Origin of the sequence: Nocardia transvalensis, from assembly GCF_015477765.1 — a bacterium.
Taxonomy (GTDB): domain Bacteria; phylum Actinomycetota; class Actinomycetes; order Mycobacteriales; family Mycobacteriaceae; genus Nocardia; species Nocardia transvalensis_A.
The window spans coordinates 170,619-211,642 of record NZ_JADLQQ010000014.1 but is presented as its reverse complement, the minus strand read 5'-3'; the positions used below and the strand labels follow the sequence as shown (position 1 = coordinate 211,642).

51 protein-coding genes (1 of these 51 only partly in view) are annotated in these 41,024 nt (G+C 62.0%); 14 read left to right on the top strand and 37 right to left on the bottom strand.

Going from position 1 to position 41,024, the window contains the following annotated elements:
- The first annotated feature begins 153 nt into the window (after positions 1 to 153).
- The 3 genes from IU452_RS33740 to IU452_RS33730 all read left to right on the top strand — a co-directional run bounded on the left by IU452_RS33740 (position 154) and on the right by IU452_RS33730 (position 3,183).
- Positions 154 to 1,548, top strand: a complete 1,395-nt coding sequence (locus IU452_RS33740) for a recombinase family protein (RefSeq protein ID WP_195113288.1) — start codon at positions 154 to 156, stop codon at positions 1,546 to 1,548.
- Between the two features lie 623 nt (positions 1,549 to 2,171).
- Positions 2,172 to 2,681 (top strand): DUF732 domain-containing protein, encoded by a 510-nt coding sequence (locus IU452_RS33735; RefSeq protein WP_195113287.1) that lies wholly within the window; start codon positions 2,172 to 2,174, stop codon positions 2,679 to 2,681.
- A 166-nt stretch (positions 2,682 to 2,847) separates the two neighbouring features.
- Complete coding sequence (locus IU452_RS33730) at positions 2,848 to 3,183, top strand: hypothetical protein (protein WP_195113286.1); 336 nt, start codon at positions 2,848 to 2,850, stop codon at positions 3,181 to 3,183.
- 39 nt (positions 3,184 to 3,222) lie between these two features.
- On the opposite strand, the gene IU452_RS33725 is transcribed toward IU452_RS33730, so the two are convergent.
- Entirely contained in the window at positions 3,223 to 4,467 is a 1,245-nt protein-coding gene (locus tag IU452_RS33725; RefSeq protein ID WP_195113285.1) for a helix-turn-helix domain-containing protein, read from the bottom strand.
- Between the two features lie 133 nt (positions 4,468 to 4,600).
- On the opposite strand from IU452_RS33725, the gene IU452_RS33720 reads away from it, so the two are divergent.
- The 5 genes from IU452_RS33720 to IU452_RS33700 all read left to right on the top strand — a co-directional run bounded on the left by IU452_RS33720 (position 4,601) and on the right by IU452_RS33700 (position 7,651).
- Positions 4,601 to 4,951: a hypothetical protein gene (locus IU452_RS33720; protein ID WP_195113284.1), complete on the top strand. Its 351-nt coding sequence runs from the start codon at positions 4,601 to 4,603 to the stop codon at positions 4,949 to 4,951.
- A gap of 296 nt (positions 4,952 to 5,247) precedes the next feature.
- The gene (locus IU452_RS33715) at positions 5,248 to 5,559 is read left to right on the top strand and encodes a hypothetical protein (protein ID WP_195113283.1); all 312 of its coding nucleotides are present in this window, start codon (positions 5,248 to 5,250) and stop codon (positions 5,557 to 5,559) included.
- A gap of 111 nt (positions 5,560 to 5,670) precedes the next feature.
- On the top strand, positions 5,671 to 6,198 hold the full coding sequence (locus tag IU452_RS33710) for a hypothetical protein (RefSeq protein WP_195113282.1): 528 nt from the start codon (positions 5,671 to 5,673) through the stop codon (positions 6,196 to 6,198).
- A gap of 26 nt (positions 6,199 to 6,224) precedes the next feature.
- A complete protein-coding gene (locus tag IU452_RS33705; RefSeq protein WP_195113281.1) occupies positions 6,225 to 7,283 on the top strand; it encodes a hypothetical protein in 1,059 nt (352 codons plus the stop codon).
- 62 nt (positions 7,284 to 7,345) lie between these two features.
- Positions 7,346 to 7,651 (top strand): hypothetical protein, encoded by a 306-nt coding sequence (locus IU452_RS33700; RefSeq protein WP_195113280.1) that lies wholly within the window; start codon positions 7,346 to 7,348, stop codon positions 7,649 to 7,651.
- A 110-nt stretch (positions 7,652 to 7,761) separates the two neighbouring features.
- On the opposite strand, the gene IU452_RS33695 is transcribed toward IU452_RS33700, so the two are convergent.
- From IU452_RS33695 to IU452_RS33610, 18 genes are all read right to left on the bottom strand, one after another.
- The gene (locus tag IU452_RS33695) at positions 7,762 to 8,118 is read right to left on the bottom strand and encodes a hypothetical protein (protein ID WP_195113279.1); all 357 of its coding nucleotides are present in this window, start codon (positions 8,116 to 8,118) and stop codon (positions 7,762 to 7,764) included.
- Positions 8,119 to 8,121: 3 nt separating this feature from the next.
- Positions 8,122 to 9,402, bottom strand: a complete 1,281-nt coding sequence (locus IU452_RS33690) for a hypothetical protein (protein ID WP_195113278.1) — start codon at positions 9,400 to 9,402, stop codon at positions 8,122 to 8,124.
- A gap of 75 nt (positions 9,403 to 9,477) precedes the next feature.
- Complete coding sequence (locus IU452_RS33685; protein ID WP_195113277.1) at positions 9,478 to 9,807, bottom strand: hypothetical protein; 330 nt, start codon at positions 9,805 to 9,807, stop codon at positions 9,478 to 9,480.
- A gap of 7 nt (positions 9,808 to 9,814) precedes the next feature.
- Positions 9,815 to 10,063 carry a hypothetical protein gene (locus IU452_RS33680; RefSeq protein WP_195113276.1) on the bottom strand — a complete coding sequence of 83 codons (249 nt, stop codon included), beginning with the start codon at positions 10,061 to 10,063 and terminating at the stop codon, positions 9,815 to 9,817.
- A gap of 2 nt (positions 10,064 to 10,065) precedes the next feature.
- On the bottom strand, positions 10,066 to 11,283 hold the full coding sequence (locus tag IU452_RS33675) for a C39 family peptidase (protein ID WP_324192986.1): 1,218 nt from the start codon (positions 11,281 to 11,283) through the stop codon (positions 10,066 to 10,068).
- A gap of 13 nt (positions 11,284 to 11,296) precedes the next feature.
- Positions 11,297 to 11,779, bottom strand: coding sequence for a phage gene 29 protein family protein (locus tag IU452_RS33670; RefSeq protein ID WP_195113275.1), 483 nt, complete (start codon positions 11,777 to 11,779; stop codon positions 11,297 to 11,299).
- Position 11,780: 1 nt separating this feature from the next.
- Positions 11,781 to 13,490 (bottom strand): phage tail protein, encoded by a 1,710-nt coding sequence (locus tag IU452_RS33665; RefSeq protein ID WP_195113274.1) that lies wholly within the window; start codon positions 13,488 to 13,490, stop codon positions 11,781 to 11,783.
- 41 nt (positions 13,491 to 13,531) lie between these two features.
- On the bottom strand, positions 13,532 to 14,032 hold the full coding sequence (locus IU452_RS33660) for a hypothetical protein (RefSeq protein WP_195113273.1): 501 nt from the start codon (positions 14,030 to 14,032) through the stop codon (positions 13,532 to 13,534).
- Positions 14,033 to 14,443: 411 nt separating this feature from the next.
- Positions 14,444 to 17,203 carry a tape measure protein gene (locus tag IU452_RS33655; RefSeq protein ID WP_195113272.1) on the bottom strand — a complete coding sequence of 920 codons (2,760 nt, stop codon included), beginning with the start codon at positions 17,201 to 17,203 and terminating at the stop codon, positions 14,444 to 14,446.
- 15 nt (positions 17,204 to 17,218) lie between these two features.
- On the bottom strand, positions 17,219 to 17,473 hold the full coding sequence (locus IU452_RS33650; RefSeq protein ID WP_195113271.1) for a hypothetical protein: 255 nt from the start codon (positions 17,471 to 17,473) through the stop codon (positions 17,219 to 17,221).
- Positions 17,474 to 17,586: 113 nt separating this feature from the next.
- The gene (locus tag IU452_RS33645; RefSeq protein ID WP_195113270.1) at positions 17,587 to 17,814 is read right to left on the bottom strand and encodes a hypothetical protein; all 228 of its coding nucleotides are present in this window, start codon (positions 17,812 to 17,814) and stop codon (positions 17,587 to 17,589) included.
- A gap of 135 nt (positions 17,815 to 17,949) precedes the next feature.
- On the bottom strand, positions 17,950 to 18,549 hold the full coding sequence (locus IU452_RS33640) for a hypothetical protein (protein ID WP_195113269.1): 600 nt from the start codon (positions 18,547 to 18,549) through the stop codon (positions 17,950 to 17,952).
- Between the two features lie 22 nt (positions 18,550 to 18,571).
- Positions 18,572 to 18,928 carry a hypothetical protein gene (locus tag IU452_RS33635; protein WP_195113268.1) on the bottom strand — a complete coding sequence of 119 codons (357 nt, stop codon included), beginning with the start codon at positions 18,926 to 18,928 and terminating at the stop codon, positions 18,572 to 18,574.
- A gap of 19 nt (positions 18,929 to 18,947) precedes the next feature.
- Positions 18,948 to 19,214: a hypothetical protein gene (locus tag IU452_RS33630; protein WP_195113267.1), complete on the bottom strand. Its 267-nt coding sequence runs from the start codon at positions 19,212 to 19,214 to the stop codon at positions 18,948 to 18,950.
- A 1-nt stretch (position 19,215) separates the two neighbouring features.
- Complete coding sequence (locus IU452_RS33625; RefSeq protein ID WP_195113266.1) at positions 19,216 to 19,551, bottom strand: hypothetical protein; 336 nt, start codon at positions 19,549 to 19,551, stop codon at positions 19,216 to 19,218.
- On the bottom strand, positions 19,551 to 19,994 hold the full coding sequence (locus tag IU452_RS33620; RefSeq protein WP_195113265.1) for a hypothetical protein: 444 nt from the start codon (positions 19,992 to 19,994) through the stop codon (positions 19,551 to 19,553). Before IU452_RS33620 ends, IU452_RS33625 begins: the two co-directional genes overlap by 1 nt.
- A 68-nt stretch (positions 19,995 to 20,062) precedes the next feature.
- Positions 20,063 to 21,106, bottom strand: coding sequence for a phage major capsid protein (locus IU452_RS33615; protein ID WP_195113264.1), 1,044 nt, complete (start codon positions 21,104 to 21,106; stop codon positions 20,063 to 20,065).
- An 83-nt stretch (positions 21,107 to 21,189) separates the two neighbouring features.
- Positions 21,190 to 21,642, bottom strand: a complete 453-nt coding sequence (locus IU452_RS33610; RefSeq protein WP_195113263.1) for a hypothetical protein — start codon at positions 21,640 to 21,642, stop codon at positions 21,190 to 21,192.
- Positions 21,643 to 21,821: 179 nt separating this feature from the next.
- Between IU452_RS33610 and IU452_RS33605 the strand changes: the two genes are divergently transcribed.
- Positions 21,822 to 22,274: a lipopolysaccharide assembly protein LapA domain-containing protein gene (locus IU452_RS33605; RefSeq protein WP_195113262.1), complete on the top strand. Its 453-nt coding sequence runs from the start codon at positions 21,822 to 21,824 to the stop codon at positions 22,272 to 22,274.
- A gap of 48 nt (positions 22,275 to 22,322) precedes the next feature.
- Here the strand turns inward: IU452_RS33605 and IU452_RS33600 are convergent, their stop codons facing one another.
- The 6 genes from IU452_RS33600 to IU452_RS39705 form a co-directional block, all read right to left on the bottom strand.
- Positions 22,323 to 23,027 carry a hypothetical protein gene (locus IU452_RS33600; RefSeq protein ID WP_195113261.1) on the bottom strand — a complete coding sequence of 235 codons (705 nt, stop codon included), beginning with the start codon at positions 23,025 to 23,027 and terminating at the stop codon, positions 22,323 to 22,325.
- Entirely contained in the window at positions 23,024 to 24,475 is a 1,452-nt protein-coding gene (locus IU452_RS33595; protein ID WP_195113260.1) for a phage portal protein, read from the bottom strand. Before IU452_RS33595 ends, IU452_RS33600 begins: the two co-directional genes overlap by 4 nt.
- A complete protein-coding gene (locus IU452_RS33590; RefSeq protein WP_195113259.1) occupies positions 24,476 to 25,846 on the bottom strand; it encodes a terminase large subunit domain-containing protein in 1,371 nt (456 codons plus the stop codon).
- Between the two features lie 43 nt (positions 25,847 to 25,889).
- Complete coding sequence (locus IU452_RS33585; protein WP_195113258.1) at positions 25,890 to 26,150, bottom strand: hypothetical protein; 261 nt, start codon at positions 26,148 to 26,150, stop codon at positions 25,890 to 25,892.
- A gap of 17 nt (positions 26,151 to 26,167) precedes the next feature.
- Positions 26,168 to 26,791 (bottom strand): DNA methylase, encoded by a 624-nt coding sequence (locus tag IU452_RS33580; protein WP_228819199.1) that lies wholly within the window; start codon positions 26,789 to 26,791, stop codon positions 26,168 to 26,170.
- A gap of 567 nt (positions 26,792 to 27,358) precedes the next feature.
- Entirely contained in the window at positions 27,359 to 27,637 is a 279-nt protein-coding gene (locus IU452_RS39705) for an HNH endonuclease (protein ID WP_416382394.1), read from the bottom strand.
- Between the two features lie 1,622 nt (positions 27,638 to 29,259).
- Between IU452_RS39705 and IU452_RS33570 the strand changes: the two genes are divergently transcribed.
- A complete protein-coding gene (locus tag IU452_RS33570) occupies positions 29,260 to 29,457 on the top strand; it encodes a hypothetical protein (protein WP_195113257.1) in 198 nt (65 codons plus the stop codon).
- Positions 29,458 to 29,463: 6 nt separating this feature from the next.
- Here the strand turns inward: IU452_RS33570 and IU452_RS33565 are convergent, their stop codons facing one another.
- From IU452_RS33565 to IU452_RS33505, 12 genes are all read right to left on the bottom strand, one after another.
- A complete protein-coding gene (locus IU452_RS33565; RefSeq protein ID WP_195113256.1) occupies positions 29,464 to 29,967 on the bottom strand; it encodes a hypothetical protein in 504 nt (167 codons plus the stop codon).
- Complete coding sequence (locus tag IU452_RS33560) at positions 29,964 to 30,347, bottom strand: hypothetical protein (protein WP_195113255.1); 384 nt, start codon at positions 30,345 to 30,347, stop codon at positions 29,964 to 29,966. Before IU452_RS33560 ends, IU452_RS33565 begins: the two co-directional genes overlap by 4 nt.
- Positions 30,348 to 30,428: 81 nt before the next feature.
- On the bottom strand, positions 30,429 to 30,797 hold the full coding sequence (locus IU452_RS33555; RefSeq protein ID WP_195113254.1) for a single-stranded DNA-binding protein: 369 nt from the start codon (positions 30,795 to 30,797) through the stop codon (positions 30,429 to 30,431).
- Positions 30,798 to 30,828: 31 nt separating this feature from the next.
- Positions 30,829 to 32,277 (bottom strand): toprim domain-containing protein, encoded by a 1,449-nt coding sequence (locus tag IU452_RS33550; RefSeq protein ID WP_195113253.1) that lies wholly within the window; start codon positions 32,275 to 32,277, stop codon positions 30,829 to 30,831.
- A gap of 18 nt (positions 32,278 to 32,295) precedes the next feature.
- Complete coding sequence (locus IU452_RS33545; RefSeq protein WP_195113252.1) at positions 32,296 to 32,622, bottom strand: helix-turn-helix domain-containing protein; 327 nt, start codon at positions 32,620 to 32,622, stop codon at positions 32,296 to 32,298.
- A 386-nt stretch (positions 32,623 to 33,008) separates the two neighbouring features.
- Complete coding sequence (locus tag IU452_RS39700) at positions 33,009 to 33,251, bottom strand: WhiB family transcriptional regulator (RefSeq protein WP_195113251.1); 243 nt, start codon at positions 33,249 to 33,251, stop codon at positions 33,009 to 33,011.
- Positions 33,238 to 33,522, bottom strand: a complete 285-nt coding sequence (locus tag IU452_RS33535; RefSeq protein ID WP_195113250.1) for a hypothetical protein — start codon at positions 33,520 to 33,522, stop codon at positions 33,238 to 33,240. The genes IU452_RS39700 and IU452_RS33535 overlap by 14 nt, the downstream gene beginning before the upstream one ends.
- Before the next feature lie 2 nt (positions 33,523 to 33,524).
- Positions 33,525 to 34,241 carry an ERF family protein gene (locus tag IU452_RS33530; protein WP_195113249.1) on the bottom strand — a complete coding sequence of 239 codons (717 nt, stop codon included), beginning with the start codon at positions 34,239 to 34,241 and terminating at the stop codon, positions 33,525 to 33,527.
- A complete protein-coding gene (locus tag IU452_RS33525) occupies positions 34,238 to 34,975 on the bottom strand; it encodes a hypothetical protein (protein ID WP_195113248.1) in 738 nt (245 codons plus the stop codon). The genes IU452_RS33530 and IU452_RS33525 overlap by 4 nt, the downstream gene beginning before the upstream one ends.
- A 141-nt stretch (positions 34,976 to 35,116) precedes the next feature.
- Positions 35,117 to 35,923 (bottom strand): hypothetical protein, encoded by an 807-nt coding sequence (locus IU452_RS33520; RefSeq protein ID WP_195113247.1) that lies wholly within the window; start codon positions 35,921 to 35,923, stop codon positions 35,117 to 35,119.
- On the bottom strand, positions 35,910 to 36,557 hold the full coding sequence (locus tag IU452_RS33515) for a hypothetical protein (protein ID WP_195113246.1): 648 nt from the start codon (positions 36,555 to 36,557) through the stop codon (positions 35,910 to 35,912). Before IU452_RS33515 ends, IU452_RS33520 begins: the two co-directional genes overlap by 14 nt.
- Positions 36,558 to 37,122: 565 nt before the next feature.
- Positions 37,123 to 37,581, bottom strand: coding sequence for a helix-turn-helix domain-containing protein (locus IU452_RS33505; protein WP_195113244.1), 459 nt, complete (start codon positions 37,579 to 37,581; stop codon positions 37,123 to 37,125).
- Between the two features lie 309 nt (positions 37,582 to 37,890).
- On the opposite strand from IU452_RS33505, the gene IU452_RS33500 reads away from it, so the two are divergent.
- The 4 genes from IU452_RS33500 to IU452_RS33485 all read left to right on the top strand — a co-directional run.
- Positions 37,891 to 38,223, top strand: a complete 333-nt coding sequence (locus IU452_RS33500) for a hypothetical protein (protein WP_195113243.1) — start codon at positions 37,891 to 37,893, stop codon at positions 38,221 to 38,223.
- Between the two features lie 12 nt (positions 38,224 to 38,235).
- On the top strand, positions 38,236 to 38,907 hold the full coding sequence (locus tag IU452_RS33495) for a hypothetical protein (protein WP_195113242.1): 672 nt from the start codon (positions 38,236 to 38,238) through the stop codon (positions 38,905 to 38,907).
- Positions 38,908 to 39,611: 704 nt separating this feature from the next.
- On the top strand, positions 39,612 to 40,961 hold the full coding sequence (locus IU452_RS33490; protein WP_228819198.1) for a serine hydrolase domain-containing protein: 1,350 nt from the start codon (positions 39,612 to 39,614) through the stop codon (positions 40,959 to 40,961).
- A gap of 59 nt (positions 40,962 to 41,020) precedes the next feature.
- Positions 41,021 to 41,024, top strand: partial view of a helix-turn-helix domain-containing protein gene (locus IU452_RS33485; RefSeq protein ID WP_324192982.1) — the start only. It continues 587 nt past the right edge of the window; the window shows 4 of its 591 coding nt (coding positions 1–4); the start codon lies at positions 41,021 to 41,023; its stop codon lies off the right edge, out of view.

Below are 41,024 nucleotides of genomic sequence, written 5' to 3'. Positions count from 1 at the left end.
TACGTAGTCGCTACTCCAGGTTGCGGCACCGGGGGGCTCTCGGTTGCGCCGAAGATCGTAGCACACGGACTATAATGGCTTGACCAGCAGAAATACCCTACGTAGTGCCAGCATGTTTGACCACTCGAAATGTTCTCCGTAGCATGGGTAACCATGCAGGTAGAGCGACTAGCTGGAATCTATGCCCGAATCTCCGAAGATGACGCCGGAGATGCGGCCGGTGTCGAGCGCCAGGTGAGCGACTGTCGCGCCCTTGCGGCCCGGCTGGGCGTATCCGTGTACCGCACTTACATCGACAACGACATCTCCGCCTACAAGAAGGTGGAGCGCCCCGAGTACGACGCACTGACGGCCGACATAGAGGCCGGACTGGTGAAGGTAGTCCTTGCTCTCCACCCTGATCGGTTGTACCGCCGGAACCGGGACTTGGAACCGTTGATCGACCTGTGCGAGAAGTTCGATGTAGAGATTCACACTGTGCACGCCGGGGAATTGGACCTCTCCACTGCGTCAGGGCGAATGATTGCGCGAATGCTGGGTGCAGCCGCCACGCATGAGGTTGAGCGTGGTATCGAGCGAATGCGGGCTGCTAAACGACAAGCGGCGTTGAATGGTGAATTCCTGGGCGGCGTCCGTCGCTTCGGTTGGGATGATGACTTCCTCACGCTACACCCGGATGAAGCAGAGGCGATCAGGATTGCCACGAAGGAAGTGACCGCGCGGACCAAGTCCCTGCAACGGATTGCGAACGAATGGCGAGAAGCAGGATTGAAGACCTCCAAGGGCGGGGAATTCAAGAAGGGCGTTCAGGTCCGCAAGATTCTGGAACGGTGGGCCAATGCCGGTATCGTCATGCACAATGGTGAACGACTCGGGCAGGCCCAATGGGAGCCCATTATTACTGAAAGCGAACTACTCGGCGTTCGAGCTGTCCTGAAAGAGAACTCCGATAGGCAACCGGGCAAGACTTCGTTCTGGGTTAAGAGACACCTTGGCGCAGGGCTCTACATCTGCGGCAAGTGTGGCAGCACCGTTAAGACAGGTTACCGGCGCGCCGACAAGGCGGGACAGACATCCATTCGCGTCTATGTTTGCCCCACAAGCCATCTTTCACGGGCGGCAGACTACATAGACGAGTTCGTGGCAGAGATGATGATCCAACGCCTAGAGCACGGCGGCATTCCCGAACGTAGCACTGACGCCGGGGAGGACCTGAACGCACTTCTAACGGAACGTGAGGGTGTAAAAACCCGCATGCGGGAACTGGCGGCCATGTTCACAGACGGAGTGATCGAGGGTGATCAGCTGAAGACCGGTACAGCACGATTGAAATCTAAGCTAACCGATCTCGATACCCGTATTGCGGATGCCCGACATAACGATTTGTTCGGAGAGGAAATGCTCAGCGCCGACGAGATTAGGGAATCGTGGCCTGGTTTGGAGATCGGAACTCAGACGGCGATTGTGGACGCGCTAGCGACAATTACCTTACTCCCTATGCGTTCTCCCCGATTCAAACCGGAGTCAGTGTTGATCGAATGGAAATAGCATCCTCATTCTGAGAACGCCGCCCCCGGATACCCGCTTACCGCAGTCCGGGGCTTCCCCGTCTCGTGATCCGGTTGTCCATGTACCGGACAAGCAGCAGCGCCAGAAGTGCGCACACCCCAGCGACCCCAGCGCCGACGACCACACGCCGTCCGGCTATGGTCAAGTGCGTCCCGCGAGGGCATGGCCCCAGCTCAGTTCGAGCCGATACCCTTCCGATTCGATGCGATACCGCAGAGCTGGGGCCCACACTCATCGCGATCGTGGATGGCTCGTAGAGGGCCTGGACCTACGGAATACGACCCCGGCGGCAAACTGCGCAGTTGGCGGATCAGAAGGCGATTGCGTTAATCTCGGTTGCCCTTCGGGGCATCGCCCCAGCTCTGGTCGGACCGATCCCCCTCGGTTCGTGGTACCCAAGACCCTCCCCATGCGAGCGGTACCGTAGAGCTGGGGCCTTTATGCCCTCCGCCCCCTACGCGAGTCGCTTCCGCTTAGAACCTTGTGCTATGACTGGCTGGGCGGTCCGTCAAGCGACCGCAAAGCCGAAGGGGGAGAAGGGATCATGGCCGTACCCGGCTTCCTGTGTCGGCGCAGGTACGCAACTAGAAGGGGATAGGCGCGTGGAACAGCCGCAGAATCAGGTCAAGCAAAAGGGTTCCCGGAGAACGCTTCTCAGGAATGTGCTCGTGGGCGTGGCGGTCGTGTTGGTACTCGGGGCTCTTGCCAATCTGGGTGATGACGACGAAAAGAAGTCGGGCAAGAAGACCGGCGCAGAGACCACGAGCGCTGTACTCGGCGCGCCGACAACAGATGCAGGCACGCCCAACAGGGCTCCCACTGATCCCGCGCTCATGAGTGAGAGCGAGCTTCGGCAGTGGAAGATCAACCGGGACAATGCTTTTATCGAGAAGGTTTATGCGCTTGGTGTACCTCAGAAGATCGAGCGTCAGCGGCTAATCAATGCCGGATTGCGGGCGCAGGATGTCATGAAGTACGAGGGGGGTTCAGCAACGGATGCCGGTCTGGCGATCCTGCCGAAGGTGAATGGCGATATGGATACTGCTGCGAGTGTTGTGCAGGCGGCGATCGAGGTCTATTGCGAGGGTGTTTGCAAGGCCACTGTCAGTTGAATCCAGGGTGTCCAGTCGGCATCGGTTCGTTGGTAATCAGGATCGCGGTCCACCCGCGTAGATGGCCAGGGCCGAGCAGGGGTGCCTTCGCGTCGAGCGGGGACCTGCGAGACTCCAACATCGCGCTAAGGGCCCTGCCGGAGAAGCAGACAGCTATCGTAATGGGGTGAGTACCGATCGTGAGGCGGAAGTGTTGGCGCGGATCAATCGCGCCCGCGCTCAGTTGGTCGCGACGGGCGAATTGGGCACGAGAATCGGGGGCGGTCGGGCACCGGCAAGGTCAGACGTGTTCAAACAGGCAGCGGCCGAAATCCACGCTGCGGAGCAGGCACGTAACCGGTTGCTGGTAGAGCTGGTGGGCGCAGCGGACACGGTGCCGTTGGAGCTGGCCCGGCGGCTCGGTTTGACCGGACGAGAGGCCGCGCATGTTGTCGAAACGGCACGCAGCGGATCACGAAGGATGCGGGCGCACGTGCTCGGCGAGCCGGAGACCGCCGGGTAGCTCACCCGCTGCTGAGCGGATTTCTGGAGTGATGGCAGGTCACAAGGCGACGATGTCGTGAGCTGTAAGCTCGGCGTCGAGCGCTTGAACGGCGGCTGCGTCAGCCCAAGGGGCGAGTTCTGAGCGTGCCCGAGCGATGGCAGCAGCAAGGCGGCGTGAACGGTGCTGACTGGTCATCTGTACGGCTTCACCGATTGCGGCAGCGGCAGCATCAACCGCGCCGAGTCGCAGCAATGCGCGATGCAGGTCCAGCAAGGACATAGCGCGGTCTCGGATCTTGTCCTGAGCGATCAGTGACAACGATTTGCGAGTAGCTTCCGCAGCTTCCTTTGGACGCCCTACCAAGCCCAGACATTCGCCCCGGTAGGACCACAACAGGCCGAGCCCATGAAAGTATGCCTTCGAATCCGCCGGGAGCTGAGGAGTCGATGAACAGCGGTCTATGTCGGCATGGGCGTCATCGAGCGCGGCAAGGCACGCGGAGGCGTTTCCGGCTTTCGCGTAGGCGTGCGCGGCTCGTACGGCAGCGTACGACCGAAGCGTAATGTCCTCGCTGTCAGCCAGCCATGCGCGGGCGGCCACGGCATGGTCGATCCCGACGCGCGGTTGTCCCTGCCAGAGCGCGAGCTGGCTCATGTGGCAGAGCATGTATCCGGCAAGGTCTGAGTCCTCGGCTTCGTGGGCGAGATGCCAACCCAGGTGATACAACCGGGCGGCAGTGCGGTAGTCGCCAAGATCGAACGCCAAGCATCCCGCGAACCCAGTTATCTCCCCATTCAATGCGAGAAACGCCGGGCGAAGACGATCGGGACAGTCACTGAGAAGGGCCTCAGTGATTCTGTGGGATTCGATGACCGGGCCTTGCGCGACCGATGCTCCAAGCGTGTCATCGAGCGTCATGGCCGAGTAGAGGATGGAACGAAGGTTTCCGATGGTCGCGGTGTCGGGGCGGCCGATCTCCGACAGCAGGGCTGGCGGTGTGGCTGCGACACCGAGGGTTGTTAACGCTGTCGCTGTGGTCACTGCTAGGAAGTCTCGCCGTTGCACATCGTCCTCTTCTCCTCCGATGAGCGCCTTGAACCGTTGCCGGACTGGGTCCGCAGCGGACACCAGCATCGTGTCCAGCACGCTCTGATAGAACCCGCTCACAGGTCCGCCGTGCTCCCAACGGATGACGCTGCGCTTAGAGCATCCAAGGACTTTGGCGAACTTGGCCTGATCCATCCGATACGCGGCACGCAGTGCCCGTACATGCGTTTCAGTCCACTCCCCGAAGGTAGCCATCACACCAGAATCTAGTCCCGCACTGTCACTTTCGTGTCACCTTCTGGTATCTCGCTGTCACCCCCATCGGCGGGAACCTGTGTGCAGGCCCCGACACCGGGATGATCACCGCTCGGTGTCGGGTGCCGTACCAATGACCGGACCGAATGGCGGCAGGGGTGACACGGTGGGGTTCAACTGGTGGCGCGAGGATGCCAATCATGAACAAGCCGGTACCAGCGTTCAAGAGATCCTGGCTCGTGTGCGGGCCGAGCGTCGACGCGAACGTGTACAGGCCGAAGACGCTAGGGCCGCCGACGCTGGGCTATGGCCGACCGGTTGGCCGCACGAGGCACCCGACCGGCCGCTGAGCGTGCCCGAGGCGCAGAAGACGATGCAGCGGCACCGTGACTGTCTCAAGGAGAACTGCCCGCGCAAAAAGTCGGCGTGGCGGACCTTGGTAGAGGCGGGAAAAATCAAACCGGATACCGGGCGAAACTACTAGCGCGGAACCGGAGAGAGCTTGTAATCGTCCGTTCCGCAGAGCAAGCCACCACGCGATCACTCCGGACACACGGTTATCGCCTGTTGCAGCATGATTCAACTCCGCGGAAACGGATGGCACGAAATTGTCTGGGAGAGAAGGGAGGTGTCGTGTTGGGTCCGGAAGATGACGGTAACGTCGAAGAATAACGGAGTCGTTCGACTTCGGGATTAGGCACAACCGTGGGAAGGCTCCACGTGCACCGGGGCCTTCCCTCTGGAATTGGATAGATAGAAATGGCGTCACGGTACGTTCGCGTGGATACGGCGCAGCAGATTTCAGACGATTGCACAGATGATCAGCGTTACAGCGACACCATGCCGTACGGGCCGATCCGGCCCGAGCATGCAACCGGCAGTTGGAGACTCGAAGGCGACGAGCGCGAATGGTGGCTGTGGAAGCCGCTGGGTGCAGATCGTGTCCAGGTGAAGGCCGCGACAGCGACGACGTGTGTGTGGTCGGTGGTGCGTGCTGGCGGGTATCTGTTGCAGGAGGCACCGCCCGCTCGGGATGTGGAGGACGCGAAGGCGCAGGCGGATTACTGGATTGCGTGGAAGTATCTTCCGTGATCGGTCACACTGGCATGTTCGGTTCGACACGAGGGAGGTAGGCGTTATGGGCGATTACAGGCCGTATACGAAGCCTGCCCCTTGCCGCAACTACTGAAGGGGATGGAACGAATGGGTCAATACCAGAAGATGACGAAAGCCGAACTGGCGCGGCAGGAATCCGACCAGCGCAGGCCCGAATTCATGGAATGGCTCGAACCCGAACGCATGGATTCGCAGCTTCGAAAGTTTCTCACCGAGACGGTTCCGGATATGCCTGAGAACCCCTTTACCGTCGAGGGGTTGAACCGGGCGGAAGCGGTGGCGCTGGAATTGATGCCCGGCGAAGACGCGCCATTTCCTGACGACGATATTACCGATCAATTCGTGCGGTTCCTCGGTGAGACGTTCCGGCGTAATTTCGGCGGTGAGTGGATGAACATTCCGAACTGGGACCGTGACGAAACACTCGGGCCCGTGGTACATCAGGAATTCGCTTTCACGTATCGTGATCCGCGGCAGATGCTAGTGGTCGCGATTTCTCAGCGCACCGGCAACGAATGGTCGACTATGTTCGAGTTCGCCACTGAGGATTACACGCAGTGGACTGCCGCGGGTCGGCCGCCGATGCGGGAGTGGAAACCGCAGCTGTTCGGCTAGCTGGCCCCAACCGTCACAGTGACGCTGTGGCGTTGGACTTCCGTTTCACCGTTCGAATTCCCTTGGGGCGAGTCATGTCATCCGACGACGACAGAGACAGTTATTCCGGCGGCCGGGGCGGGCGGGAATCGTTCGATATCGGTAATGCTTTCCGTGATGGTCGAGCCGAGATTATGGGCCGCACCGAGGCGAACGGCTGGCAGAAGGAAGTACGGGTCCGGCTTCCCAATGGTGAATGGCGGAAGCTCGACATTGCAAAGATCAGAAACGGCATGGTCGAAAGGGGAGTCGAAAATAAGGTCGGTAAGCGAATAAAGCCATCGAAAGAGCTTTTCCGGCAGATAGAGAAGGATATTGTTCTGGCTCGCGACCTCCGTATTCCGATTGTCTGGGAGGTTTCCGGAAAGATTCCGAAGAGTGTGGCGGATGCGCTCGAGCGGGCCAATCGGGAAACGCGGGGACGTTTTACTCTCGTCAGGGTCAGCCGCGCTGAGCGCAATGCCGCATTCCAACGGGCGAAAGAATTGGCGCGTGACAAGGCCCGCGAGCAGAAACAAGCTCTGGCCCGTTACATGGAGCGGCTGAAACTGGCCCGTGAACGAAGCGAGCGGGCCAAGCAGCGGGAGCGCGATGAACGGGAAGCCCGTGCCCAAGAACGTGCCAGGGTTGAACGGGAAGCCGCGGAACGAGTGGCGCGAGAATTCACACCACCAGCGCAGCTGGTACGGGGCCGGGACGAGCCTGATGTGGCCGAGAAGGGCGGGCGCGAGGAACCTGACCCAGCCGAGAAGGCACGCCAGCGGGAACGAGAAGCGGCTATTGAGAAGGCGCGGCAGCAGCAGCGGGAGGCAGCGGACCGGCTCGCGGCTGTGGCACGGGAAGCGCGGGAAGCGGCAGGCACGGGGAAGGTTCTCGACATGTCCCGCGAGGTGGCGGATTTGCTGAGGGTCGCACGTCCCACGCCAGGTATTGAATCGCCGCATCGGGAGCCGCCAGAGGCAGGGTCGACTCGTGGCGGGCGGGAGGAGCGCGAGAGGGCGCGTGTGAAGGGTATTCCGCCGCGCTTTCCGGGTGAAAAGGGGTGAGGCTGCGGCAGAAGGGTGTACATGCCGCATGTGACCGAGCGGCACGCAAGAAAGGAGAAGAGGTGACCTGTGCACGCCAACCGTGGACGAAGCTCAGGAGACGGGTCCTCGAGGCGTTGAATGATGGTAAGGAACACTGGCCGGACGAACTTTACAAAAGCCTGGGTCTGTCCCGTCGAAATGGTGTGGTGTTGACGTTGACCTGGTTCCACAGGCACGGTTACGTCGAGCATAAACGCGCACCCGATGGTACTTCCGAATATGTCGTGGTAGGTGAGAACAAGACCGATTACATTTATCTGCTCACTGAAAAGGGTGGTGCAGCCGCCGGGAATCTTGATGCAGGTTACGACGTACTGAACCCCTGAGCACCGGCTCTAGAATTGGAGCGGCCCTGGCGGGTCAGTCCCCCTCGGGTGACCCACCAGGACCGCCGCCGTGGCTGCTCACGATCGGCTCAGAGTGGAAGCCCTCGTTATCAGGCACCTTCTTTCCTGCCAGCGTCTGGGAAGTTTTCCGGCGGGACGTATTCGTAGCCGAGCATCTTCAGCGCGGTCACGTAGCAGCCGTTGACGTACTCGGCGTTGCCGGGGTCGTAGCAGTCCAACAGTGTCATTCCGGCGCGTCGGCGCAGGTGGCCGCCGAGGACCGATCCCCATTCCGTCGCGGGGATGACCCCGACCTGTGCGTTCTGGAATGAGTCGGCCGGGGTGATCCACACGATGACGTACGAGCATGGTTGGCCGTCCACGTCGAACGGTTCGCCGAGTTTGAACACCTTCGCGTGCCCGATCAGGTTCATGCTTTCGATATGAGTGGTCGCGACCTTTGCCACGGTCTATGTCCTCTCTCTGATCCAGGCCCGGCCGACGCCGCCGTGTCCGCCCGCTGTCTGCCGTCCGATTCCGCCGATGGCTCCGCCGCCGCCTCCGCCGCCTCCGGGGTCGCCCCCGTTTCCCCCTGGTGTGCTCGAGTTGCCACCCGCTCCGCCGCCACCTCCGATGGGTAGGTATTCGGTGGTGGAGGACCCGTTGCCGCCCACTGGTTTTCCGCCCGGATTGGGGCCGCCGCCGCCTCCGCGGCCGGGTACGTAATCCGGGGTGGTGGGGATGCCTCCGCCTCGGCCTGAGCCAGCGCCGCCGCCCCCGCCACCGTTGGACACGCCGACCGGCTGCGCCGAGTTCTGTCCGCTCTCACTGACCGGGGTGTCGCCTTGGAAGTAGAACGCGCCACCGTCGCCGCCGGGCACGGTGCCCGATCCACCGGGGGCCGCCGATGCTGCGTTGGTTCGGCTTTGGCCTCCAGCGCCGCCGCCAGCGCGGTATTTCACGGTCGGGGTGCCCTGGGACGGGTCGGTGAAGTACAGGCACGTGTCCGCGCCCTTCTGCCCGCCCACGCCGGGCCCGCCGCCCTGGGGTGGTTGTTCACCGGTCCCGTTGCCGCCCATGGTGATCCAGATGCGGCGAATCCCATCGGGCCCGGCCGGAACGTCGCTGGCGTTGATCGTCACGTGGGACTCACCACCGCCACCGCCGCCCCCGCCGCCGTAGTTGGGGTTATTGAGACCGCCGTCCTTGCCGCCGCCTCCCCCGCCACCCGCGCCGATCATGATCACGTCAATCAAGTTCGTGGTCGGCTTCAATTCCACGAACCCGGAGAAGTACAGCGGTTGATATGCGCCGTTGATCGTCTGGACCACGCCGTCGACCGACTTTTTCAGGTTGTCGATCCGCGCCTCATGGTCCCCGAGGGTGGTCGTGTGATCGTCCACGGTTCCGGTGATCCAGCGGACGAATCCTTCGAGCCCACCGATTGCGGCTCCGACGATGGCTTTGATCAGGTTGTCGATCGCGGCCAAAATCCAGGACAGGAACCCTTGTTTCGTTGCGCCCCATTGCCCGAGCGTTGTGCTCAACAGGGTGTCGCGTACGGCGTCTATCTGGGCGTCGGTGGCGTCGCCGTTATCGAATCCCGCGCCGGGGATCGACTGCCCCCAATGCTCACCCCAATCTTTGCCCGCCCACGATCCTGCACCCGTATTCGAACCTGCCGGAGTCCATGATTGGTCGGGTGGTGACGGATAGGGCCCCGGCGTTGCGCCGTCGTGTGGCGATGTCACAAGCAACCCCCAATGGATGCACCAGAAAGCCCCCCGCCGATCACTCGGTGAGGGGCTATCGAGATACGAGCCGTGTTATCGGCTCAGCTGGGCGCGCAGCGCCATGATTTCCGTTCGCGCTTCCGCGAGATCTTTTTGTGTGCGGGTCAGTTCGCGTAACAGATCGTCCACTTGCTCTTTGAGAGCGGATATTTGGGCGATCAGCATTTCGTTGCGCTGGTCGTTGAGCGCGGCGGCTTCGGCTTCGATCTGCTGGCGGCGCTGAATCAGCTTCACGCGCAGGTTCCAGAAGAACGATCCGGCCGGGGCGAGTCGGGCCCAGATCAGCGAGACGGCGCCGGCCAAGCCTGCCGCGACGGTAGCCCAGAACAACACCGGGTGATCGTTGGGCCCGAGATCGCTCACGTGGGGGTTACTCCCTGATGCGGGGCCGAGCAGACAGGAACGGCGCGAACTGGTCGATGAGCTGATTCACCGCTGGTAGAGACAGAATCCTGGTGACCGCGGCGGCTACTGCGATCACCTGGGCCCCGACCACGGTGGTATCGAGATGTGCGGTTGCCAGCATGGTCGGGATCAGTGACAGTACCGCGACCGTGACCGCGAAGATTGTGCGGGCGGTGGCCCGCCAGCCGTGCTCGACCTGAGTTGGGTTAGTCATGATCAGTTGGCCTCCAGAGCGTTGAGGATGCGATCGAGCTTGGTGTTCAGCGCCGCCAGTTGCGCGTCCACGGTGGGTCGCCACTGCTCGATGTCGTACAGTTTCTTGTCGTTGTTGAGGGTGTAGCCGACGAGGGTGTCTCGGTAGTCCGAGCCCTCCACCCGTGAGGGGAACTGATAGGTGAGTTCCTGGCGGATGATGTCGGCGATCTCGGACAATGCTGTCTCCTCTCCATCAGGGGCCGAAAGGTTGGCTGTGTAGCCCTTCGGCGGAATCAAACTCGCGATCTGATCGAATGAGCACCAATACCCGAACGGGCGGAAACCGCTGTCCGCGATCCACACGGCACGATCGGCGGTGTCGTCAAACCCCATGATCGCGACATAGTGATAGACGGTGCCACCCGCATATGCCGGGCTGATCGAGCCCTTGACGCCGCGCGGGTAATTGTCCGGCGGGGCAACGATATTGGCGACGACGCCGTAACCGGCGTTGATCGACGCCACGATGTCATGCCACAGTTGCTCTGTCTCGTCCGCGCCGGGCGGGTCGTTCGGCATGTAGCGTTCGACGTATCCGCCGCCGGTGTACCGGTTGAGTACAGGGGTGATCAGGCCGACGTAATCGGTGCCGTTCCAGGTGGTTCCGATTTCGGCGGCCAGCTGAGCTTCCGGAACGTCGATACCTCTGGAGTTCAACACGATCTGTGTCGATGCGGGCCCGCACCAATATCCGGTTTCCTGCGGCACGGTGTTCCGGTCGTACGGCAATATATGTTCGCCCAAAGGCGTGTCCTCCCTTGTTGATTCGGTGAGGCGGTCATAGAGGGCCTGCGCGTCGGGTATCCGCTCGTCGTAGCGGTTCGGGTAGGCCGACTGTTGGATTTGCTGGGCGTACCAGCCGGGCGAGTGCGCGCCGGAGGTGTAGTCGAGCCGTGCCAGCGCGGCATAGAACAGTCCGGCCGAGCGGGCGGGGTCCATGCGATCGGCCGGACCGCCCCACCATCGGGGGCGCTGCTGGAACAGGCCCGAGGAGTCGTAGTCGGTACTCAGCGCGTCGTGTGGGTAGGCCAGCGTCTCGGGATCGGCCGGGTTGGCGTACATGGTCAGGTTGGATTCGACCAGCGCCACCGCCAGGGCGATGACGATGCCCTCGGGCGCGATCCCCCGCCGCTGTCCTTCGGCGATGATCGCCCGTGCGTAGGTGTCTCTGTCCGCCACGATTTCCCCCCTTTCATTCCTGTTGTGGCTGGTGGTTTTTCCATAGCTCGGTGTAGGCGTGGATCACGGATGCTCGGTTTCGGCCGCACATCTCCCGCGTGATCACCCGTGCCCGCTCGCTGGCCTCGGCGCGGCGGAGGTGGTCGATCACTGCCGCGTCGTCGTGTGCAGAGGGATCGAAAACCGTTGGCGGCTCGATGAATCCGCCGCGTCGCGGCAGATCGGCCGGTGGGAGGTTCGGGGTGTCGGCCGCAACGAAGCGCACCAGGTTGTTGAGGGTGTGGGATTGCCCGTGGGCTGGGGGCTGGACCTTCTTGGTCGCCAGCTCGGGATGCCAGCGAAAGCCCAACTCCCAGAACCATTGCGACAGTTCCTCTTGCACATCCGATTGCACGAGCAGCGGTGTCGAGCCCTTGAACGGCAGGGCGACGAATGCCCACTTGAACGCTTTCCGCGGATTCGATGGATCGCAGTTCTCCACGGTCGGATACGTCACTTTAAAGAACTCCTTGCATCTGGAGAACGCTGGCAAGCTGACTCAACCGTTCCCACGCCCCCAATATCGGGTCGGTGGCCCGTTTGCTGCCTAGCGTGATATCCCATGTTGCGGCGGTTTCCGGTTTCACGGTGAGTTTGATCGAACTCACTCGTTGAATGAAGATCTGACCGGGAGAGACGCCGAGCGGCGCGACGCCGACTCGATCGCCCAGGAAGAAATGGCCCAATCCGTTCTGGCCGATTCGCCAGGGCGACGAGTCTGCCACGGTGACTTTCACGTCCAATTCCTCGTCGGTATCGAGGAATCCTTTCCGCATGGCCAGTACGCCGGAGATCGAATAGATGTTCTCCGACCCCTCGGCATAGTCTTCCCAGAGAAACGAGTCGCCGAGTCGGTCTTTCCGGTCGGTGCTCTCCCATTTTCCCCAGGCGAGCAAGGTGTCTTCGACGAAGGGGGTCAAAGCGATTTCGAGCGTGCCGCCAAGTGGTGGCAGGCCCGGAATCATGGCCGTGAGATCACCCAGGGCGGAAATGGACGCCCGCAGCGCCTCATTCACGCCCATCATGGAATGACCACCGCCAACGATGTTCGTGACGGTCGGAGGCCGCCACGTTATCTCGGACGTTTGAATTCCGGTGTGCTTCGATTCCCGGAATACGACGGCCGGGGCGCGTGGCACTGTTCCTTTGAATAGTCCGGGAGTCGTGTACTCGGGGACAAGGTTCGGGTCGATCGTCGTTTCTTCGATCGCGCCGTTCATCCCGTTGGGCAGGAACTTCTGAATGCTGTAGGTGAGGCCTTCCAGGATGTTTCCGCCCGCCGCTGTCCCGGTCGACCACGCCGAGCGGTCTTTCAGATCCACGATCAATGCACCGTGTTTCACGACGCATTTATTGGGGTCGCCGCCGATGAATGCGCCCGGCCATGGTTCGGGATCGCCTTTGAGCCAGCGCCGCAGATCCCAGCTCAATTGTGCGTCCTCGACCAATGTCTTGGTCGCGTCATAGGCGGACTGAAACCGCGAGAACAGCAACCCGGTGACCGAGGTGTCGGGTTCGATCTGCGGTTTGACCACCATGTTCCAGCTCCGCAGATCCAACCCCTTGATCGGATCAAGCCAATGCTCGAAATCCAGCGGGTTGTCCGGAATCCGGAACGGGCTGGCGTTGAGCCGGAGCAGATTCAGAAACATCGTGATCTTGATGATGGAAATCGCTTGTCCCCAGAGCAGCCAGTAGCGGGGCACCTGAATTTGTGCCGGGAGGACTGGGTTACTCCAGAATCGCAGCCGACGGACGAACTCGAAATCGTGCTTGAATGTCGCGCGAACGAATTTCCGGCCCGTGTCGTCTTTGATGATGCTGCATTCCGACAGCACCCCCGACCAGCGGGCCCCGTCGTGGTCGACGGTCACGAACGCATTCAGATCCTTGTATCGGCCGTACGGGTTGGGGCCATCGGTCCATGTCCCGTCAAGCCGCTTCACGCGCGGGTTGGTGCCCTTGACCTCGACGTTGGTCAGCCACCGCGACAGGTAGTAGTCGTGCGGCATCTCCAGTACTCCGATACCGGTGTCGCCGTCGATGAATTCCCACGTTGATTCGTCGTAGCGGGTGACCCTGCCGCGGAGCCGCCATCGACCATCCCACAATCGAATGAACGGCGGATACGTCCTGCGTCGTTTCGCTCGCCGCTTCTTCTCGGTCACTTGCCGGTAGGCGGATTCGAAATCGAGAGTCGTTATCACGCTCACTCGAGCCCCCACGGTCGTGACCAGGGGCGAGGAATACGCACCTGTATGCCCATGCCTTCCTCGGCGCCGGCCACGGTCACCGGTAATTCGGTGAGCGGGGTGCGGGGCGGGATCGGGAACAGGAAACAGCGGCCCTCGAATCGCATCCACGGTTCGGTGTCGATGTTCGAGGTCAGCTGTTCTTCGCCCTCGTCGGTGTCGACCACCAGTTGTTCACGCGGTTGCAGCGGCGGCAACGGCACCGCCCGATGGTCCAAGTCCTCATTCGGGAACACCGCGCGGAGTGCGTCGGCGCGGTCGGAGCCGAACGAGAAATCCGGGAGCACCCAGATGGTTCCAGCCTTCGACGGGTGTGCTTGGCACACGTATTTCGGCCACACTTCGACATCGGTCGGATTCTCGACTACGAGAATGCCTTTCGGGTCGCCCTGATAAATCCACTGATAGGTGTAGTCGGTTGCCTCGTACCAGCGCGGGTCACCCGCCGCGCACGTCATTACGATGTGACCGTAATCGTCGGTGAACGGATCGAAATCCGGGGCGAACGTCGGAGTCTCCGACAGCCGCAGTTTCAGGTATCTCCGTGATCCCGCGGTTTCGATCCAGAGCGTTGAATCCTTCTCATAGGACCAGGCTTTGCGCCACCGTGAATCGTTCTGTTTCCATGTTCCTTGTGCGTTGCCGACGATCTCGATACCGAGAACGACATCGCGTTTGTGGACTTTGATTCCGCCGAAGTCTGCGCCGATCTGGTAGACATGGCTCCGCCAAATCGTCTCGGTAGGCTCGTCGTAGATGCCCTCAGGGCGTGCACCGAGGAAGACGCCTTTATCCCCTGCGCCTTCCCCATGCAGCGTGAACCATTCGCCGTTGCAGCCTTCGAGCTGGATACGCAGCTCGCTAATGGGTTACCTCCGTGCGAAGCTCATGGCTTGGCGGCGCTGCTCGAGCTGCCACACCGCCATGGCTTCTTTGAAATCACTCACGTTGAATGTCACGTTCGGACGGGACTCCAGCACGGCACGCAAATCGTCGAGCGTCACGGTCGCGGCCGGTGCCGGGGCGAACCCATCGGCGAACTGCCGCAACTGATGCGGGCTGTTGAAAATCGGCTCAGGCTTGCGCGACAGGTTCACCGCTACCCCGCCCGGTTCCAGCCATCCGCCCGAGTCGAACACCTTCGCCTGCCCGGCCCGTAGCCGTGTTACCCAATCCGGCACACCAGCAGCGGGATTGAAGCCGAGCTGATTGTCGATGTCGGCGCGGCTGAAGGTGGAAACCGAGTTCGCGGCTTCTATCGACTTGTCGGCCACGTCCCACCATCGCGACGAACCGAGGTCGAACGGCAGCTGTGCTTTCGCGGCGTCGATGCCGATATCGAGCATCTTGTGCGCGTAATCCTTCAACGACTTGGGCGCGCCCTGGTCGTCGGCCTGCGGGCCCTTGCGGCGGGCGTCCTCGGCCTCCTGCAACGCGATATCCGCATCCATCCGATCCAGCTCCGAAGAGGTTGGGTCGGCATAGATTTCGTTGCGCCGCTTGTTCGCCTCCGCCCACGCGCGTTCAAGCTTCAGATACTCCTTATCGGTGTCGGAGTACCGATGCGGAATCCGCGGTGCCTGTGGCGCGGGTGTCTTCTCCCCACCCGTGCTCGCCGAGTAGGCGCTACCGATACCCGTCCCGCCGTCGCCCTGGGCTTGTTCCGCCCACCCCGCGACGGCTTCATTGGGCAAGTGGTACTTGAAGGGGAACTGAGTAGCCTCGGCCCCGGCCCGGCCGCCGTCGATGCCGGAGGTGCCGTGTGCGCCGCCGGATTCGGCGGGGTGACCGGCGATGGTGACGGCCATGTGCTCTGGGCTGGCCCCGACCCGGAACAGAGTGCCGCTGGGTCCGAGACCTTGCTGTAGGCCAGCGGTCGCCCCTTCGATCAGCGTGCCCGTGGTGTAGAGCCGCTGATGCGTGTCGGACAGGCCCATGGTGACCGATTGCAGGTATCCGGCCCACCCAGAGCAGTCATAGCCGTCCGGGCCCGTCCCACCCCACAGATACGGCAACCCGTCGGCCTCGGCCGCCGCCGCCAACGCATCGCGGATACCGCGCGGCAGGCCGACCGCGCCACCGGCCGCGAACGCCAGCTCCCCGCGCCGCGCCAACGCCCGCATCCGATACACCCCGGCATGCCCGCCCATCGCGGCCACTTCCTCGGCGGTAAGGACATGCTCACCGTTGGACAGCATCGCCGGAATCAGATCGTCAGTCGGTCCACCGGACCCAACGACAGGACCGCCACCCGCATGCCCGATACCGAAAAAGCCCGCGACCGACCCGACAACATCGCCGCCGACCTGCTTGGCCTTATCGATAAATCCGGTCACGCCGTCGATCGCTTTTCCGACCCATTCAACGACCGACTTGAATTTGTCGGCAAGGCCCTGCACATCCTCGCTCGCCGCGTGAATAACAGGGGACAGGATGCTGATCGCCGTCTTGGCCGAATCGATCGCCGTCGAGATCGCCCACAACACGGCCTTGAACGCTTCCCACGCCGCCGCACCGACAACTTCGAGGACCGGTTTCAGCGCATTCCACACGTCAACCAGGACCGGCTGCAGGACGGTCCACAGCTCTTGCAGCCGAGACCAAATCTGCTGAAAACGCTCCGAGACCGCCGCCGCTTCGCCGGACTGCTGAAACGCCGTCCAGAAATTGCGCACATAATCGATCAGCGGGCCGATCTTCTCCGACAGTCCACTGAAAAATTGCGAGATCCGCTCAACCGTGGGCCGGGCCGCCTGCCCGATCTGCGACATAAGTCCGGAGATCTTCGGGCCGACCGCATCCACCCATTCCGTGACTTTCTGGATCGCGGGTGTCAGCCGATCGAACAGCGGCGCCAGCACAGTTGCCCCGAGCCGCCCTAAACCGGCTTGCAAATTGTTCCAGCTGCCTTGCAGGGTTTTGCCCATTTGAGCGGCGACGCCGCCCATATGTTCCGACATGATCTGCTGGAACCGGGCCGCATCCACCTGGCCCTTGGAAACCATGTCCGACATGGCCGCCGCGGTCTTGCCGTAGGATTGTGCGAGCCACGACAGGACGGGAATTCCGCGTTCCTGTAGCTGGGCCAGCTCGTCGCCCTGCAACTTGCCTGTCGCTTGGACTTTGTTGAAAATTGCGCCCATCTCGTTGAGATCGGCATTCGCGAACGCGGCAGCATCACCCACGAGAGTGAGGTACTTGGTAAGGTCGTCGCCTTCTTTGATTCCCGCCGCGAGCGCCGTAGCCGCTACCTTCGCGGCGTCACCCAATCCGAACGCGGTCCCTAGGACCGCTTTGTTGGCGGAATCCATGATTCCGACGATGGACTGAGCACTGTAGCCGAGCGCCTTGAATTTGGCGTTCGCCTGATCCAACGCATTCAGCCGGTCGAACCCCTTGGTCAGCGCCGTTCCGAGCACAGCCGCCACCCCGGCCGCCGCGACCCCGACCCCGGCCTTGAGCGCGGTGCCCGCGACCGATGCGAACCGGCCGCCCCAGTTGCGGCCCGCCGTATCTGCGTGGCGTTCGGCCAGCCTGCCGCCCTGGGCCACCGCCCCGGCGATCTGGCCGGGCATCCCGTTCGTGTTGGCCGACACCGACACATAGACGCTGGCGATTTCGATGCTCACGAATCGCGCCCCCTCTTACATCGCCGCCCGCAATCGCGCCAGCACATCGCGGATTTCATCCAGCCCGAAACCGTCGCCCGTCCCGGCGTCGGTGGCCGATTCGGTCGGGCGTGCGATCGGTGTCGGCTTGTCCCCCTGGCCACCGCTGCGCTGCCAATTCGCACCTTGCAGCGCGTAGAGAATCATCGACAGGAAATCAAGATCAGCCGTCCAAAACCACGATCGCGGATACCGGGCCCGGTACAGCGCAGAGTCCGGGGTCGGCGGCAAATGTGCCACCAAGACGCCGAACTCATGCCACGACAAGCGCGCGGTGCCGATATCCGACAGCCGAAACCCGCGCTCCAGCAGGTCGAATTCGATCGGCCCCGAATACTGGTCGATCAGGATTCGGAGCCCTGCAATTCCCCCATGCTCACCGCGGACGCATCTGCCCATGCCTTCGACAACGCGCCGATCTGATCAATACTCAGATCCTCGACCGCCTCGGCCGCCTCCGGGCATTCGATCGCGATCAGGCCCCGCGTCAGCGACGCCTCATCCATCTTGGATTCGATACCCGCCTGAATGAACTTCGCGCCCTGCCCAGACAAATACTGAAGAAACGGCACCGAATACACCTTGCCACCATCGGCCAACCGGAACGCGAAACGATTCTGACGCTTCGAACCAGCCGACCGCGGAACAGTAAACACAGCCAACGGAAAACAATCACCTTTCGGAATAGCGGCTGAGATGCGAGGGGATCAGGCAGCCTGTTTCTGTTTCGGCGGAGTAGGCTCGGCAGGCCGCCCGACGTACTCCTTGACGAAATCCCCGTCTTTATCTTCGAAACACTCGATCGTGATCGGGTATTTCACGATATCGTCGCTGACCTGTTTCACGTCCCCGATTTCGGTGACCTGGCCGATGCCGATCACCTGGCGGCGCAGCTTCTTTCCTTCGACCGTGTCGATAACCCACGAGTACTTTTCGAGCGGTTGCTTCTTGTGGCTGAAGGAAAATCCACCATCGGGCAGAGGGGTGATCTTCGTGCCGAACACGGTTTCGAGCACGCTTTCCCGAAGTGACTCGATGAGTTCGAGTTTCACGGTCTCGGTGTAGTCGTCCTGCGGAGTGGCAACAGTGGCCGCGCCGAAGTCCTTCACCTTCTTGACGCTGCGATCGATCGAGTTGGTGAAACCGGCGTCACTCACCCCGCCCAGGTCCGCGAAATCGGTTGCCTTGATCTCGTCTTTGGCGTTCGCTGGAAGCGTCACCGGGTCGTCGGTGGTCTTCACCGATCGGAAGATGACACCCTTCGCGCTCGGCGAAGGCACATACACATTCTTGACATCGGTAGCCAAACCGATTGCTCCTCAATAGATTTCAGGAATTCACAGCGATACCCATCCGCAGCGCCAGCACCCACCGGTCTTGCTCCGGAACATCGGGGTGCGGCACGTGCGCGGGCCCGCCGATCTCTTCAACTCGCGTGATCCACGCCCTGCCACCGCCGTAGTCGACGTAGGAACCGCGCGCCGACCACACCGCCGACCACACCGCGTACGCCAGGCCCTCGGCGTCGTCGCTGTCCCAGCACTCGAGCCGGAATTGCGGCCCGTCCACCGCCTCGTTGACCATCGGCCCGCCCGTCCGGTCCACGAGCACGAACCGCGCTGGACGCTGGGCCCCTAGCTCGTTCACCACCGGGACGCCGAGAGCCGACCGCAACAACACGATCATGACCCGTGTCGCGGGTTTTCTAGCGGCCACGGTCCACCGCCCGAAGCAACGGGCTCCCAACCGCGTTCTTGTACATGGCTTTCGGGTCGGCCGTGGTGATCGACAGCCGCCAGCGGCCTTGCGGCTTCTTTTCGCCTTGCTGGCTGTAGATCTCGTATTCGCCGCCCTCGGCTTCTGCGGCGGCCTTGATCCGTTCGGCCCGCTCGGTCAGATCCACCACCAGGCCCGGCGCTTTGCGCAGCTTGTAGAAGCCCTCGATGTTCCACTTGATCACCGGTTTGGGCATCTCAGCCGTCCCCTCTTCGCAGATTCACCACTACCCCCGGCGCGAACCCGAACGGGCCGTGCGTGTAGTCCTCGGCGTACCCGATCACCTGATAGTCCTGCCCGGCCAGCCGCACCCGGTCGCGTGGCTTCACCGAAAACGTTGGGGGAGCGAACAATTCGACATCCACCACCAGTCGGTCATAGCCCGCGGTCTTCGGCTCCCGTGTTTGCGGCGGCCCCCACCCGTACACCGGTTCGGCCTCCGGTCTCGGTGTCCATTCCGTGATCAGCCGCCCAGCCTCGTTGTGCCGCTCCGAATAGTCCGACACCAACGCCAGATAGGGAGTCGGCAGCATCAATCCCACCCACACCCGGCCGGGCCCGACCCGTTCACCCAGGCCGACCCGAACGGCCGGGCCCGCAAGGCGTCGGCCGGGGTGGTGTCGACTGTGAACGCCTTCGACTTGCCCCGGCCCTGGTTGCACAGCTTCACCAGGTCGTTGATCTCCGACGGCCAGAACATCGCCCGCCGTACCGGGCGGGTGTCGATGGTCTGGGAATACGGCCCGGCCGACTGCTGGGTAACCGCGCCAGTGCCGTAGTCGGCCCACCGCACCACCGCGCCCCGGATGATGGCCTTCGCCGCCCGATACCGAGGGTCGGATTTCGGCATGTCCGCCACACACGGGGCCACCGATTCCGCTGTCGCCGTGGCGTCCTCGATCATGAGAGCGGCCTTATCGGCCGTCAGATTCGGCGCGAACGGCCGAAGATCCTCGATCGTCAATTCGATACCCATGCACCGCCCCCACACTCGCGGGTGAGACACGAACCGGTCTCACCCGAGAACCCCTGAAAAGTCGGCCTCTATGCGGCCTTGCCGCCGCTCGCCGGGGCGGGCAGCTTCACCGGGGTCGGCTTGCCGAAAATGTTGGCCAGCGGCAGGATTTCCCGGCCCGCCCGGTCGATCGGCTTGGCCACGGTCACACCCACCCGGAACACACACCGCAGCGCCTTCGCGTCCTGCGTCATCAGGTTCAAGACCACTTTGCCGGTCTCGTCGGTAATCACACCCTCACGAAACAATTCGAAGCTGACGTCCTGGCGGATACCGACGAACACCTTGGACCAGTCACCGGCAAGGATCTGCGACCGCGCCGGATTCCACGAACCGGTCAGCGTCTCGCCGGTCGGCAGACCGTAGATCGTCGCGGGAGTCGCGGCAGTGGCGGACTGATAGATCGGGTTACCTACCGCGTCGCGTTCCTTGGCCATGGCCCAGCCCAGGCCCGGCCGGGAGATGAACCCGGTCACGGGCACGCCGTGTTCACCCAGCTGCTCACCCGCATCCGCGATCGCCGCCGCGTAGTCGGAGAACTTCGAAGCATCCACCTGGTAGGCATTGCCCGCACCGATCAAGCCGCCCTTGAGATTCCAGCTCTTGGGCACCCGGACACCGAAAATGCCCGCCTCGTCCAGCCGCTTCGCCACCGCTTCGGCCATCAACGGCTGCGCCGACTCCCACAAAGGGATAGCCGAATCATCGACCAGCGCATCGGGAATCGGCACGATGACCGCAATCTCTTCGGCGGTCATGCTCAGCGGCTTCCAACCCATGCTGGAGGTTGATTTCAGGCCATCGGCCGGGTTGGCGTCCTTGCCGTCGAAACCGGGCTCGGATGCCCCCGAACTGGGCGTGTCCTCGAGTTCGGTGCCGCCGACGAAATCGGCCTCGGGTAGCGACGCCAGGATGGGCTGATGGTAGGTCTTGCTCGACATCGGCACCGTCCGGGCCCGCGACAACAGCGCCGAGGACTGGGTAGCGGTCTGAATTACATCGCGGACCACCTGGACCGGGACAACTGTCTGCGCGTCGTTGGTCGGACGGCCGACAATCTTGTTGTACGCCAAAGCATTCCCCTCGTTTTGGGCATAAGAAATCCCCGGCCGACCGAACGGTCCGGGGTCGTTAGATGTATAAATTCTGCTGTGTATCAGCGCATCAGCGCCGACAGCCAATCGCCACCGGTCGCGGTGTCGGTCGCGGTCTGCCCCTGCATCGGATCGGGCTCCGGGCCACGCGGTCCGCTGCGATCACCGAACAGGCCCACCAGCACGGCAGCATGAGCCCGCAGCTCCTCCTCGGAGCCACCGGCCAGCGCCTCGGCAGGCAAACCATGGTCACGGGCGATATCGCCCCGCAACACGGCAAGCTCGGCCTTGGCTGCTCGCGCCTCGGCCTCCTGGGCCCGCTGCTCGGCCTTGTCGAGATCGGCGGCCTTGCGCTTGAACTCGCCGTAATCGGCGTACTTCGCCCGCTCCCGCGCGATATGTTCGGCCACAATCTCATTCAGTCGTTCTGGCGTGGTGATCGGCGTGAACTCCTCACGCGCCTCGGTTGCCGCTGCTGTCTTGGTCGTCTTGGTCTCGGCCTCGGTGTCGGTCACCTCAGCGCACATCCTTTCCGCTTGCTGCTCAACATGAAATCCGTCCCTTCCACCGCTGGACGGTTCCCAGTGGACCCGGTGGACATAGCCCAGCGGGCGTAGACTGGAAGTAATCCGGACACGACGACACCCACTTCCGCGTGCTGCCACACCGGCACCACCGTTAAGGAGGATCGGTCATGTCGACACTGTTTGGGCGTGCTCGCCGCGCCCGCCGCGACAACACCCCCAGTCCTCAGCCCGCCGACCAGCGTGAGGTTTCGGCTAACCAGCCGCAGGCGGAAACCGTCCCGCCGACGCCGCAACCCACCCCCGAAAACGAGACGGGCGCACCGGCACCCACCGCACCCACTCCGGCACGCCGTGCCGGGAAAACCCCTGTAGCACGGACCCGAGTCAGCGTTACCTGGGTCGCGACGACTGTCGCCGTGCTTGTGCTCGTGTTTCTGCTGATCTTCATCCTGCAGAACCTCACCCGCGTCCACCTGACTTATCTCGGTGTCTCGGGGTATCTGCCGATCGGTGTGGCCATGCTTCTCGCCGCTGTCGCGGGGGCATTGTCGATCGCGTTGATCGGCACCGCTCGTATCCTGCAACTGCGACACACCGCACACCGCAGCCAGCGCCGGTAGCCGCCATTCAAGCCCTGTACACGAGGACCGCGTCTGGGCGGGAAAACGTCATGGCTTCAGCAACTCTCGATACGCGGCCATGATCGCTTTGGGATCGCCGGAACCGGCCGCCTCGCGCGCATCCCGATATTCCTGTTCCCACTGCTCCATATAGGACGGGGGTTCATACGAGCGGCCCGGCCGCACGGCCACCGCCAAACAGCGGCAGTTGTCGTGATACCGCTTGCCGTTCTCGGTCACCAACCGGCCCGTGTCCCCGACCCGTTCGCGCACCAGGCGGCCCGAATACACGGCGTGCCGGGTGGCCAGCATCCGGCACCATGGGCACGCGGTCGCCGACGCTGTGCGGGCCCACCGTGTTCCGGGCTCGTCATCGGCCGCGCGGACAACGGTGTCCCGCGACGCCCCGAACACCACCCGTTGCGCCGATCCGATCAACAGTTCCAGCGCCCTGTCCTGCGTCGTCGCCCAGGCCGCCGACGCCTGTAGCTGCTCCACAGGCGCGGGCGTGGCCGGCGCCGCTGTGTAGGGCAGCTCAGGGGCTAAATCGTCGTACCAGAGAGCGGAGGTCTCCGCCGCCGTCACCGCCCACGGGGTCACGATCTCCGGGTACGCCTCGATCACCAACGCCCGTCCCGCCGCCGTATCGGTCCCGGCCGCCCGGTCGAACAGTTCGCCCAGTTCCCCGGCCATCACCGTGGTCATGTCATCCAGGACGCTGCGTAGCTCGCTGGCGGCTTCCACTGGGTTCACGCGGCCTCAGCCATAGGTGTGGGGTTCTGTGCTGTCTGGGCGACGTTCGGGGCCGCCTGTGCCTTGGCCTGCGCCGCGTTCCGCAACCCGTCCAGAAGACCACCCACCCGCGCACGCCGCTTGTCGGCCTCCACTTGCTGTTGCTCCATGGGGGACAGGCCGATCCGGTCATAGGTCACCGCGGAGTCAGACGGAAGGATCTGCGCCGCCGTCAGCTTGACCGCCTCATCGGCCGCCGCACTCCTGGTAGGTGTCGCGGCGTCGCGCCACTTCAGCCACACGTTCCCCGCATAGTCGGGCGGTACCTTACGGTCACGCACCAGCAGCGCCAGCAACCCGACCTCGAGCCAGGCCCGCCCGAACATGGTCTGTCGGCGCTCGGCCCGTTTGATCAGCCGCGACTCCATCGCCCGGATAGCGTCAGCGCTCGACGCCTGATCCGACGCAAATCCGAGATACATGGGCGGGATCGCTGATTCGGCCGAGATGAGCTGAGCCAGCCCCCGAAGGTGCTCCAGATACGGGCCCGGCTGCCCCTGCGGAAACTGCCCCACCTTCGGCTCGGCATCCGGGTTGTCCTCATCCGCCCGCACCGCCAAGAACCGGCCAATGATCGCCTCCCACCCGGTCACCACCGTGCCATCGGCGCGGGTGAACTGATCCGCCGACAGGTTCGTTCCCCACCTCTGCGGAGCCGAGTAGAACTCGCGGTTCATCTCCATGGCCATCAACGTCCGCACCGCCGAATCAGTGTGTGAACGCACAGCTTTCGAGATCTCCGAACGACCGAACTGCATCGACGCACGCGGGCGATTCACCAACTGCGCTACCAGCACCCGCCCAAGTCCGTGCATGTCCCGATGCACGATCAGCCACCGACCATAGGGCCGATCTTTCGCCAGGTAGATCGTCTGATCCGGCATATACAGCCGCGCCGACACGTAGTCGTTGGCGTCCTCGTCCCAATATCGCGACATTGCCGACGAGAGCCGACGTGTGCGGAAATCCCGGATACCCGACATGTACAGCGGGGACTCGACCGTAATCAGTGGATCGGGCTCGCCTTCGAAACCCCGTCCCACACAGACGAACCCGGTCCCAAAGATCAGCGCATCGAGATGGGCCATACCCGAATCCGAGTCGAGCTGATTGGCACGGTAGATCTCTTTCAACCCGTAGTCGTCGGCCCCGGCCTGCACCCAGCCCTGCCAGTCCAGCCGCTCATCCAGCACATCGACCACGGTTCCCGCCCACCCGGCAACCGTGCGCAGCTTCGCCGCGACCTCGTACGGCACAGAGATACCCAGCGTCTCGACACGCTTCTCCCCCTCGTAATACGCCTCTTTCAGGCGATTGGTGCCCCTGTGCTTGTCGATCAGGAACTCGAGGCGCTGGAACAGCCGCAGCTCGTCCTCACTCAACGAATCCAGTTGCAGCAGTTCACCCATTCACATCACCACCGCTTCCGTCCTCCGTCGCACACGGCGCTTCGGCCGGGCGTTGATGAACCCGAACAGCGCCACCGTGGCCGAAACCACCGGTGTCACATCCGAATCCGCGTTCCGCCGCCCCCACGCCCACATATCCCCCACAAGCCGTTTCCGCGCCGCCTCGATCGCGGTCGTGAAGATCGGTTGATCCACATGACGCAGCGCCCCCGACATCACGTAGTCGTAGAACAGCGCACACGCCGTCGCGTACTCAGGAAGCGTCGTCTTATGAACCGGCACATCCAGCGCCGCCAGCTCCGGCACCAGCGACGCCGCCGGGCCGTCCACCACCACGCACACCGGAGACCACACCGCAACCATCCGACGCAGCTCCGCCGCCACCCAATCCGTACCTTTCCGGTTGTGCGTGACCTCGACATGAAACAGCCCGTCCGCCCGGACACCGGCAATCGCAATCGACGCCATCGACCGATCCGGCGAAATGTCGACACCGATCGCGATTGGATCAAGCACCTGAGAAGCGCCGTCAGAGACCAGACGCCACGAACCGGCGTCGATAACCGCGCTGCTGACCGCCGCCGACCACATGCCGCCGCGTTCCCTCGCGAAACCCTCATCCGAGTACGCGGATCGGTCCTCGGCGAGTTCGTCCCACCCGAGCCGATACCCGAGCGCGGGATTGGCTTGCGCCCACGCTTCGGGGTCGTCCAGATCTGCGCCCTCGGGCATCGCCCATTCCAGCCACGATGCGCGCATCGCACGCCCGGACAGGCATTCGTCCCGGAATCGTGTGAACACTTCCGAGTTCATGATCTCGCTCGGCGGTGTCCCCGCGAAAATCAATTGTCGGTTACCGAGCGGGGCCGCCGCCGTGGTCGGGCCCAACGCTTCCAGCGCTTCCGATGAACATTCCTGCGCTTCATCGAACAGGACCACGTCGACCGTTAGGCCGCGCCCGCTGCCCTTACTGCGTGCCAGGATTTGAAGACTGCCACCGTCGCGCAGTCGGATCATTTCCAGCCCGTTCGCAGTGCGGATCTTCTCGACCACGCCCGAAAGTTCGGGGAAACGCTCGTCTTCGAAGAACGACAACAAACGTTGGAAGAACGCACGCGCGGTCTTTGTCGAATGCGCCGTGAAGAGAATCCGCTCACCGAGCAAGCACATTCCCACCAAGGCCCGAGCCTCGAGCAATGCCGATTTGCCGCACTGCCGAGGTACCGACAGCCCACAGCGTGAGTGCGAATACTTTCCGCCCCGACCGAACGACAGCCAGGACCGGAACACAAGTTCCTGCCAGGGGTCCAATCGCAGGCCATAGCGGGCCATGAATTTGATGCCCACCTTGGCCGGCTCCAGATTCCCCAAATCCTCGACTCGGCGTAATGGAGTCTGGCAGCCGTACGCCTTCTTACTCCGCAGATCCCCCGTCGTCGTCTTCAGTCTGGCCGATAAGGGATGCGAACTCTTCTCGGAAGCTATCAATATCGGTAGCCTCCCTCTTCGGCGGCTCCAACTCCGCAATCTCCCGCGACAAATCAGAGATCTGTTTCGCATACTGCGGAATCACGCCGGGCGATGCCTCCTCCATGGAAGCGATAAGTCGATTGAGAAGCGCTTTCAACGTCTTCAGCCGATCACCCGACGCCGCAGCGGCGGCAAGCTCACTCACCGTGAATCCCTCCCCCTCTAAGCGGCGAACATCCACAACTGCTCATAATCGACAGTCGGGGGAATCCGCGGAATCATCTGCTCACCAACCCAATGCGTATACGCCGGAGGGATCGCCTCCCGCAATCCATTCCGCGACATCCAATCGATACCCATAGCGGCCTTGGCCCTCTCGGTACCGATGAAATTGCCGACCGGCTGAATGACCTCCCCCGGCTTCGACACCCGCCCCATCTGCGTAACAGTCAAGTGGTGCGGGCGGTGCTCAGGCACTCGAAGCGGAAAGTTCGTCTCGAACAACCGGTGCCGATACACCTGCAACCCGTAGAACATCGAACCACACAGCATCCCAGCGTCATACAGCCCCGCACCCGGCACGTTCTCGATCACCCAGCACCGCGACCCCGCCAGCCGCTCGAACGCAGCACGCACCGGTCCCACCAGATCCACGAACTGTTTCCCACCGAGGTTGCGGGCCTTCGAATACAGCTGACACGGTGGCGACGCATGGAAGCTCTCGAACTCCTGATGCCGCTGCTCCAGAAACTCGAGCGCATCCGCACGATGGAACTCGAACGGATACCTGGGCTGATCCTCGATATCCACCCCGACCACTTCGAACCCGGCGAGGTGGTAACCCATCCCAGCCCCACCTTGCTTGCAAAAAAGATCCAACAGGCGCGGTTTCCGCACGAACCACCCCCATAAGCCCGCCTGCCGAACCCCGGATCCCCCTCCCCCAGTCTCGCGAAGAATTGGCCCGTATGCCTGAGGGCAGGCCGAAAAGACCCCTGAGGGGGTACATGCGGGGTCAAATCGGCTCGATCGACAAATTTCGAGTTCGAACGCCGATTTGACGGATTATTCCGAGGAATGCCCGATTGTATCGAATTGGGCGTTCAGTGCAGTAGCTTATATGCGTTTCCGCATTTGCTTCGTATGATACGTTTATCCGCTACCAGGTGTCCTAGGTGTCTTCCCAGTGGCCTTGGGTCGTTGAATCCCATTATCTGCCGTAGCTCAGTGGAGTCTATGACGGCTACTCCGTTGTGAGCATTTTTGGTGAGTGTTTCCAGGATGGCTTGACAGCGGTTGTCTCTGCTGATCAATGTGTTTGTCTTCCTGATGGCTTCCGCAGGTGACTGGCTGCCTAGTCTAGTGCAGGGTGTACGACAATCTGTCAGCCATGTGGTTTGACCTGCGTGTTTTCTACCATTGCCGACTTGTCGGGAGTAGGTTCAGTTCGGTCACGTCGGTGTTGCCTCGTCGGCTGTTGCAGCTGCGGTGTGCTGCTCGCAGTTCTCCGAGTAGGCGACCGCCTTTAGATAATGGGTCGATGTGATCGGCGGTCCATGACTCGGGGTGTTCGGGCGGTAGTGTTCTGTCGATCTCGTTACCGCACAACCAGCAGGTAGAGGACTCTTTTCGGAGCTTATTTTTAGCTCTCCGATAGGCTCGATGATCCAAGCCTTTCCGTTTACTGGGCATCAAGAACCTATATTCCGGTCCGTGGTCTCTCCGGGTTTGCCGAATGCATACTGTGGGCTACAGTTGTGTGCGGTAGATCAGGCGTGTGCCATCGGGAGGGTGAAGAATGAATAGCGCTTCTGGAGAAGCTTCAAAGAATAAATGGGAAGCCATCCAGCACGCGGTAGGTGTGAATTTTGTCGAGATCAGTGGTTGGATAGCAACAGCCTTGGCGTCAGCGTGGTTCTGGACTGCCAAGCGGCCGAGTATCAACGATCTTCCCACTGAGTCTCCGCTGATGTGGGCAGCCCGCACACTGAAGAGTCTCGGCATTAATGAACATTGGACGAGTGGTGCCGACGCATGGCTAGGTGCTCGACCGGCGATGTTCTGGGTGTTAGTCGTCGTAGCGGTATTGGCGTCAGGTCGGGCGCTTAAAGGCCCGCGAGCAGTCGGAAACATTGCTACAGTAGCATTGCTCGCTGCAATGAGCATTCATTCCGTCGAAGCGGTAGGCGGAGCATATCTCGGGATCTCTTTAGGCATGTGCCTGATTGCTATAACAGTGGACAGATTGCAGCTGAGGTCGCCGAATTCGCCTTACATCTCTTACCCTCGTCTGTCACTCTATCTGTGGGTGTTCGGTACAGATCACTCGTTCGGGCCACTTCTGGCAGTATTTATGTGGGCCGCTGCGCCGATTGTTCCCATCTATATGGCGATCCGTCAATACAGAATCGAGGGCCCGTCTACGTTGGAGAAAACGTCTTCTATGGAGACAGTACACGCTCTACCGAGCGTTCCGCTATCGACCGTTCCGGCCAATTCGGCTCTATTGTTTCTGGCAGAGGCAATCTTGATGAGTGCGGACAACGATTCTCGACGTGCGGCCTTGCGTGATATCCGGTACCGTGTCACTCGAGCTGTCGGGGCTGAGTTTCGGGTCTGAACGACTGAATCGGTTCAGCTGGGATTATGGGCCAATGCTGGCCGCGACTCAACCCGCCGAAGGGTGTCGTTTCCTTGGGGAGTCCGCCAGCTCTCCGGCCCACCTACCGGAGCGTTGGGATCATAGGGTGTTGAGTATGGCGCTCAAAGCCGACAAGCCGAGCTTGCCGAGTACCACTATCGTGTTACCGATCATCACCCACTGATCCGGTGTCAGTGCTGCACTCATCTTGTCCCCCTGTTGGTTTTGTGAACGCTGTGACCGGGCTTGTTTGTGGTCGCTTACCGCGTGAGGTTTCCCGTGTGGCGTTCGTGTTCTTCGATCGAATCCAGGGTGTCAGATGGGCTCGTTCAGTTTCTGGGAGCCTCGTTGGACCGGATTCGATCGTACGAAAACAAAGGTATCAACCCGTTTTTGCACTTGGCATGGTCGCTGTTCCAGTAGCCGCGCCGACTATTCCCACCGCCGTTGACCGGGTTACGTCGGCCGCCCTGGCGGGCCTTGGCAATCTCGGCGGCCTTCAACAGGGTGGCTTTGTCGTAGACCCGTTCTCGTCCGCGAGTCGCTGTTTTCACCCATCCGCGGATTCGCCACCGGTACAAGGTGGTGAGTGATCGCCCGGCGAGTTCTTGTGCTTCCCACTGATTTAGCCACATCGGCACTTATTCGGTGATCTCGTGATAATCTCCGCGGTATGGTCGTCGTAACGAACGAGAATAGTCAGATCCTCTACCTCGTGCAGGAAAACGATCGCGTGGTCGCGATACCGGCAGAGAACACAACCTTCGATGCGAAACGAGCCGCTCTTGCCGCAAAGGGCTATCCGATGCACGGGCAATGGCTGAGTACAGGCACGCCCGGCCTGTTCTACACATTGATCACCACCATCTAACAGAATTCAGAACAGGCCGGGTTCAGACCACGACTGCTCTCGGGTCTCCGGTCGGTGCATCAGCAAGAGGTCAAGCTCACCCCAATACTTACGATGGGTGTTACGCAGCGAACGGAGCTGAGCCAGCATCTCCGGGCTTCCGTTCCAGCCCTGGCGAGCCCACCGCTCGAATCCGTCGACCAGCGACCACACCACGGTCATGTCATCGCCGACCAGGCCGCGCACGACACCGCCGCAGCGCCAGACACGGCCGGAGTAGACGACACCGAGACGATCGGCCCAACCGGCGAGCGCGGCCAACTCGGCGTCTGCGGCGCCCATGGCATCCAGGCTGCACGGTGCCGTGGTCACGGTCTTGGAGCTGGCCACCCGATCCGGTGCTTGCCCTTCGGTGTCCGACCAGTCGCCGCCGTCGGCGGCTCGGGCGTTGTTCGCCATCTGGGCCCGCAGGAAATACACCACGTCCGGGGTGTCCTGAATCAGCTCCATCAACTCGTCGAGTTCGGTCATGCTTCGTACTCCTCAATCGGGTTGCCGTACCCGGCAAGCCGCACCAGGTACAGGAATTCGGCCATCGGCATGACCGCCAGTTGTTCGGCAGGATCGGAGACACCGTGCCGCTTCCATGCCAGAAATCCGAACTGCGCGTTCGCGTTTCGCACTTGCTCACGCAGATCGGTGATCCATTGCGACCACCGCGGAGTGCGGACGTTCTTGCACTGGGAGATGACTCCGGGCGCTAGACCCACCACGGGGTCCAGGTGGATGTCTCCGCCGTCGCGGGTGTAGCCCGCTCGCGTGCGTTGCGCGTGAGGGAAGCCGCTTACGCGGTAGTAGCGCAGTTGGCTGATCTCGTAGGTGTCGCCTTTGCGTTTCATCGCGTTTGGCACACAAACCCCCTTTGAGAATGCAGGAGCGGGACACCCGTAGGTGGCTGCCCCGCTCGAAATCTCGTTGCTTTCAGTTAGCGGTCAGACATCCCAGCCACCCCCAGAACTAGTACCGCTGTTCTTTTTCGGGAGCGGCCCGGAAGCGGTGTGCACATCCAGTTTCAGGGATTTCCGTTCCTCCCCGTCGTTTCCGGTGTAGGTGTCCTCGTAGACGACACCGGAAAGCTTGATCTCGGTGAATTTCTCGAATTTCTCGCCGATGAACTCGGCGATATCGCCCCATGCGGTCGCGTTGAGCACGATGTTCTTCGTCTTTTCCCATTCGTCGGTCTGCTTGTTCTTGACTGACTGGCTGAACGCAACCGGAAAATTGCAGTAGGCGACACCTTTCGGGGTGAATCCGAGATTGACATCACCGATGATGAAGCCCTTGACCTCGGAGGTCTGCAAGGGGGGCAAAAATACTTCCTTTCTCCACATCTCACCGCGCCGAAGGGGCGGTGATGTTCCAATCGATCCGATTACCGTTCTGGGTCATGACGAAATCGCCCAGGTAATCGTTCAGGCATCGGCGGCGTATCTCGCCATGTCGATCTTTCGCCACCGATAGGCACGCGGCACCACCTTTGCCCGGCGTGAATGGCCGGCGCACGGCTACTTTGATCGCTGCGCCGTCGATGGCCCGCAGTTTCGCGGAACCTCCGATAGGGCCGCCTCTCGATGCTGCGTCGCCTTTGCCGATATGGTCGATCAATGCGACCGCGGCACCCATTTTCGCCAATGGCTTGAATGCTTGAGCGTGCACTCGCGTGTATTCGTCGTTGTCAATGGAGCTGGCACCGAGCAGCGGCATGATTTCGCCTACGGAGTCGATACAGGCCAGTGTCGGCCCCCAGTCGTTCATGTCGGTCACGATGTCCATCAGGTGATCCGCCGATTCCGGTTCCACGTGCAGAAACCGCGCCGGGTTGGTGATCACCTTCGGCGGGACACCGAGCATCGACAGCCGCGACGCCAGCGCTGGCGCGGAGTTATGGTCGGCGTCGACGTACAGGCACCGCCCGTCGTCGGCCTTCAGCGTCTCGGCCATGGCCGCCAGCACGATCCAGGACTTACCGCCCTCCGGCAGGCCGTAGATCGTGTTCACGGCTCCCGGATACAGCAGCGAGGCCCCGTCTTCGCGGCTGAGGATGGTTGGGCGGGGTCGGTCGATCTTCCCGCCCGCCATGGCCCGCCGCATATCGCTGTAGGCCGCCGATAACTGGGGCGCGAGCGTGACAGGGATGAACTCGGTGAGCCCGTGGCCGCTCACGATGTGGTCCGAGGCGTCTTTGCCGTCGGCCGCCTCCACGAGCTTCACCGATGCCGCGAGGTGTTTCAGCTCCCGCGCGACGCCGTAGGCATGGGCCCGGCCGACCTCATCCTTGTCCGCGACAACGACGACATCCTTACCGGCGAGCGGGGCCCAATCCGCCGCACCGTATTTCCCGGCGCCCATCGGATTCGATACCGCCACGGCACCGACCGACCGCAGCGTTTCCACATCCTGTTCACCTTCGACCACATATACCGTCGTCACGTGGGGTTGTACGGATTCGACGTTGTAGAGCGCCGAGCCCTTCGTGTTGCCGAACTGCCTGAATTTCTTTTCCGGCGATCGGTGCACTATCCGGCCGTCGGAATATCGGTATTGCACTCCTTCCGGGTTGTCGAACAGGTCTTTCGTGGTGAGCCCGAGCTGTTCCAGCACTCGGTCTGTCGGGTCGCTGTGCGAGTGAACAAGCACCCGGCCGGTAATTTTCCGTATCGACACCGATCGGTCGGCGCGACTGTGGCCGGGTGCTTGCGCGTCCGCCTGGTCGGAACCTTTGCGGGCTACTATGAGCCCTTCAGATTCGAATGCTCCGATAATTCGCTCGAAAGCATCCATTACGGGTTGCCCCCTCGGTTACGGCTTCCGGACCACCTGAGCCCGAACGAATTTCCCATCGACCACCCACCGGGTGAGCCACCCAGCCGATTCCAGCTCACGCAGATACCGGTACGCACTGCGACCGTGCTCGACCCCGGCCGCGTGCGCGATATCGTCGCGATGAATCTTCGTGTCGTCGGCAAAGGACGCCAGCGTGGCGTACAGCGAAATCGCTTGGGGCGACAAGCCGAATGAGAGCACCTGATACGGGATCTTGATTGTAAGATCGTCGGAATCGGCGGTATTGACTCCACCCGCCGGGGCCCCCTTCAGTACCGCGATAGCGGTAGACAGCCTACCCATTGTTCAGCCTTCCTCGTTGTTCTTGCGTTCTTCTCGACGGGCCCGCTTGTAACACCCGTTGCAGAGCCCGCGCCCTCCCTGAAGGCGGCCGGGGTATCCCGCGCGTTTCCCGGCACGGGAGACGAGATTGTGACCGCAGGTGCGGCAGCGGCCGATCGATTCCAGCGGCACGCGGGTGACCAATTTCGGCGGCAACGGCCGACCGGTGACTTTCCTTCTCCGATAACAGATATGGCATAGGCCACGGCCGCGATAGGCCGCCAGCTTTAACGCCCGGTTGCCGCCCTTGACGGTTTTGCGTCCACAATCTGAGCAGTGACGGATCGTGTGCTGTGGCGGTGTCGGCAGACCGGCGATCACGGCCAGCTGCGCGAGCGCGGTCGGGTTCAGGTGATCACCCCGGCCCGGATGACACCGACCGTGTAGAGCGGGGCACCGTCCACGCTGTAGGCCGGGTGTAGCGCGTCCTCGGCGCACTCACGAAGGACCGGGCACCCCGCACACCGGTTTGCCGCTTCCGCCGCCTGGTCGACAGATTCAGCGATCGAATCGGAGTCCCAACGCTTCGGGTCGGCTCCCGGCTGTGCGCACAGTGCGTCGTCTCTCCAGTCGTGGTCAGCTTTCAGCACCTGCCTCCTCGGTCACGACATCGCGCACCGCCCGCGCCGCCTTGATCCATCCCGACCGGAACGGCGATTCCTCCAGCGGCGCAACAACTTTTCCGAAGTAGTACGCAGTCCGCATCACCTCCGCCAATTGCTCGTCCTGGCGGCGCGCCGCCTCCTCGGCCTCGGATTGAATAAGAGCAGCGGCGAGAAGATGATTGGCCGCGACCACATGCCCGGCCTGGCGGAGCCGCTGCGATATGTCGGTCATCTCTTGCGAGTCCAGAGCCTCCACCCTCATGCCTCCTGATTCGGGTCGATCTCGGTGAGCAGATCCAACAGGGCCCGCAGTTTCCCGGCGTCGCGGCAATCGGTGATCTTCCCGTCGCCGACCGTCGCCCACGTCGTCACCAGCAGCCCCCGGCTGATACCGCGTCGCTCGCACAGTTCGAAGATCTGTTGCCGAAGCTGATCCGGCCCGACTGTCTTCGACTCCGCCGCCTTGGCGGCCGATCGCCCGGCCGGGGCCGAATGGCCACCGCTACCGCGCTCGACGTATTCGCTGTCCGGGTCCGGATCATCGGTCGGCAGGTTCAACAGCTGTAACAGCATGATCCGATACGCCACAGACATTGCCTTCGCTGTCGCCTTGTCCGCGAAATCTGTTGCCTCCGTGGCGACTTCAACCGGCATGGTGTCGCCCTCCGGCCCGTAGACCGTGTAGCCCACGGTCCCGGTCACCCACGCCTGCCGTTTACCTCCACCGCTGGTGATCTCCCGAACCATCAGCGTCGACCGCACCGGGGCCACGATCACCCCGTGCTCACGCAGCGCCGGAGCCACCGCGTTCACCACCTGATCCACACCCCGAAACGAGAACTTCTGTGCCGTGTTGCGCTGGTCCTTCGCGACCGCACCCACATCCCGCATCACCTTGTTCACGGCCTCGAACACACTGCCCAATAGCGTCCCTCCCTCGATTTCTGTTTCCGCCCGTTCCTCGGGCAGGCTCACGCGATGCGCTCCAATTTCGGCATCTTCCGCATCTCCCGCACGTCCATGGCGAGTTGCACCGCACGCCAACCCAAGTCGATCGGAAGCTTGTACAGGCCGCACTCGTACTTGCCGAAACGATTGGGCTCGCGCGGAATTTCGATCAACAGCGCCGTTTCCTGATTCACCCCATCCGGCCACAACGGCGCGCGGGTATCGTCTGCGACGTTGTACCGCTCCCCGTGGGAATAGATCGCCGTCTGACACGTCACAGCAAGCGGATACCGGGAATTGTTCCTACCCGACTTAATATCCGCACCCATCACGTCGCCGTCCAAAGACAAAAGACGATCCATCGAACCCGCGCTACGCACCTCATCGACCGCAACGAAGACCTCTTTACCGAGCACTTTCACCCCGGCCCGCCGCATCGTCTCGGCATACGCCTGCAAGGGCCCCTCGGCCTCCGGCGGGATGAACTCGGGCCACTGCCCCTCGTCCACCACCTCAGTAAAGATGTGCCAGGCCGTACCGTTATCCGAAGCCCGATCGGCGCCGGCCGCGGCAAGCGCCCTCTTCGTGATATCCCGCAGGTCAGCACGGTTCTTCGCATAAGCGTCGTAGCCGTCCGCAGACAGCATCGCCGCCAGTCTCGCCATGAGCGCCCGCTCACGAACCACACCGAGCGCGACCATGGCCGACTGCCACTGCATGAGCCCGGACTGATCATCCAGAGCTTTCGCGAGAGTGCTCACCCGCGTATACGGTTCCCGCTCGCTGCCGCCCTTCGGAATCAGCAGCGGTCTACCCCAACGGTCACGCTTCACGTTGTAATCGGTAACTTAGATCGCCTCCTCTTTCCGAGTCGCCATGCAAAAACCTTTCTTCTCAGGCGATTACCGAGGTACCGGACATTCCTCGGGCAGGCGCAAGAATTGCCGGAAGCCCTCACCGGAACGCCACAGATTCCAAGCCGTAAACATTGGTTTCAGAACAATCTCCAAGCTCTTTCGGTCGTTCGCATTCACTCGAAGGTTTTCTTTCCTGAGTCGGTCTCGCAACAGGTAAACAGGATGACCCTTGCGCAATCCATCGCCCGTGGCCAGAAGATAGGCGAACGCTTCTGCACCGATAGGATCGACACAAGTGAGCAGATAAGACGCAAGAGCGTATCGGGCTATGCCGCCCCCGAACTCCTTATTGACCGGCCGCGCAAGATCGAGTGCATGGGAAATACTATCGAAATTCTCGTCGGTAAAGGCGATGATCTGAGTATCGGTGGGTTTGTTGACACCGTTCCATGCCAGAATAGCCCGACCTATGGCCGTATGCTCCTTACCTCCTTCGCCGCGGTCCATGAACAAGCCATCAGCAGCAGTGCGACGAGAGTTTTTATCCATGGTCTTCTGCGTTGCACGCGGCAATCCCTCGACAACAAGGAATACTTGCGGAATGCCGGACTGTTCGACAGCAGTCATGCGGTGCTGGCCGTCGATAAGGTTTCCGTCCTCATCGAAGCGGACAGTGTCACCGTTGATTTCCCAACGTCCCGCCTCCTGATCCTTGGCGATCTGCGCCGCCCACAATTTTCGGACCTTGCGGTTACGTGGGTTGCGGCTGAGGATCTCCCGCGCTTCAGCAGGGCCAATGAGCGCCCAGTAGACACTGATTCCTTCATACCGAGCTTCACTACTCAGCTTCATTAGGATTTCCTTCCAGGACAGTTAGCGTGTTGTCGATGACGTCGCGGAGGCGCTTGAGGTCATACTTGAATCCCGGAAGTTGTTCAGTGATTCCAGCGCGAAATCTGTCGTCACCGATGAGCTTGTGAATTCGCTCCATAAGTTGCGTAGCCTCAGTACCGACCTTCCGGGCATCATCGGTGATCGGACGACGCTTGGGCCTACGATCACGGGTCGGTTGGTGCCGCTTGCCGTTCACATCGACAACTTCAGTTGTTGCTACTGATGCATTTGCATCAGTAGGCGCCGACTTCAGATCCCGAATAACAGTATGCTGATCGGCACCGACGACCGCCGCGATGCTTCGGGTAGACATCTTTCCGATCTGTCTGAGATCGGCCACAAGGGCATACCGCGTCTCTCGCGGAATCTTCATCTTGCTCAACGCGAACTCGGCATTGCAGTACTCAACCCACGAGTCATAGCCCATCAGCGACCACGCTCGACCAAGATATGCTTGAACGATTAGGTCTCGGGTTGCTTCGATCCGCTCCGCGATATCCAGCCATGCTCGCTGAATTTTCGCAGTCAGCTCCCTAGCCTCATTCTCGTCGAGAACTATTTCGGCATCAAGTGTCTCAATCTCTGAACTCACGCATCTCCTTTCTGTAAATTCTCACGCACCCCCACGACCGGGACTATTCCCATAACACCCTTCACAGGGGGCATAAGGCTCTCTGTCCTTCCAGAGTCGTTTTCGGCATGGGAGTAGCCGCAACGAAATTCCGGAGGATCAAAAGAGAGAACTAACCCGGATTAGGGTTATCGCGCCCTGAACGGGGGATCGAAGCCGTCCACGCACCATGCAGTGCTGTTACTGCTTACCTTTCAACCAAACGCCAATCTCCCAATGCCGGAATTTCCAACATGCTCCCGGCTTTCGTTGATGGCCCTTCAGTTCCCCGACACGTGCGGCATGACGAATAGTGCACGGATTCACCTTCGCATAAGTAGCAGCTTGTTTAGCAGTCAGCCACGGTTCAGCCATTGAACACCAACTCTCGTGTTTCACCCCGTCCGCCTCCCTCGTATTTCGGGTGCACCAAAGACGCCGCTATCAGCAGCCTCAGATGTGGGAAATGAGAACCTGAACAGGTTTCGCACCCCTCCCGGACTCGAACCGGGATGTGTGCCGCTGGGGCTCCGTTGTGGGATGGGCGCTAGACAGTGCTCCGTTGGGTGCACGTCGCTGAGATCGCAGACGGGCCGCCTTTGCCGATGGCGGGGGCCGCACTGTGTCGGCACAGTGACGTTGCCTTGCCCTCGGCGGCGCGGCATGTACACGAGTCCCGTACAGACCTGACCACGGGCCGGGCCTGACGATCGGTACCGGGAATGCCGACATCGGTTGACCGTTCGCCGATTTCGTCTGCATTCAGCCGGACGGCGGGCATCCGCTTGACTGGAACGACCTCGACAACCTTCTCGATGCTGCGGCCGGTCAGCCGCGCAACGTTCGCGATGAGGTGTGCGCTCGGCGGATGGCCGTTGCGAACCCTCCGCAACGTGTCGCGGTGGACTTCCAGCTCGTCGGCCAGCTGCTCCTCTGTGAATCCGCGAACCTCTTTCAGCTGGTCGAGAAGCCCCGGAACCATCCTCAACGTCACCGAGCGAGACACTTGCACCCTTGCACCCCTATCTCTACGGTCTGGCACCGATCGGCGCCCCGTGCTATCAGCTAATCACTGGTGTCAGACGCTAACCGCCAGTGACGCACTGCCGCAACGTCATTGCCGCAGATCTGCGGCATCAAAATCCGATATTAATGAGGTCGTAGCAGGTAGACGGATTGTCGGTGCCGCAAAAATACGGCAGACTCAGCCGCTGTGGAACGACCAGAGAACCAGTTCGAACGATGGGTAGACGCCGTCACGGATGGGCTCAGCGCCCGACAGATCGCACTAGCGATGGGAGAACACCCTTCGACTGTGGGGCGCAAGCTGCTTCGCGAGAGACCCGATCCCGAGATGGTGATAAAGTTCGCACGTACGTTCGAATCCGATCCGGTGCAGGGCTTGGTCGAAGGGGGGTTACTGACACAGGAGGAAGCCGACCGCGCCTCCGTCCTCGATGGCGTTCGAGCGGCAACGAAGGTCCAGCTACTTCGAGAGCTGTTGCGGCGCGAGCAGATTGCTCCCAGCAACCAGGTAACGGAACCGTCCGGTCCGGACGAACGTCCAAGAGAAGGTAGGGGTTTGGCGGCTACGCAATCCGCCAAGATCTCCCGGCGCGAAAGCGTTCGAAGAAGCCTGTCCGAGTGAAGAGGGGAACGCATGAACCTCGGCGTCATCGCCGTCGCCTTAGTCGCAATCACATCTGCCATCGCTGCTGCCTTGCGCCACACCCGGCGCGATGTCGTGCAGAGCCAGGCCCTCACCCTCACCTACGCGGCCTTCGCCGGATACCTCCTCGTCCGGCTGGCAGCACTGCCAATACCAGACGAACTCCCGATAGACCTGGTGTTGTCATGGTGCGGTGAGATGCTGGGACTGATCGGTGGATGCGCGCTGACGGTTCATGTGGCGACCGGGTTGCAGTCGATGCGCCTTGTGCGGGCCGCTTCCTTTTCATTCATCGCGCTTGCGGGGTCATCGGTAGCGGCATACGTCGCGCTGGGCGACGGCGCACACGAACTGTTGCGCGTCCTCTACGCGATGTGCATCGCAGCCCTTCTCACCATCATCGGTATAGCCATTATTGGATGGGTGACATATGGTCGCCGCCAATCGGTTACCGATGCCCTATGGGGACTTGTCGGCCTGCTGTTCATCGCCATGGGGCTCATCGGTTTCACGTTCCCAAAGGTCGGCTACCCCGAGAACCACCCGATCGGATGGGTACTAGGGGTAGCAACCATCTTCCTGATGGGACTGACCGGAATCGCTAACCACTTCAAAGCCACACGCACACAGCGCAAACCGATCCCCGTGAAAACTGCGGCCTGAAAGGCGGCGAAACCAACCGAATATGAAGAGGGGCACGGCAAGACGCGATCATCACGCGCTCGGCCGTGCCCTTTCTGGTAACTGTCCCGACTTCATACCTTGGGTGTCGTCATACGACACCATCCTCAATTCGGCGGCGAGGATAGCGGGTACTGGTCCGTAGCAGAGCGGCAACACGGTCACGCTGTTCGGCACTCATCGGCGGCGCGGTTCGCACATGACGGCGCACATACGCGCGGGTCTTCTCGTCCACAGGGGCACAACCTTCTCAACATCGCGGCGCACGCATTAGTCCTGTGCGCTCTCTGGGCGATGGAGACAGGGCCTACGCCACAAACGCGACTTGGTTCCCTGTGCCCTAAGTCCCGGTGTTCCATCTTCCGCCGCCTGCGTGAACACCTACGGGCTTGTGCCCATACGTAGTCGCTACTCCAGGTTGCGGCACCGGGGGGCTCTCGGTTGCGCCGAAGATCGTAGCACACGGACTATAATGGCTTGACCAGCAGAAATACCCTACGTAGTGCCAGCATGTTTGACCACTCGCCGAGAGGCGCATGTTGGGCGTCGGCGGCCGCGGGGCCCCATGCCTCCGCGCGCTGATCCGGACGCCGCCAGGTCTCCCCTACCTGGCGGCGTTTCGCATATTCGATTGCTGCCGTGGCGTATTCAAGGAAATGGCTGGTCGGGGGGTTAGCCTGACATCTATGCGGCCAACCCTCGAGCGGCTTGTCGGTCTTACCGTTGTCGCGCTGATGGCGGGTGCCATGTTCGCCGGGCCCGGTCGGGCGGCACCGGATGATGTGACGCGCTGCGAGGTGACGTCCGGGCGTTCACTGGAACGCGCCGCGCCCGAGGCGGTCGGGTTCGATGCCGGGCGCTTGGCCGACGCGCTGGCCTTCGCGGGCGGCCGGAACCGGTTGAATGTGCAGGTGTTCCGGCACAACTGCCTGGTGGGCGAGGGACCGCTCAACGACCGGACCGGCACTGTCGCGTGGAACGTCTGGAGCGTCACCAAGAGCGTGGTCTCGATGGTCGCGGGCATCGCCTGGGATCAGGGCCGACTCGATATCTCCGCACCGATCGACCGGTATCTGCCGCCGGGGCTCGGCGACGCCGCGCATCGGGCGATCACCGTGGAGAATCTGCTCACCGAAACCTCGGGCCTGCAGGTCGGGGTGTTGAACGAGGGCATCACCGCCATCGTTCCCGTCGATCCGAACAGTGCCGTGCAGGCGCTGGGCATGCCGTTCGACTATCCACCCGGCACCGAATTCACCTACAGCCAGCGCAATGTCGACCTGCTGACGTATGTGGTCGAATCGGCGGTCGGTGAACCTTTTCAGCAATTCGTGCAGCGGGAATTATTCGATCCGCTGGGGATCGGGCGTGGTGACTACTACTGGGCGCGTGACCGCTCCGGGCACACCTATGGCTACGCGCATCTGCTGATTCCGCCGAACGACCTCGCCAAACTTGCGCTGCTGTTGGAGAACGACGGGCGGTGGGGGGATCGGCAGATCGTGTCCTCCGATTATCTGCGTATGGCCACCCGGCCGTCGCCCGCCAATCCCTGTTACGGCTATCTGTTCTGGCTCGGCGCGGGGTGTGTGGAAATGCCGAGTTTTCTGCCGCGGGACACCTATCTGATGTCGGGCCTCGGCTTGCAGAACGTCTTCATCATCCCGAGCCTGGATATGGCCGTGCTGTGGACCGGCGCCTTCGGTAATCGCAGCAGCCAGGGCCCGTCGGGCGTGCTGCAGAACACCGACGAATTGTCCTGGGAGTTCTTCCGGCGCTTGGTCGCCGCCTTTCAGCAGCCGCCGGTCCCGGATCCCGGGCCCTATGTGGAACAGCCGGTGCGCCTCGACCCGAACGATTACATCGATCCGAACATCACGCTGGCCGTCTTCGGTGTCGGCCCTGCCGCCTATCCCGGCTGCACGGTGCTGTCGTGCTTGAACCGCCCTCTCGCACCGCCGTTCTCCGACGCCCCACCCGGCTGTTTCTTGATCGCCTGCCTGGGGCCCGACCCTCGAACTCCTGGCATCCGCTGATTCCGCTTACCCGGAACATGCGCCCCGTTTATCGATGATGAAACCGGTAGACTCGCGCCGTGA

Bases quoted from the DNA above. Each gene is read 5' to 3' on its own strand.
- IU452_RS33660 (WP_195113273.1), bottom strand. From the start codon at position 14,032: ATGACGTGCGCGGCGGGTGACCCGCGCTGGTACGAGGCAACCGACTAC.
- IU452_RS33680 (WP_195113276.1), bottom strand. From the start codon at position 10,063: ATGACTAACCCAACTCAGGTCGAGCACGGCTGGCGGGCCACCGCCCGC.
- IU452_RS33595 (WP_195113260.1), bottom strand. From the start codon at position 24,475: ATGGGTGAACTGCTGCAACTGGATTCGTTGAGTGAGGACGAGCTGCGG.
- IU452_RS33620 (WP_195113265.1), bottom strand. From the start codon at position 19,994: ATGGGTATCGAATTGACGATCGAGGATCTTCGGCCGTTCGCGCCGAAT.
- IU452_RS33570 (WP_195113257.1), top strand. From the start codon at position 29,260: ATGGTCGTCGTAACGAACGAGAATAGTCAGATCCTCTACCTCGTGCAG.
- IU452_RS33490 (WP_228819198.1), top strand. From the start codon at position 39,612: ATGCGGCCAACCCTCGAGCGGCTTGTCGGTCTTACCGTTGTCGCGCTG.
- IU452_RS33720 (WP_195113284.1), top strand. From the start codon at position 4,601: ATGACCGGACCGAATGGCGGCAGGGGTGACACGGTGGGGTTCAACTGG.
- IU452_RS33605 (WP_195113262.1), top strand. From the start codon at position 21,822: ATGTCGACACTGTTTGGGCGTGCTCGCCGCGCCCGCCGCGACAACACC.
- IU452_RS33710 (WP_195113282.1), top strand. From the start codon at position 5,671: ATGGGTCAATACCAGAAGATGACGAAAGCCGAACTGGCGCGGCAGGAA.
- IU452_RS33635 (WP_195113268.1), bottom strand. From the start codon at position 18,928: ATGATCGTGTTGTTGCGGTCGGCTCTCGGCGTCCCGGTGGTGAACGAG.
- IU452_RS33580 (WP_228819199.1), bottom strand. From the start codon at position 26,791: ATGGGTTACCACCTCGCCGGGTTCGAAGTGGTCGGGGTGGATATCGAG.
- IU452_RS33740 (WP_195113288.1), top strand. From the start codon at position 154: ATGCAGGTAGAGCGACTAGCTGGAATCTATGCCCGAATCTCCGAAGAT.
- IU452_RS33520 (WP_195113247.1), bottom strand. From the start codon at position 35,923: ATGAAGCTGAGTAGTGAAGCTCGGTATGAAGGAATCAGTGTCTACTGG.
- IU452_RS33495 (WP_195113242.1), top strand. From the start codon at position 38,236: ATGAACCTCGGCGTCATCGCCGTCGCCTTAGTCGCAATCACATCTGCC.
- IU452_RS33630 (WP_195113267.1), bottom strand. From the start codon at position 19,214: ATGCCCAAACCGGTGATCAAGTGGAACATCGAGGGCTTCTACAAGCTG.
- IU452_RS33565 (WP_195113256.1), bottom strand. From the start codon at position 29,967: ATGACCGAACTCGACGAGTTGATGGAGCTGATTCAGGACACCCCGGAC.
- IU452_RS33625 (WP_195113266.1), bottom strand. From the start codon at position 19,551: ATGCTGCCGACTCCCTATCTGGCGTTGGTGTCGGACTATTCGGAGCGG.
- IU452_RS33725 (WP_195113285.1), bottom strand. From the start codon at position 4,467: ATGGCTACCTTCGGGGAGTGGACTGAAACGCATGTACGGGCACTGCGT.
- IU452_RS33550 (WP_195113253.1), bottom strand. From the start codon at position 32,277: ATGGATGCTTTCGAGCGAATTATCGGAGCATTCGAATCTGAAGGGCTC.
- IU452_RS39705 (WP_416382394.1), bottom strand. From the start codon at position 27,637: ATGCCCAGTAAACGGAAAGGCTTGGATCATCGAGCCTATCGGAGAGCT.
- IU452_RS33545 (WP_195113252.1), bottom strand. From the start codon at position 32,622: ATGGGTAGGCTGTCTACCGCTATCGCGGTACTGAAGGGGGCCCCGGCG.